At 72.2% G+C, this 56036-nt stretch carries 55 protein-coding genes (1 of these 55 only partly in view); 34 read left to right on the top strand and 21 right to left on the bottom strand.

Annotated elements, in window-relative coordinates; all coding sequences use genetic code 11:
• The first annotated feature begins 202 nt into the window (after nt 1-202).
• Nucleotides 203-1240 (top strand): DUF808 domain-containing protein, encoded by a 1038-nt coding sequence (locus DQE82_RS25720; protein WP_113974453.1) that lies wholly within the window; start codon nt 203-205, stop codon nt 1238-1240.
• 320 nt (nt 1241-1560) lie between these two features.
• On the opposite strand, the gene DQE82_RS25715 is transcribed toward DQE82_RS25720, so the two are convergent.
• Both DQE82_RS25715 and DQE82_RS25710 read right to left on the bottom strand, forming a co-directional pair.
• The gene (locus DQE82_RS25715; RefSeq protein WP_113974452.1) at nt 1561-2433 is read right to left on the bottom strand and encodes an SDR family NAD(P)-dependent oxidoreductase; all 873 of its coding nucleotides are present in this window, start codon (nt 2431-2433) and stop codon (nt 1561-1563) included.
• A gap of 360 nt (nt 2434-2793) precedes the next feature.
• The gene (locus DQE82_RS25710; protein ID WP_113974451.1) at nt 2794-3378 is read right to left on the bottom strand and encodes a TetR/AcrR family transcriptional regulator; all 585 of its coding nucleotides are present in this window, start codon (nt 3376-3378) and stop codon (nt 2794-2796) included.
• Nucleotides 3379-3470: 92 nt separating this feature from the next.
• On the opposite strand from DQE82_RS25710, the gene DQE82_RS25705 reads away from it, so the two are divergent.
• Entirely contained in the window at nt 3471-4400 is a 930-nt protein-coding gene (locus tag DQE82_RS25705) for an NmrA family NAD(P)-binding protein (protein WP_043324852.1), read from the top strand.
• Between the two features lie 148 nt (nt 4401-4548).
• Here the strand turns inward: DQE82_RS25705 and DQE82_RS25700 are convergent, their stop codons facing one another.
• Nucleotides 4549-5733 carry a Cmx/CmrA family chloramphenicol efflux MFS transporter gene (locus DQE82_RS25700; RefSeq protein WP_113974476.1) on the bottom strand — a complete coding sequence of 395 codons (1185 nt, stop codon included), beginning with the start codon at nt 5731-5733 and terminating at the stop codon, nt 4549-4551.
• A gap of 535 nt (nt 5734-6268) precedes the next feature.
• On the opposite strand from DQE82_RS25700, the gene DQE82_RS25695 reads away from it, so the two are divergent.
• From DQE82_RS25695 to DQE82_RS25685, 3 genes are all read left to right on the top strand, one after another.
• Nucleotides 6269-7132: a DUF1684 domain-containing protein gene (locus tag DQE82_RS25695; RefSeq protein WP_113974450.1), complete on the top strand. Its 864-nt coding sequence runs from the start codon at nt 6269-6271 to the stop codon at nt 7130-7132.
• Between the two features lie 34 nt (nt 7133-7166).
• Complete coding sequence (locus tag DQE82_RS25690; protein WP_113974449.1) at nt 7167-7700, top strand: flavin reductase family protein; 534 nt, start codon at nt 7167-7169, stop codon at nt 7698-7700.
• A 92-nt stretch (nt 7701-7792) separates the two neighbouring features.
• Nucleotides 7793-8707 (top strand): zinc-binding dehydrogenase, encoded by a 915-nt coding sequence (locus DQE82_RS25685; RefSeq protein ID WP_199496109.1) that lies wholly within the window; start codon nt 7793-7795, stop codon nt 8705-8707.
• Nucleotides 8708-8872: 165 nt separating this feature from the next.
• Here DQE82_RS25685 and DQE82_RS25680 read toward each other — a convergent pair whose 3' ends face one another.
• Nucleotides 8873-9496: an NADPH-dependent F420 reductase gene (locus tag DQE82_RS25680; protein WP_113974447.1), complete on the bottom strand. Its 624-nt coding sequence runs from the start codon at nt 9494-9496 to the stop codon at nt 8873-8875.
• Nucleotides 9497-9560: 64 nt separating this feature from the next.
• Here DQE82_RS25680 and DQE82_RS25675 point away from each other — a divergent pair, with 64 nt between their 5' ends.
• Complete coding sequence (locus DQE82_RS25675) at nt 9561-9929, top strand: helix-turn-helix domain-containing protein (RefSeq protein ID WP_104113336.1); 369 nt, start codon at nt 9561-9563, stop codon at nt 9927-9929.
• Nucleotides 9930-10110: 181 nt separating this feature from the next.
• Here DQE82_RS25675 and DQE82_RS25670 read toward each other — a convergent pair whose 3' ends face one another.
• The gene (locus DQE82_RS25670) at nt 10111-10713 is read right to left on the bottom strand and encodes a TetR/AcrR family transcriptional regulator (protein ID WP_113974446.1); all 603 of its coding nucleotides are present in this window, start codon (nt 10711-10713) and stop codon (nt 10111-10113) included.
• Between the two features lie 117 nt (nt 10714-10830).
• Between DQE82_RS25670 and DQE82_RS25665 the strand changes: the two genes are divergently transcribed.
• The 5 genes from DQE82_RS25665 (at nt 10831) to DQE82_RS25645 (ending at nt 14427) form a co-directional block, all read left to right on the top strand.
• A complete protein-coding gene (locus tag DQE82_RS25665) occupies nt 10831-11547 on the top strand; it encodes a DUF998 domain-containing protein (RefSeq protein WP_113974444.1) in 717 nt (238 codons plus the stop codon).
• 323 nt (nt 11548-11870) lie between these two features.
• Complete coding sequence (locus DQE82_RS25660) at nt 11871-12053, top strand: hypothetical protein (RefSeq protein ID WP_113974442.1); 183 nt, start codon at nt 11871-11873, stop codon at nt 12051-12053.
• 150 nt (nt 12054-12203) lie between these two features.
• The gene (locus DQE82_RS25655; RefSeq protein ID WP_113974440.1) at nt 12204-13127 is read left to right on the top strand and encodes an NAD(P)-dependent oxidoreductase; all 924 of its coding nucleotides are present in this window, start codon (nt 12204-12206) and stop codon (nt 13125-13127) included.
• The gene (locus DQE82_RS25650; RefSeq protein WP_158560012.1) at nt 13124-13600 is read left to right on the top strand and encodes a nuclear transport factor 2 family protein; all 477 of its coding nucleotides are present in this window, start codon (nt 13124-13126) and stop codon (nt 13598-13600) included. The genes DQE82_RS25655 and DQE82_RS25650 overlap by 4 nt, the downstream gene beginning before the upstream one ends.
• The gene (locus tag DQE82_RS25645) at nt 13597-14427 is read left to right on the top strand and encodes an SDR family NAD(P)-dependent oxidoreductase (protein WP_113974436.1); all 831 of its coding nucleotides are present in this window, start codon (nt 13597-13599) and stop codon (nt 14425-14427) included. Before DQE82_RS25650 ends, DQE82_RS25645 begins: the two co-directional genes overlap by 4 nt.
• Before the next feature lie 48 nt (nt 14428-14475).
• On the opposite strand, the gene DQE82_RS25640 is transcribed toward DQE82_RS25645, so the two are convergent.
• The 6 genes from DQE82_RS25640 to DQE82_RS25615 are packed head-to-tail and all read right to left on the bottom strand — an operon-like array spanning nt 14476 to nt 19458.
• On the bottom strand, nt 14476-15345 hold the full coding sequence (locus DQE82_RS25640; RefSeq protein WP_043324844.1) for a TIGR03619 family F420-dependent LLM class oxidoreductase: 870 nt from the start codon (nt 15343-15345) through the stop codon (nt 14476-14478).
• A gap of 4 nt (nt 15346-15349) precedes the next feature.
• Nucleotides 15350-15868 carry a nuclear transport factor 2 family protein gene (locus DQE82_RS25635; protein WP_113974434.1) on the bottom strand — a complete coding sequence of 173 codons (519 nt, stop codon included), beginning with the start codon at nt 15866-15868 and terminating at the stop codon, nt 15350-15352.
• Between the two features lie 50 nt (nt 15869-15918).
• On the bottom strand, nt 15919-16809 hold the full coding sequence (locus DQE82_RS25630) for a TIGR03619 family F420-dependent LLM class oxidoreductase (RefSeq protein WP_043324843.1): 891 nt from the start codon (nt 16807-16809) through the stop codon (nt 15919-15921).
• On the bottom strand, nt 16806-17942 hold the full coding sequence (locus DQE82_RS25625) for a TIGR03617 family F420-dependent LLM class oxidoreductase (RefSeq protein ID WP_199496108.1): 1137 nt from the start codon (nt 17940-17942) through the stop codon (nt 16806-16808). Before DQE82_RS25625 ends, DQE82_RS25630 begins: the two co-directional genes overlap by 4 nt.
• Complete coding sequence (locus tag DQE82_RS25620) at nt 17939-18814, bottom strand: SDR family NAD(P)-dependent oxidoreductase (protein ID WP_113974432.1); 876 nt, start codon at nt 18812-18814, stop codon at nt 17939-17941. Before DQE82_RS25620 ends, DQE82_RS25625 begins: the two co-directional genes overlap by 4 nt.
• On the bottom strand, nt 18811-19458 hold the full coding sequence (locus tag DQE82_RS25615) for a PaaI family thioesterase (protein ID WP_051611058.1): 648 nt from the start codon (nt 19456-19458) through the stop codon (nt 18811-18813). Before DQE82_RS25615 ends, DQE82_RS25620 begins: the two co-directional genes overlap by 4 nt.
• A 396-nt stretch (nt 19459-19854) precedes the next feature.
• Between DQE82_RS25615 and DQE82_RS25610 the strand changes: the two genes are divergently transcribed.
• The 16 genes from DQE82_RS25610 (at nt 19855) to DQE82_RS25535 (ending at nt 38682) form a co-directional block, all read left to right on the top strand.
• Nucleotides 19855-21426, top strand: coding sequence for an ABC transporter substrate-binding protein (locus tag DQE82_RS25610; RefSeq protein WP_113974430.1), 1572 nt, complete (start codon nt 19855-19857; stop codon nt 21424-21426).
• Between the two features lie 62 nt (nt 21427-21488).
• Nucleotides 21489-23123 (top strand): AMP-binding protein, encoded by a 1635-nt coding sequence (locus DQE82_RS25605; RefSeq protein WP_043324841.1) that lies wholly within the window; start codon nt 21489-21491, stop codon nt 23121-23123.
• Nucleotides 23120-24268, top strand: coding sequence for a CaiB/BaiF CoA-transferase family protein (locus DQE82_RS25600; RefSeq protein WP_051611054.1), 1149 nt, complete (start codon nt 23120-23122; stop codon nt 24266-24268). The genes DQE82_RS25605 and DQE82_RS25600 overlap by 4 nt, the downstream gene beginning before the upstream one ends.
• An 89-nt stretch (nt 24269-24357) precedes the next feature.
• Complete coding sequence (locus DQE82_RS25595; RefSeq protein ID WP_069090067.1) at nt 24358-26055, top strand: AMP-binding protein; 1698 nt, start codon at nt 24358-24360, stop codon at nt 26053-26055.
• 58 nt (nt 26056-26113) lie between these two features.
• Complete coding sequence (locus DQE82_RS25590) at nt 26114-27298, top strand: acyl-CoA dehydrogenase family protein (protein WP_113974428.1); 1185 nt, start codon at nt 26114-26116, stop codon at nt 27296-27298.
• Complete coding sequence (locus DQE82_RS25585; RefSeq protein ID WP_069090069.1) at nt 27295-28320, top strand: bifunctional MaoC family dehydratase N-terminal/OB-fold nucleic acid binding domain-containing protein; 1026 nt, start codon at nt 27295-27297, stop codon at nt 28318-28320. Before DQE82_RS25590 ends, DQE82_RS25585 begins: the two co-directional genes overlap by 4 nt.
• The gene (locus DQE82_RS25580; RefSeq protein ID WP_043324838.1) at nt 28320-29447 is read left to right on the top strand and encodes an acyl-CoA dehydrogenase family protein; all 1128 of its coding nucleotides are present in this window, start codon (nt 28320-28322) and stop codon (nt 29445-29447) included. The genes DQE82_RS25585 and DQE82_RS25580 overlap by 1 nt, the downstream gene beginning before the upstream one ends.
• Nucleotides 29444-29866: a MaoC/PaaZ C-terminal domain-containing protein gene (locus DQE82_RS25575; protein ID WP_223201125.1), complete on the top strand. Its 423-nt coding sequence runs from the start codon at nt 29444-29446 to the stop codon at nt 29864-29866. The genes DQE82_RS25580 and DQE82_RS25575 overlap by 4 nt, the downstream gene beginning before the upstream one ends.
• A 1-nt stretch (nt 29867) precedes the next feature.
• Nucleotides 29868-31049 (top strand): lipid-transfer protein, encoded by a 1182-nt coding sequence (locus DQE82_RS25570; protein WP_043324837.1) that lies wholly within the window; start codon nt 29868-29870, stop codon nt 31047-31049.
• Nucleotides 31050-31177: 128 nt separating this feature from the next.
• On the top strand, nt 31178-32755 hold the full coding sequence (locus DQE82_RS25565; protein WP_064446348.1) for an ABC transporter substrate-binding protein: 1578 nt from the start codon (nt 31178-31180) through the stop codon (nt 32753-32755).
• A gap of 138 nt (nt 32756-32893) precedes the next feature.
• Nucleotides 32894-33835 (top strand): ABC transporter permease, encoded by a 942-nt coding sequence (locus DQE82_RS25560; RefSeq protein ID WP_043324835.1) that lies wholly within the window; start codon nt 32894-32896, stop codon nt 33833-33835.
• Entirely contained in the window at nt 33832-34770 is a 939-nt protein-coding gene (locus tag DQE82_RS25555) for an ABC transporter permease (RefSeq protein WP_043324834.1), read from the top strand. The genes DQE82_RS25560 and DQE82_RS25555 overlap by 4 nt, the downstream gene beginning before the upstream one ends.
• Nucleotides 34771-34796: 26 nt before the next feature.
• The gene (locus tag DQE82_RS25550) at nt 34797-35855 is read left to right on the top strand and encodes an ABC transporter ATP-binding protein (RefSeq protein WP_064446347.1); all 1059 of its coding nucleotides are present in this window, start codon (nt 34797-34799) and stop codon (nt 35853-35855) included.
• Complete coding sequence (locus DQE82_RS25545; RefSeq protein WP_051611046.1) at nt 35855-36688, top strand: ABC transporter ATP-binding protein; 834 nt, start codon at nt 35855-35857, stop codon at nt 36686-36688. The genes DQE82_RS25550 and DQE82_RS25545 overlap by 1 nt, the downstream gene beginning before the upstream one ends.
• A gap of 3 nt (nt 36689-36691) precedes the next feature.
• A complete protein-coding gene (locus DQE82_RS25540; protein WP_113974426.1) occupies nt 36692-38161 on the top strand; it encodes an MmgE/PrpD family protein in 1470 nt (489 codons plus the stop codon).
• Nucleotides 38158-38682: a nitroreductase/quinone reductase family protein gene (locus DQE82_RS25535; protein WP_051611044.1), complete on the top strand. Its 525-nt coding sequence runs from the start codon at nt 38158-38160 to the stop codon at nt 38680-38682. The genes DQE82_RS25540 and DQE82_RS25535 overlap by 4 nt, the downstream gene beginning before the upstream one ends.
• Before the next feature lie 5 nt (nt 38683-38687).
• Here the strand turns inward: DQE82_RS25535 and DQE82_RS25530 are convergent, their stop codons facing one another.
• Entirely contained in the window at nt 38688-39641 is a 954-nt protein-coding gene (locus DQE82_RS25530; RefSeq protein WP_113974424.1) for a zinc-binding dehydrogenase, read from the bottom strand.
• 10 nt (nt 39642-39651) lie between these two features.
• Nucleotides 39652-40905 (bottom strand): MaoC family dehydratase N-terminal domain-containing protein, encoded by a 1254-nt coding sequence (locus DQE82_RS25525; RefSeq protein WP_084789445.1) that lies wholly within the window; start codon nt 40903-40905, stop codon nt 39652-39654.
• Nucleotides 40906-41116: 211 nt separating this feature from the next.
• Here DQE82_RS25525 and DQE82_RS25520 point away from each other — a divergent pair, with 211 nt between their 5' ends.
• Entirely contained in the window at nt 41117-41857 is a 741-nt protein-coding gene (locus tag DQE82_RS25520; protein WP_113974422.1) for a hypothetical protein, read from the top strand.
• Entirely contained in the window at nt 41854-42663 is an 810-nt protein-coding gene (locus tag DQE82_RS25515) for an SDR family oxidoreductase (RefSeq protein WP_113974420.1), read from the top strand. Before DQE82_RS25520 ends, DQE82_RS25515 begins: the two co-directional genes overlap by 4 nt.
• A 10-nt stretch (nt 42664-42673) precedes the next feature.
• On the opposite strand, the gene DQE82_RS25510 is transcribed toward DQE82_RS25515, so the two are convergent.
• The 4 genes from DQE82_RS25510 to DQE82_RS25495 are packed head-to-tail and all read right to left on the bottom strand — an operon-like array spanning nt 42674 to nt 46109.
• The gene (locus tag DQE82_RS25510; RefSeq protein ID WP_158560011.1) at nt 42674-43441 is read right to left on the bottom strand and encodes an SDR family oxidoreductase; all 768 of its coding nucleotides are present in this window, start codon (nt 43439-43441) and stop codon (nt 42674-42676) included.
• The gene (locus tag DQE82_RS25505; RefSeq protein ID WP_158560010.1) at nt 43434-44027 is read right to left on the bottom strand and encodes a nuclear transport factor 2 family protein; all 594 of its coding nucleotides are present in this window, start codon (nt 44025-44027) and stop codon (nt 43434-43436) included. The genes DQE82_RS25510 and DQE82_RS25505 overlap by 8 nt, the downstream gene beginning before the upstream one ends.
• Nucleotides 44020-44841, bottom strand: a complete 822-nt coding sequence (locus DQE82_RS25500) for an SDR family NAD(P)-dependent oxidoreductase (RefSeq protein ID WP_199496107.1) — start codon at nt 44839-44841, stop codon at nt 44020-44022. The genes DQE82_RS25505 and DQE82_RS25500 overlap by 8 nt, the downstream gene beginning before the upstream one ends.
• Before the next feature lie 35 nt (nt 44842-44876).
• The gene (locus DQE82_RS25495; protein WP_083297141.1) at nt 44877-46109 is read right to left on the bottom strand and encodes an MFS transporter; all 1233 of its coding nucleotides are present in this window, start codon (nt 46107-46109) and stop codon (nt 44877-44879) included.
• 121 nt (nt 46110-46230) lie between these two features.
• Here DQE82_RS25495 and DQE82_RS25490 point away from each other — a divergent pair, with 121 nt between their 5' ends.
• The 3 genes from DQE82_RS25490 to DQE82_RS25480 are packed head-to-tail and all read left to right on the top strand — an operon-like array spanning nt 46231 to nt 49361.
• Nucleotides 46231-47088 (top strand): SDR family oxidoreductase, encoded by an 858-nt coding sequence (locus tag DQE82_RS25490; protein ID WP_233514780.1) that lies wholly within the window; start codon nt 46231-46233, stop codon nt 47086-47088.
• A 1-nt stretch (nt 47089) separates the two neighbouring features.
• A complete protein-coding gene (locus tag DQE82_RS25485; protein ID WP_069090076.1) occupies nt 47090-48250 on the top strand; it encodes an acyl-CoA dehydrogenase family protein in 1161 nt (386 codons plus the stop codon).
• Nucleotides 48251-48260: 10 nt separating this feature from the next.
• Complete coding sequence (locus DQE82_RS25480; protein ID WP_113974410.1) at nt 48261-49361, top strand: acyl-CoA dehydrogenase family protein; 1101 nt, start codon at nt 48261-48263, stop codon at nt 49359-49361.
• Between the two features lie 85 nt (nt 49362-49446).
• Here the strand turns inward: DQE82_RS25480 and DQE82_RS25475 are convergent, their stop codons facing one another.
• Together DQE82_RS25475 and DQE82_RS25470 are read right to left on the bottom strand one after the other, a co-directional pair.
• The gene (locus tag DQE82_RS25475; protein ID WP_069090078.1) at nt 49447-50253 is read right to left on the bottom strand and encodes an SDR family oxidoreductase; all 807 of its coding nucleotides are present in this window, start codon (nt 50251-50253) and stop codon (nt 49447-49449) included.
• Nucleotides 50253-51404 (bottom strand): acetyl-CoA C-acetyltransferase, encoded by a 1152-nt coding sequence (locus DQE82_RS25470; RefSeq protein ID WP_064446337.1) that lies wholly within the window; start codon nt 51402-51404, stop codon nt 50253-50255. The genes DQE82_RS25475 and DQE82_RS25470 overlap by 1 nt, the downstream gene beginning before the upstream one ends.
• A gap of 139 nt (nt 51405-51543) precedes the next feature.
• Here DQE82_RS25470 and DQE82_RS25465 point away from each other — a divergent pair, with 139 nt between their 5' ends.
• Both DQE82_RS25465 and DQE82_RS25460 read left to right on the top strand, forming a co-directional pair.
• A complete protein-coding gene (locus tag DQE82_RS25465; protein WP_223201424.1) occupies nt 51544-53148 on the top strand; it encodes a FadD3 family acyl-CoA ligase in 1605 nt (534 codons plus the stop codon).
• A 131-nt stretch (nt 53149-53279) separates the two neighbouring features.
• Nucleotides 53280-54500: an acetyl-CoA C-acetyltransferase gene (locus DQE82_RS25460; protein WP_064446335.1), complete on the top strand. Its 1221-nt coding sequence runs from the start codon at nt 53280-53282 to the stop codon at nt 54498-54500.
• Between the two features lie 86 nt (nt 54501-54586).
• Here the strand turns inward: DQE82_RS25460 and DQE82_RS25455 are convergent, their stop codons facing one another.
• Both DQE82_RS25455 and DQE82_RS25450 read right to left on the bottom strand, forming a co-directional pair.
• Nucleotides 54587-55663 (bottom strand): phosphotransferase family protein, encoded by a 1077-nt coding sequence (locus DQE82_RS25455; protein ID WP_113974409.1) that lies wholly within the window; start codon nt 55661-55663, stop codon nt 54587-54589.
• A gap of 53 nt (nt 55664-55716) precedes the next feature.
• Nucleotides 55717-56036, bottom strand: the 3' portion of a protein-coding gene (locus DQE82_RS25450) for a TetR/AcrR family transcriptional regulator (RefSeq protein ID WP_113974406.1). The gene runs 268 nt beyond the window's last position; 320 of the gene's 588 nt are visible here — the last part of the coding sequence; the start codon falls outside the window, past its right edge — the gene reads right to left on this strand; the stop codon is at nt 55717-55719.

Genomic DNA, 56036 nt, shown 5'->3' with positions numbered 1-56036 from the left:
GGCGACCGCGGCGGACGGGCTCGGCCTGAGCTGGCGCCAGGTTGATGACCCGGGCGCGGTGGTGGCGGGTCGTCGGCTGAGCGCGATAGACGCTCACCTCGAGCTCTCGCCCGATATACGGCCGGGCGGTGGCTTGCCGCGCACAGGACCTGAGCGAGAATGGGCCAGTTCGAACTCTGCGCAACCCTGGAAGGACCCTCCCTTGGCCGGTGGACTCGTAGCCCTGCTGGATGACGTGGCGGTGCTGGCCCGAGCCGCTGCCGCGTCGATCGATGACATCGGGGCGGGCGCCGCGAAGGCCGGCGCCAAGGCTGCGGGCGTCGTCGTCGACGATGCTGCCGTCACGCCGCAGTACGTGCGGAGCCTGGCGGCCGAGCGCGAGTTGCCGATTATCAAGCGCATTGCCCTGGGGTCGCTGCGCAACAAGTTCTTCATCATCCTGCCGGCCATGCTGCTGCTCAGTCAGTTCGTGCCCTGGCTGCTCACTCCGATCCTCATGCTCGGCGGCGCCTACCTCTGTTACGAAGGCGCGGAGAAGGTGTGGGCCAAGATCGCCCATCACGATGCCCACGGCGCGGGCGAGGAAGAGGTGCAGGACGAGACGACACTGGTGTCCGGGGCGGTACGAACCGACCTGATCCTCTCGGCGGAGATCATGGTCATCAGCCTCAACGAGGTGATCAATGAGGCGTTCTGGTCCCGCCTGGCGATCCTGGCGGTCGTCGCCGTCGTCATAACCGTCATGGTGTACGGCGTGGTGGCCCTGATCGTAAAGATGGACGACGCCGGGCTGCGCCTGTCGCAACGTTCCGGCGCCGTCGCCACGTTCGGCCGCGGTCTGGTGAGGGCGATGCCGGTAGTCCTCACCGTGCTGACGGTGGTCGGCACCGCGGCGATGCTGTGGGTGGGCGGGCACATCCTGCTGCTAGGCACGAACGAGCTGAACCTGCACTTCCTGTACGAGGCCGTGCACCACGTGGAGGTCGCCGCCCACGACTCCACGGGTGCGCTCGGCGGGCTCGTCGGCTGGCTCGTCAACACGGTGGCCAGCGCGATCCTCGGGCTGATCGTCGGAGCGCTGGTCGTGCTGGTCATGACTCTCACGCTCCACCGCCGCAAATCCAAGCCTGCGGCTGCGACCGCGGCGGCCACGACTCGTACTGACGGCACCATCCCCGCCCAGCCGAGCCGTGCAGCTCAGCGTCGCGACGATCCTGCGGACCGAGCGCCGCGCGTTTGACCGCAAATCATCGCCACTCGACTGCGGGGTCAGGCGTTCTGGTGCTGAACCGCGCTTGGTACTCCAGCCGCACCTGGTGGGGTCGGAGTCTTCGCTGGTAGTGGGCCGTTTTGGCGCGGTATTGGTGTCGTCGTCGCCATCGTGAACTACCGACTCGGCATCCGGTTCGACCGGATGCTGGAAGCGGCCCAACGTCGGCGGAGCCGGGCGTTGAGAGCTGGGCGAATAGGTCGCGGGCACTCCCGCAGTCGGGATGTGCCGTTCCGGCGTCAGCGCTCGACGCCGAACTGAATGCCGCCTCGGCCATCAGCGTACGGCGATCAGAACGGGCGAACCGCGGGCGGCATACCTGGGAAGTCCGCCGACTCGCTCACCGACGCCCACTTCTCGACGTCGTCGAGCGCTGCACGGTAGGCGCGGGTGAGGTTGCGAACCGCCTCGGCGCCGAGCGGGAGCCGGAGCGGCGCGTCGGGTGTGTCGAGCATGTTCCGGATCACCCGGGCGGCTCGTGCCGGGTCGCCCTCCTGGATGCCGTCGGCTCCCTCCATGTTCGCGCGCACGGCACCGGTGACCCCCTCGTAGATCGAGCTCTGCCGTGCTGTGTTGAGCACGTCCGCGGAGTTGAACGCGGTGCGGAATCGACTGGGCTCGACGATGAGGACGCGGATGCCGAACGGTGCGACCTCGCCCGCCAGCGCCTCCGACCAGCCCTCGAGCGCGAACTTGCCGGCTGAGTAGCTGCCGACGGCGGGAAACGACATCCGCCCGCCCTGGCTGCTCATCTGCACGACCGCACCAGAGCGACGTTCCCTCATGTGGGGCAGTACGGCACGCACGTAGGCGGCCGGGCCGAACAGGTGCTGCTCGAGCATGGCCCGCAGAGCAGCGTCCGTGATCTCTTCGGCGGCGCCGACCTGTCCGGCGCCTGCATTGTTGACGAGCACGTCGACGCGCCCGAACACCTCCAGCGCCCGCTGCACGACCCCGGCCGCTCCGGCCGTGTCGCGCACATCGTGCGCGACGGCGAGGAGCCCATCCCCGTACCGCGCCTTGAGCCCGTCGAAGCGGTCGGCCCGTCGCGCGGTCCCGATCACATGCTCGCCAGCCTGGAGTGCCGCCTCGGCGAGCCCCAGACCGAGGCCGGAACTCGCGCCCGTGATGATCCATGTTCTCGTCTCGGCTGTCGTGGTCACGGCCCCGACACTAGAGCTTCGAGCGCGCTTGAAAGCAAGCCGCGCTCAGGCTCCGGAGGCGACGAGTGGTCCCGCCCGCTTGATCCTCTGCGCGACGATCTCGGTTTCGACGCTGTGCACGCCGGGGAGCGCACCGCGCACCGTTTGCGTCTCAGGCTGGAAACCGAGTTGTCGGTAGACCTCGGCCTTGTCGGCTGGGTCGGCACAGTGAGACTGAACTGGTTGCCGTAGAAGGCGCGGTGAGGTTCGCCGACCACAACGGCGCAGGGTAGGCCCGCGAGCCGTGGCTCGGACCCCAATCTGGTCCGGCGAAGCCGGCCCGAGCTACGGCTTGCGATCAGGCCGTGGCCCGGGGCGTGGTCAGGCACCTGAATTCGGAAGCGGGCTGTGCTGTGCGGGTTCCTGCGGTGTCACCGTGAACCCCGTCATGGCCAGCGAGAGCAGGCGGGTCGCTGTGGTACCGGGGTCGCGGTCGTTCTCGGTCGCCAGGGCGATCCCGGTGACCAGCGTCGACAGGTCGCCGAAGGTGACGTCGGGCGCCAGCACTCCGGCCTCGGCGGCCCGGCGTACCAGTGGCTCACCCGCCTCGGACAGTTGGTCGGACGCGCAGTAGACGCTTTCGACGCGGCCGCGGTTCAGCGCCTCGGCCAGGCCCCGGATCGTGGCGGCGGCCCGCGTCATCTCGATCAGGAATTCGACGAGCGCGGCCCTGGGGTCCGTTTTGCCCACTAGTTCGCCCGCGCGGGCGCAGAGGGCGTCGATGCGCTCCCGGAAGACGGCTTCGAGCAGGGCGTGGCGGGTCGGGAAGTGGCGGCGGACCGTGCCGGAGCCCACCCCGGCGGTCCGGGCGATCTGTTCCAGCGACGCGTCGGCCCCGTGCTCGGCAACCGCCTCCGCTGCCACCGCGAGCAGAAGTTCGTAGTTGCGGCGTGCGTCTGCTCGCATGTCTCACCTCGGCGTTGCTAAGCGGCGGGGCCCGCCGTATCTTAGCAAGCATAAACGGCGGGCCCCGCCGTTTCTTGGGTCGAGGAGTGTCCATGTCTGATCGAGCACCAGTACTGGTCACCGGCGCTACCGGCCAGCAGGGCGGGGCAACCGCCCGCGCCCTGCTCGCCGCCGGCGTCCCGGTGCGCGCCCTGGTCCGTAACCCTGCTGCCGCCAAGGCCGCCGCAGTCGCCGCCCTCGGCGCCGAGCTGGTCACCGGCGATCTCCGCGACCCCGCATCGCTGGTCCCGGCCGCCCGGGGCGCCCGCGCCGTCTTCTCCGTGCAGATGCCGGAGCTGCGCGGCGACACCTGGGACTTCGAGAGCGAACTCGCCCAGGGCGTCAACCTGATCGAGGCCGCGCTGGCCGCGGAGGTCCCGCAGTTCGTGCACACCTCGGTGTCCGGCGCCGGGCGGCACGAGGACGCCCCCGGCTGGACCGACGGACGCTGGGCCGCGATGGAGCGCGTCTTCCTGCCCAAGGCCGGCATGCAGGAACGCGTCCGGGCCGCCGGCTTCGACCGGTGGACGCTGATCAAGCCGGGCTTCTTCATGGAGAACTTCCTGCCCGACCTGGCCTACCTGCTGCCGCGGGGCATCGCGGGCGGGCTCGCGACGGTCCTCCGGCCGCAGACCCACCTGTCGCTGGTCGCCGTCGACGACATCGGTCGCGCGGCCGCAGCTGCCGTCGCCGACCCCGACCGCTTCCACCGCGTCGAACTCGAACTGGCCGGCGACCACCTGCCGATGACGGAAATCGCGAAGATCATCGGTGAGTCGCTCGGCATCGACGGCACCGCTCCCGACATGACCGAGGCGGAAGCGCTTGCCGCCGGCATGCCGCCGTGGGCCACCACCTCCCACGAGTTCTTGAACGTCGCCGGGCAGCCGGCCCGGCCGGAGTTCGCGCGCGCCCTCGGCATCCCCCTGACCTCGTTCGCTGAGTGGGCCGACCGCCACCTGCGCCCCCTCCGTCAGGGCTGACGCCAAGGCTTGGTCATTGTCACGCCCATGGACACGCCGTCCGGTCCAAGTCGGCGAGTTTGTCGGCCCCGACGTGAGCGATCGGTCGAGTTCGACATCGTCGACGAGCCGCCGACGATGTCGACATTGCGCGGAGCATTCGCGTGAGTCACCGGACGACCTCCCCACTCCGGTTCCGTGGCGCGATCAGCCCCACCGATGGAAGCAGCATGAGCAGGGCAAGCCCAGTCAGGAGAGAGGCCACCCACACGGGGCCGAGGTCACTGGAATCCGACAGCGTCAGGGCCGCAAGTGCCGGGCCCGCGGCGGCTCCTATGTTGAGCGCGGCGGTTGCGTAGGAACCTCCCATGGTGGGCGCTTCGGATGCTGCGTAGAGCACCCGCGCGATGAGCGTGCTACCCACCGCGAAAGCCAGGATGCCCTGGACGAAGACGAGGATCAGCAGCAGTACGGGGTGTGTGGCGACGAGTGCGAGTGCCAGCCACCCCAGGAACAGGAGGGGAGCGGCCACTCCGAGAATCGGACGAGGGCGCCGGTCGGAGAGCCGCCCGGTGGCAGTGACGCCGATGAACGATCCGATGCCGAACACGACCAGGGCCAGCGGTACCCACACCTCGTCCAGTCCTGCGGTCTCGGTGACGACGGGTGCAAGAAAGGTGAACGCCGCGAAGGTCCCGCCGTTGACAAACGCTCCTAGCAGCATTGCCACGAGCAGTCGGGGCTTTCGGAGTTGCGCGAGTTCGAAGGCCAGAGACGTGCCGGCGGCGGGCCCTTCCGCTGTCGGCTCCGAGCGGGGCCGGATCCCCGCGAGGATGCCGACAGCGGCGGGGACACACAGCAGCGCGACTGCCCAGAAGGTCGCTCGCCACCCCATCGCGGTGCCGAGCAGCGCGCCCGCCGGGACGCCTGCGACGACAGCGATCGTCGTACCGGAAAGGAGGGCCGCCAAGGCACGTCCCTTCTGGTTCGGGGCCACGAGACCGGTCGCGGTGGTGAGGGCGACGGCCAGGAAGCCGGCGTTGGCAACCGCAGCCAGGACACGGGTTGCGAACAGCACGGAGAAGGACGGGGTTGTCGCGGCGACGACGTGGCAGAGAGTGAAGATCACCACGAATCCAAGGAGCGTGGTCCGTGCCGGCCACCGACGTGCGAAGGCAGCCATGAGGGGTGAGCCGACGATCATCCCGACCGCGAAGGCGGAGGTGAGCAGCCCGGCGGACCCGACGGAGACATCGAGGCTCGTGGCGATGTCGGGCACAAGGCCCGCGAGCATGAATTCAGAGGTGCCCATGGCGAAGACGGCGAGGGCAAGCAGATGGAGAGCGAAAGGCATCGAGTTGCTCCGAGGCATGAAACGGACAGAAGGCGTCTCGTCACCACGGCCAACCCTGGGGTCGAACAACCGCCCGCACGCATGCGGTAGTGGGCGGGAGGCTGGAACCTCAGTGGTTCAGGGGCTGACGGCGTGGCCGAAAGCCCCCGAAGTGTCCGACTCGGGGCTCGACATGGACGCCACTTTACCGATGGCTGCCCGGCTCCCGCACATCCATTTTCGATGAGGCAGGCCGCGCGACAGCTGCCTGGTTCGCCCCATTCCGGTAGACGTTGCGATGGCCACGCGATGCTGAGTGGCTCCGGGGCTTGAAATCCTACTTGCTCAGTAGGAAAATTGATCCATGCTGCTTGTTCGGCTGTTCACCTCCCGCCGGGTCGTCGACCTGATGCGGGTCGCCGCGCAGCTCTGTCGCGTGGCGACCCTTCCGGCCTGAGCGGGCGCTCGCTGCCTCTCGGTCCTCGTCCCGCCGGCTCGCGTCCGGCACCTCCGCGCCCGTTTCCGAGCGGCCGCACGTCAACGAGAGGGATCCGTCATGAACAGTGAACCCGCACCGTCCGCACCCCCCGACGCCGCACGACCCACCCGCGCGTTCGCCGACGACTGGCAGGAGTGGCACCGCCGGCACGAGGAGGCGCGGGCGGACCGCCACGGCTTCCTCGCCGTGGCCGGACTGCACTGGCTCACCGCGGAGCCGCAGCGGTTCCCCGGTGTGCCCGGGGAGTGGCGCACCGGGACGGACGGGCCGGTGGTGACCCTCGCCGACGACGAGGAGATCGTCGTCGACGGCCGGCGCATCCGGAAGAGGCATCAGTTCGGGGTGATCGCCGAGCGCGCCGGGATCACCGTGGAGATCGACGGTGATGTCCTCGAGGTGGCCCGGCGGGGTGGGCGCGACATCCTCCGACCCCGACGCCCCGACCACCCGCTGCGGACGCGCTACCGGGGCACCGCCACCTTCCCGCCCGCCGAGCGGTGGGTGCTCCAGGGGCGGTTCGTGCCGTTCGAGCGTCCCCGGCCCACCACGGTCGGCGCTGCCGTGGAGGGGCTCCAGCACATCTACGACGCGCCCGGCCGGATCGAGTTCTGCGTCGACGGGCTGCCGCTGAGCCTGACCGCGTTCAACGGTGTGACGCCCGGCAGCCTGTCGGTGCTGTTCACCGACACCACCTCCGGCATCACCACCTATGGGGCCAACCGGTCGCTGGCCGTCGGCGCGCCGGACGAGCAGGGCCGGGTGACGCTGGACTTCAACCGGGCCGTCAACCTGCCGTGCGCGTACACCGACTTCGCGACGTGCCCGCTGCCACCGACGGAGAACCGGCTGCCGGTCGCCGTCGAGGCCGGGGAGAAGATTCCGTACGAGCGGCTGGCGGCCGACCCCGCCGCCCGTTCCTAGCGCTCCGCGCCCACACCACTCGGGAGGAACGCCCATGACCTCGTCCGCCGACGACCCGATGGACGCCGACGCCGACGCGCTACGCAGGTTGCTGCGCCACCAGGCCAGCACCGTCACTGTGGTCACCGCCCCCGGTGCGCCGCCGGTGGGCTTCACCGCGACATCGTTCACGTCGGTGTCGCTGACGCCGCCGATCGTCTCGTTCTGCCTGAACCTCGGCTCGTCCACGTGGCCGATGCTGGCGCAGGCCCGGCACGTGGCGGTGCACCTGCTCGCACACGGCCAGCACAAGTTGGCCCATACCTTCGCCACGAGCGGCGTCGACCGCTTCGCCGCTCCGACCCGCTGGCGGCCCGGGCCGAACGGACTGCCGATCCTCGACGGCGCCCTGGCCTGGCTGGCGTGCCGGGTCGTCGACCGGGTGGTCGTCGGCGATCACGCGGTCGTGCTGGCCGAGCCGGAGTTGCTCCGGCACGCCGATGTCGGCTCTCCGCTGCTCTACCACCGGGGTCGCTACGCCGGTCTCGCGGACGCTCCGGACGGCACGGCCCGTCGCGCCGCCGCCTGACCATCGGGCCGGCGTCTTGCGCCGGTCGTCGTCGACAGGGTCGCCACTGTGGGCCACCTGTCGGGAACCTGGCGAGGACCGAAGGAGGTCGTATGCGTGCGATCGTCGCCGCTCCGGGCACCGTCGACGGGTTCCGGGTGACCGATGTCCCCGAGCCCGAATGCGGGCCGGGGCAGGTGCTGGTCGAGGTGCGGCATGCCGCCGTCAACAACGGCGAGATCCGTCACCTCGACCTCTGGCCGGCCGGACAGGTGCTCGGGCACGACGCCGCCGGAGAGGTGCTGCGCGCCGCCGAAAGCGGCACCGGTCCCCGGGTGGGCGACCGGGTGCTCGCCTTCGGACCGGGCGCGTGGGCCCAACTCGCGGTGTTCGACCTGGACAGCGTCGCGGTGGTGCCCCCCGATGTCGACCTGTCCGAGGTTGCCGCGCTGCCGATGGTCGGCCTCACCGCGCTGCGGACGCTGCGTGAGTCCGGTCCGCTGCCCGGGCGTCGCGTACTGATCACCGGGGCGTCCGGGGGAGTGGGCCGAGTTGCCGTCCAGTTGGCTCGGCACGAGGGCGCGTACGTGATCGCCGCGGTCGGGTCGGCGTCCCGGGGCGACGGGCTGGCAGCGCTGGGGGCCGACGAGGTGGTGGTCGGCCTGAAGGCTGTCGGCGACCCGGTCGACGTGGTGCTGGACACCGTGGGAGGCGCCCAGCTGGTGGCCGCGTGGGGTCTGCTCGCGCCGGGCGGGGTGCTGCACAGCATCGGCTGGGCCTCCGGTGAACCGGCCGTCTTTCCGGTGAACTCGACCTTCGCCCCGGGCGCGTCCCGGACGCTGCGGTCCTTCGGCGACACCACCGCCCCGGCCGCCGATCTGGCGCTGCTGGTGGACCTCGTGGCTCAGGGGGCGCTGCGGGCGCCGATCGGCTGGCGCGGATCGTGGCGTCACCTCGGGGGCGCGATCGAGGCGCTGCGGGAACGACGGGTGCCGGGCAAGGTCCTGCTCGATCTGGACCGACTGTGACGGCGCAGCGGTGAGTGGCCGGCGGATCGGTCCCGGCCCGGAGCGGGTCTAGGTCGACCCGCCGGACACTTTCGGATCGGGCAAGTGGGAGATCGACGGGTGGGAGAGCAGACGGCGCTCCCGGCGGGGACCGTCCGCCTCCACGAGCGGCCTGTCGGACACATGTCAGCGGGGAACCGACGGAATCGCCGACTGCGGGTCGACCCCGGCGAACGCCAGCCCGATGACAAAGCCGGCGACCTCCTCCAACTGTCGTACCCGGTCGAGCGTTCCGAGGACCGCGGAAACTCCACCGACGTCTCGCACGAGCGACCCGACGACATCGAGTGCGCGCTCGTCGTCACCGCACATGGCGACCGTGACCGGTCCGGCATCGGGCGTCACCCACCGCTCGGCCGGGAAGAGATGGAAAGCCTTGACCACGTGCGCGCCGGGTGCGAGGGCGGCGATGTGGCCGGCGGCCGACCGGGCGGGTTCCGTCCGGAGGGTGCCGACACCGTGCTCGACGGCGTTCGTCGGGTCGATCAGGGCGAGGCCGGCCAGTGCGCCGGCGGGCCCGCCGGCCGCTGTCAGCATCTCGGTGACGCCGTCCCAGTGGACCGCGAGCAGAACCGCGTCGGTGCCGGCGGCGACCGTCGGCACGGGCCGCGCGGTGCCGCCGATCCGGTTCGCGATCGCTTCGGCGGCGGCCGTCGAGCGACCCCCGATGATGATGTCGTGTCCGGCCCGGGCCCAGCCGGTGGCCAGTGCCGTGGCGAGGTTGCCGGTGCCGAGGATTCCGATCCGCATACCGTCACGCTAGGCAGGCCGACGCGCACCGGATGGTGCATGTCGGGCGTGCCAGGATGGGCGCATGGGTGACGGCGACCTCTGCGAGGAACTCGTAGCCGACTGCCGGATGCGGATGGCGACGGACCTGTTCGCGCACACGTGGGATGCGGTCGTGCTGGCCGCGCTGGCCGAGGGCGCCCTCCGCCGCCGCTCACTGCGGGCACGAATCGGAGGAATCAGCGACAAGGCGCTCACCGAGGCCGTACACAGGCTGGTCGGCAACGGCCTGGTCGAGCGGCGGTTCTTCCCCCAGGCGCCGCCCCGGGTCGATTACGCGCTCACCGATCTCGGCCGCAGCTTCGCCGACGGCCCGATGCGGGCGCTGGGCGCCTGGGTCACCGAGCATGGCGACGAACTGTTCGAGGCGCAGGAGCGGCTCAGCGCGTCGTAGCACCGCGAACGGCCCGGGCCGTTCGCGTACCCCGCCTACTGAACCGTCCGGAGTCGTCGGGGTCGGCGATGACCTCAACCGGCGGTTCAATGCGCTCTTTGGTGACGTGGGCCAGGACTCAACGGGAAGCCCGTCACCGTGACGGGGCCGTGAGGTTTCCATACGCCCATTGGCGTGGACGCTACGTGCCTCGCGCCGGGTCGTGCTCACTCCAGCCCTGATCGAGGATCCGGAATCCCGCGTCGAGCATCGGATCGGTGTCACTCGTCACGAGTAGCTGGATCTGGAGGGCGAACCGGGCGTAGATCCGGATGTCGTCGCTCGGCTGGGACAGGCCGAGATCCTCGGTGATGGCTGCGACGAGTGCGTCCTCATGGCGGAGCCACATCCGGGAGGCGTACTCCTGGAGGGCCGGTGTGGCTTCCATCAGCGACATGACCCGGCGGCGGAGCGGCGCTTCCTCGCCGGACCACATGGCGACGAATTCGGAGCGGTAGTGGGCCTTCAGCGCTGCCGAGATCGAGAGGCCGGCCGGCCGCTCGCGCACGGCGGCGACGAGTCGCTCGCGTTGCGCGTCTTCCTCGTGGAAGAGGAGTGCCTCCTTCTGGGGGAAGTGGGCGAAGACAGTGGTGGGGGAGACGTCCGCCTGGTCGGCGATCTCCCGCACGCTCACCGCGTCGAAGCCGCGCTCGAGGAACAGCTCCTGCGCAGCTCGCAGGATCGAGGCCCTGGTCACGGCCTTCTTGCGCTCGCGCCGCCCAGTTCGATTCGGCTCCCTTGCCATGCCGTCATCGTACAACTCTGACCATGATGGTATTGACACCAAAACTGGTATCACTACACTTCCGTAGTGATACCAGGCTCCTCTGCCCCTGCCGACCTCGCCGAAGGGCTCCCGGCCATGACACAACTGGTGAAGGCAACGCCGAAGGCAACCGTCTCTGCGGCGTACCGGAGCGGCCAGCGCCAGCCCGCCGGGGCGGCGCTGGCCGCCGCAGCAGCGATCTTTCTGCTGCTCGAGTTCGTCGCCGCCGCGGCCTGGCGGAGCCCGCCCTACAGCTACACCTACCACTACATCAGCGACCTCGGAGTCCACGGCCCGTTGACCGCGTTCGGCCAGTACATTTATTCGCCCCTCTGGTGGGTCATGAACACCGGCTTCTTCCTCTTCGGAGTCCTGGTGTTCATCGGTGTCGCCCTGCTCGACGGCCTGCGAGGCTGGCGCCGGGGGGGCCTGCTCGGCATGGCCGCCCTGGTCGGTGCCGGCGGCGTCGTGCTGGCGCTCTTCCCCGGCGACGGCGAAGCCGACCGGCAGGGCACTGTCGACTTCCACGGTCTGGGCGCCATGGCCGCCATCGTCGGCGGCAACATTCTGATCATCGTGCTCGGGCGCATGTACCGAGACCTCCGCATCGGCAGGAAGCCCGGGAAGGCCATGGTCATGCTCGGCGCCTTCGGACTCGTCTCCACGGCGGCTTTCCTCGCCGTCGCCGGGTCAGGGACCAACGTCTTGGTCGGCCTCGTCGAGCGCTGCGCCGTCTACCCGATCCTCATCGGCCTCATCTCCGCAGGGGTGTCCATCTGTCGCCGCAGCTACCGGGACGCTGCCGCGCTCTAGTTCGCGGCCGAGAGGGAAGAGCACCTGCCGTGGTCGCCGACGACCACGGCAACGGGAGTGGACATCATGCACCTGCTGACGGTCTGGCATGCCTTCCGCCAGGCTCGGGCAGCCCGCCGGGCCATTGACTGGCTGCTCGACAGATGCCTGATCGATGACGCTGCCGCGAGCCGCTGTCGGACCGAGCACCCTGACCCGGACGTGCCGTGAGTCGAACAGGCCGAGGAGACGGGGGCAGCAGAGCAGGTTGATCGAGCCTATTCGACTTCTCGGAGCAGGGCGGTCCGCCCTGCAGAGACGCGAGCTCGCATGTCGGCGACCTCATGCGATGCCAGACCGTAGTCGGTGAAGTCTTCGTCGTCGAAGCGGTCGACGTGGCGAAGCATTGCGGCGAACACGCTCCGGTCGAATCCGTCGTCGGCGGCGTGCGCGAGGTCGCAGAGCTGGTCGAGGGTGTACCGGCCGCTGATGGCGGCATCGATGTCGAGGAAGTCGCGGGCGGCTGAGTCGCAGGTCGATGTCGGCGCGGCGACGCCTGGCGCGGTGAGCGCCTGCTCGTGCTAACCTACCAATCGCTTGGTTGGTTGATACGGAAGTCATGCCGGCTCCCAAACGCACGCCGGGGGAGCCGCCTCACTACGCAAGGAGACCTCGCGATGGAGGTACTCGTGGTCGGTGGAACCGGCATGATCGGGGTCCACACCGCCCTTCACCTGCGGGACCGGGGAGACAACGTCACCGTCGCCGCCCGAGGGACGGTCGACGCGGACTCACCCGTCGCCGGCCTGCCCGTCCTCCGCGGGGACTACGCCCGCCAGACCTTCACCCGCCAGGACCTGGCCCCCTTCGACGCGGTCGTCTTCGCGGCCGGGCAGGACGTACGCCACCTGCCCCGGGACGCGGACGAGGCCACGTTCTGGAAGGAGACCCAGAGCGCGGGCGTGCCGGCCTTCGCCGCCCTCGCCAAGAGTGCGGGCGTCTCCCGCTTCGTCCAGGTCGGCAGCTACTACCACCACCTGCGACCCGACCTGGCCGACTCCAGCGCCTACGTCGCCGCCCGCCGCGACGCCGACGAGGGTGCCCGGGCGCTGGCTGACGACTCCTTCACGGTCTGCACCCTCAACCCGCCCTCGATCATCGGTGCCATCCCCGGCGTCACGGCAAAGCGCTACCGCCGCATGGTGTCCTGGGCGGCCGGCAACGAGCCGCAGATCCCCGACCACGCGCCGGCCGGCGGCACGAACTACATGTCGGCCCGGTCCCTGGCCGAGGCGATCGGCGGCGCGCTCGACCGTGGCGCGGCGGGCGCGGCCTACCTCGTCGGTGACGCCAACCTGACGTTCACGCAGTTCTTCCAGCTGCTGGTCGACGCGGCCGGGGGCAACCGCACCATCGCCGAGCGCGACGAGCCGCACCCCTTCATGCCCGACTCGATGATCGTCCAGGGTCGCGGGAACGTCCTCGCCTACGAGCCGGATCCGGCCGAGACCGCGCTGCTCGGCTACACCCGCGGCGACTGCGAGCGCGCCGTCGCCGAGCTCGTCCAGGTCGTCCGCGCGGCGACCGCTCGCGCGGCGTGACCGGCCTCGGCGCGGCCGACCTCACCGCGCTGCGCGCGCTCTCCGAGACGTACGCCGCGGCCGCCGACGACCGCGACGCGGCAGCGATCGGCGCGCTGTTCGTCCCGGACGGCGTCCTGGTGGTTCCCGAGCCGCCGGCGCACCTCGGCCCGCACGTGCCCCACGTCGGCCGCGCCGCTGTCGTGGCCGCGTTAGGGGCGCTCGCCGGCACCCTGGCGACGACTCACGTCGTGGCCGGGGCGCGCTACCTGCCGACGCCGACCGGGGCCCGTGGCCGGGTCCGCGGCACGGCCCACCACCTGGTCCCCGGTCGCGACGGGCCCTCGGACGTGGTCTGGTTCCTGCACTACGACGACGAGTACGCGCGTACCGGCGAAGGATGGGCCTTCACCCGCCGCGCGGTGACCGTCAACTGGATCGAACGCCACCGCGTCTCCGTGACCCGGGCCGACGAGGAAGGAACCGGCAGATGAGCGCCACCCGCAGGCTCGAGGGCCGGATCGCTGTCGTCACCGGCGGCGCCCTCGGCATCGGCGGCGGCATCTCCCGCCGTCTCGCCGCCGCTGGCGCCCACGTCGTCCTCGTCGACATCGACGGGGAGGCCGCCACCGGCACCGCCGCCGACATCCGGAGTGCCGGCGGCGAGGTCGAGGTCGTCCTCGCCGACGTACGCACCGCCGACGGTGTCGCCGACGCGGTCGCCGCCGCGGCGGCCGTCGACTCGGGGCGGGTCGACGTGCTCGTCAACAACGTCGGCGACTTCCGCCCGGCCGCCAAGACCTTCCTGCACTCGACCCCGCAGCAGTGGCAGGCGCTCTACGAGATCAACCTGTGGCACGTGCTCGCGATGACGCATGCGCTGCTGCCCGGCATGGTCGATCGGGGCCGTGGCGCCATCGTCAACAACTCGACAGTCGAGGCCTTCCGGGGCATCCCGGCGTGCGCCCCGTACTCCGCCTACAACGCCGGGGTCAGCGCCTTCACCAGGAGCCTCGCCGTCGAGGTCGCCGGTCACGGGGTACGGGTCAACGCCATCGCGCCCGACCTCGCCGACACGCCCCAGACACCGGCCGCGGCGATGCTGCGCGGACGCGACCCGGAGCTGATCCGTACGTGGATCCCCGTCGGACGCTTCGGCGAGCCCGACGACTACGCCGCCGTGGTCGAGTTCCTCGCCAGCGACGACGCCCGCTTCGTCACCGGGCACACGATCCCCGTCGATGGAGGAACCCTGGCCGCATCGGGCTGGTACGCGCGTGCCGACCGCAAGGGCTGGTCGAACATGCCGAACGAGGCGTGACCGTGGACGCCGGGGCTCGTCGCCGGGTCCCGGCGTCCACGGCAGTGCTCAGTCGCGGCGGTCGAGACCGAAGAGCTCCGCTGCCGCGGCGAGCTGGTCGAGGTACTCGGCCAGGTCACGGTGCCGGACGACGAGGTTGACCACGGTGGCGCCCGCCTCGCCGATCCGGCCGACGAGGTCCAGCGCGGCCTCGGGGGCGCCGGTCGGGTCGAGGCGGGCCGGAGGCGTGATGACGACGTCGAACCCCTCCGGCAGGTCGTGCTCGGCGAGCATCCGCGGCAGCGTCTCCAGGTCCGGCCCGCGATACGTGACGGGGGCCGGCGCCCACCCGTCGCCCAGGGTGACCGCGCGCCGCAGGGCACGCCTGCTGTGGCCACCGACCCAGATCGGGACCTTCTGCTGAACCGCGTGCGGGCTGATCACCTGCTCGGTGAAGTGGTAGTACTCCCCGTGGTAGGTCGCGAGCCGTACCGACAGGGACGCCCGCAGCGCCCGCAGGGCGTCGTCGGCCCGTGGCCCACGGTCGGCGAACGGACGCCCGAGCAGCGCGAACTCCTCCTCCAGGTTGCCGACGCCGACGCCGAGGACGACCCGCCCGCCGCTGAGGTGGTCGAGCGTGCCGTACCGCTTGGCCAACTCCAGCGGATGGTGCAGCCCGAGCACGAGCACGTACGGCAGGAAGCGGATCCGCTCGGTGATCGCCGCGAGGTACGAGAACGTCGCGACCGGGTCGTAGAAGCGTTCACCCCGGGCCAGCCCCGGTGACACGCTGACGTGCTCCGGGCAGGTGAAGAACTCGTACCCGAGCCGGTCGGCGGTGGTGAAGACGGTGCGCAACTCGGCGACCCCGGCCTCGGCCTCCCACGGGGGCCGGGGCCCGGAGTCGGCCAGGACCGGGGAACTGAGGCCGATGCGCACGGCCTCAGGCCTCGGATTCGACGGCGCGGGCGAGGAGGTCGCGGCCCTCGTCGGTGCCGTCGAGCTGGCGGTTCCAGCGGTGGGTCACCTTCCAGCCCTCGTCGGTGCGGATGAACTCCCACCGGTTGGAGCCGGTACGCCAGATCCGGTAACCGTTCTGGTCGGGGGCGCTGAGCACGAGCTGCGAGTAGTTCGTCACGACGGCCCGGTCGCCGTCGACGACGATGTGCGGCAGCCCCATGAGGTGGGCGGCGCCGTTGTTGATCAGGGCCTGGTGCCGATCACCGTTGACCATGCCGCGCAGCGCGTCCCGGCCATTGAGCACGACCGGGAAGGTGTCGTACACGCCCTCCTCGGTCCACAACTGGGCGGTGATCTCGGCCGAGCCGCTGTCCACGGCGGGGCCGTAGCTGGCCACGATCCGCCAGAGGGCGAGCTGGTCCTCGGCTGCGGCGAGGCGCCGTTCGGCCTGTTCGAGGCGAGCCTCGAGCAGGGCGAGCCGGTCGGGCTGCGAGTCGCTCATGGTGGGTTCCTTTCGATCGGGTCTCGTCGGATGAACCGGTCGGCGGCCGGTCAGGCCGGGTTCGTCTCGAAGCGTTCCGGGGCGAGCTCGCGCAGCGCGGCCATCTGCTCGAGGTGGTGGGCGGCCGAGGTGGCCACGAGGCTCGCGTTGACAGCGGTCGCCCCGACGGTGTCGGCCGTGCGCAGGTGCGCGCGGGAGCCGTCCGGGTCGCCGAGCGGGTCCAGCGGCGGAATCTGCAGCACGAGGTCGAAGCCGTCCGGGCGTTCCACGGATTCCCAGATGCGGGTCAGCTCCCGCGGTCCGAGGCCGAACGGCGCCCACCCGGTGCCGTACGTCACGGCGCGGCGCAGCGAGCGGCGGGTGCGCCCGCCGATCCACATCGGCACCGTGGTGCGCGGCGCGTGCGGTTCGACGACGAAGTCGGTGAACGTGAACCGGGGCCCCTCGTGGTGCGGCACGGCCCTGCCCCACGCCGCGCGCAGGGCGGTGATCGCCTCGTCGGCGATCTCGCCGCGCCCGGCGAACTCGGCGCCGAGCAGGTCGAACTCCTCTTCGAGGCTGCCGACCCCGATCCCGAGGACGACGCGGCCGCCGCTGAGCAGGTCGAGGGTGCCGTAGGTCTTGGCGAGGGCGAGCGGATGGTGGTAGCCGATGACGACGACGTTCGTCGCGAGCCGGACGCGGCGCGTCGCCGAGGCGAGGAACGACAGCGTGGCCACGGGGTCGAAGTACGTCGCGCCCCGCTCGGCGGCGATCGGGGCGGGCACGGCGACGTGCTCGCTGCAGGTCAGGTGGTGGTAGCCCAGGTCGTCGGCGGCGCGGGCGACGGCCAGCAGCGCGCCGCCGACGTCGGGGCCGGACAGGACGTCCCGTTCCCAGGCGGCCGCGGTGCGCGGATGCTGGACGACGACCGGGGTGAGCAGCCCGATGCGTGCGGTCATGACAGGGTCTCCGATCCGGCGACGCCGCGCGTCGCGCTGGTGGGGCCGGCGTTCGCGGGCGGGATGGTGGCCGCGGCACTGGTCGGGATGAGCCGGAGGCGTTCGAGCAACGCGCCGAAGTCCTCGTCGTCGTCCGGGTCGAGCGGCAGCCCGAGCCCGAGCCCGTCGGCGATGCCGCCGTACGCCTGCCCGAGCACGTCCGGCAGCTCGGCGTAGGTGCCGTGCGGGATGAGAGCGGCCAGGGTCTCGTCGTCGAGGACGGTGGCGAGTCCGGTCCAGCGCCCGGAGGCGGCCATCGCGGCGAGCCGTTCGCCGACCCGGCCCAGGCCGAGCCGGTCCAGGGTGGTGCGGTAGGCGGGAGTGGAGAAGAGGAACGCCAGCTCCTGGCGGGCGGAGTCGCGGCTCGCGGCGAGCGCGGCCGGCGTCGGCCCGGTGATCGACTTGGACACCACGACGACCCGCGGGATCCCGGCGCGTCCGGCCCGCTCGGCCCCGGCGCGCAGCGCGGGGAGCACGACCGTGCGCAGGTGACTCGGGTGCGAGTTCGTCGCGTGGGTGACGAAGCCGTCGGCGAGCTCGCCGGCCACCTCGCAGACGCGCCGGTTGACCCCGCCGGTGTACAGCGCCGGGGCCGCGGTCGGCAGCGGGCCGGGATTGAAGTACGGCTGCAGCCGGGTGAAGCGGTAGTGGCTGCCCTCGTGCTCCAGGGGTTCGCCGGTGCTGAACGCGGCGAAGATCGCCCGGATCGAGGCGAGGTAGTCGCGCAGGTTCTCCACCGGCCGCTCCCACGGCACCGAGAACCGCCCGACGATGTTGCCGCGTACCTGGGTGGCCAGACCGAGCTGGAAGCGGCCCTCGGAGAACCGCGCGAGGTCCCACGCGGCGTACGCGGTCACCATCGGGCTGCGGGGGAAGGCCAGCGTCATGCTGGTGCGTACGGTGATCCGGCTGGTGTGCTCGGCCGCGAGCAGCGCGACCGCCAGGGAGTCGTGCGTCGTCTCGGGGATGTGCACGGTGTCGAAGCCGAGCCGTTCGATGCGCGCCACGACCGCGGGCACCTCGCGCAGCGCCGTCGTCGGCGGCAGCGTCGTGGTCAGCTCCATCCGGGTGGCGGGTGTCTGTGGCGCCGTCACGGGATGCGGCCCGCCAGGGTGGCGTCGACGACCTCGTCGCCGTTGACGATCCGGGCGAGCTTCTCCAGCCGTGGTGCGCGCCGCAGGTGTGCCCCGCCTTCGACGGGCAGGCACGCGCCGGTGATCCAGGAGGAGCCGGGACCGCACAGGAAGCGGACCGCGGCGGCGACGTCCTCGGCGCGCCCGATCCGCGACAGGGGCTTCTCGGCGACCGTCGCGGCGGCCAGTTCGGGGTCGGCCAGCAGCCGGCCCGGGTTCTCGCCGTCGGTGGCGACGATGCCGGGGCGTACCACGTTGACCCGTACCGCGAGGTGGCCGAGCTCGTCGGCGGCGACCCGGACGAGCGCTTCGAGCGCGGCCTTGCTCACCGAGTACGACGGCATGAACGGGAAGGAGTGCCCGCCCGCGCTCGACGAGGTGCACACGATCGCGCCCCCGCCGCGCGCGGCCAGGGCCTGCCCGCCGTGCCGGATGGCGTGCAGCGCCGTGGTGACGTTGCGCCGGAAGTCGTGTTCGAGGGTCTCGGCGTCGAGGGCGAGCAGGGGACGGAAGGTGCCGCCGCCGACTGTGGTGACGACCGCGGCCAGCGGGGTCTCGTCGGCGGCGCGTACCGCTGCTGCCACGTCCTTTTCGCGGGTGGAGTCGCCGGCGCTGATCCGTACCGGTGGTGCTCCGGGGGCGGCCGCGGCGATCGTCCCGGCCGCCGCCCGCAGCGTCGCCTCGGTCCGTCCCATGATCGTCACGGCGGCGCCGTCGGCGGCCAGCGCGGCGGCGATGGCGCGGCCGAAGCCGCCGCCCCCGCCGATGACGAGCGCGCCGCGGCCGGCGAGCGGGCCGGGTGCGGCGCTGCTCGGATGGGGATCGGTGCTCATGCCTGCTCCCTCGACGCTCGGCGGAACTTCTCCCGCGTGGACGGGTCGTCCATGAGGACGAAGGTGCCGGTGGCCGTGACGCACGTCAGGTCCCCGACGCGCAGTTCGCCGGAGCTGCGCACCTTGCGTCCGTCGCGCCCGTCGTGCCGGGCCAGGATCGTGATCGTCGAGCCGATCGGGATGGCCGCGCGGAACGAGATGTCGAGCCCGACGGTCACCGCGGCGTATCCGGCGCGGGCGTTGGCGATGCCGAGGGCGTGGTCCATCAGCATGGCCGAGGTGCCGCCGTGCACGTGCCCGGGTGGTCCTTGGAAGGCAAGCCTCAGGGTGACCTCCCCGCGTAAGGAACCGTCCGGCTCTACCCAGAGGGACACCGGCGGCGACAGCGGATTCTCGGTGCCGCCGGCGGGGTCGAAGCGGCCCGGGCCGGGCTGGCGCCACATCGTCGCGATCCGCTCGGCGAGGTCCGGGGCGTGGGCGTCGATCCGGGCGGTGAGCGCGTCGAGGTCGGCCACTATCGCGTCGGCGTCGGGGTCGACGGCGCCGCCCGCGCGCGTGATCGCGTCGATGAGCCGGCGGGTGGCCGAGGCGACCGCGTCGATGCCGGTGTCGCGGGGCTGTGCCGTGGCGAGGGGGGCTTCCACCGTGCGGACTCCTTTGGCCGGCCGGACATCAAGCAACCAAGCGCTTGCTTGATGCGCACCTTAGCGACCTGATCGCGTGCTGGCAACGGTTGCCCGCTACGCGCAGCCCCCTTGTCGATCATGCTGCCGATCGCCTATTGACGTGCCCGCACGCTGCCACCTACGGTTCCCAATCGAGCGCTTGTTTGGATCGCGAACGGCCGCAACACCGCCAGTCTCGGGCGCGGATGCCGATCAGCTCCGGACAGGCGCTCCACACCAGCGCCGCCATCCATCACCTCCATGACCATCGCGCCCGCACGGCCGCCGCCGAACGGCCCGGCCGCCCCCGGGAACCCGCCGGGTGACCCGCGGAGCCGCTCCCGCTCTCGGGCCGAAGGTCAGGAAAGGACCATTGTGTCTCGCCTCCCGCGCCGCCGACGCCTCGCCGTCGCCGCGAGCCTGCTCGCCGCCACCCTCGTCGTCGGAGCCTGCTCCGCCACCGGAACCGGCGACCCCGGTGCCACCACGGGTGAGATCGACCCCGACGCCGTCCTGCGGGTGAGCGCCTCGTCGCCGTTCCAGAACCTCGACCCGGCGCAGCCGGCCCCCGGCGGCTACCCCTACCTCACGCTGATCTACGACCGGCTCACCATGGTCGACTCCACCGACCAGGTCGTCCCCGGCCTGGCCAAGAAGTGGACCTACGCCCAGGACGGCTCCCACCTCGAACTCGCCCTGCGCGACGACGTCAAGTTCCACGACGGGACGCCCTTCGACGCCAACGCCGTCAAGGTCAACATCGAGCGCGGCCAGACGCTGCCCACGAGCACCATCAAGCAGGACCTCGCCAGCATCACCGGCGTCACAGTCGTCGACGCGCACACCGTGCGCCTCAACCTCAAGCCGGGCACCGGCGCCGTGCTCCCCTCGGCCCTGGCCACCGCCGCCGGGATGATGGTCTCGCCCAAGGCGATCGCCGACGGCGTCGACCTCAAGCGCGCCCCCGGCAAGGCCGGCTCGGGCCCGTACGTCGTCACCGAGTTCATCCCGAACGAGAAGTACGTCGTCAAGCGCGCCGAGGGCACCTACTGGGACCCCAACGCCGGGCGCCTCGCCGGCATGGAGATCACCCGGGTCCCCGAGGGCGCCACCCGGCTCAACGGCGTCATCAGCGGTCAGACCGACCTCAGCTTCGTCTCCTCGGCCAACGAGATCACCCAGGCCCGCCAGCTCGGCGAGGACGGCCAGCTCAAGGTGACCACCCGCCCGTTCCGCAACGTCCTCGGCATCCTGCTGCGCGCCAACATGGGCGACCTCAAGGACAAGCGGGTCCGTGAGGCAATCGCGCGCTCGGTCGACCCGGCCGCCATCCGCGCGCTCTTCGCCGACACCTGCACGCCCACCCGCAGCATCTACCCGAACAGCCCGTGGGAGGACCCGGCGGCGACCTACCCGTACGAGTTCGACCTGGCCAAGGCCAAGGCGCTGATCTCCGAGGTCGGCGGGGCGAAGGTGTCGATCAGCTTCTCCGCCGGCACCAACACCGAGCAGCCCGCCACCGCCATCCAGGCCGCCATGTCCCAGGCCGGCATCGACGCGAAGCTCAACCCGACGCCGAACTCCGAGACCGAGGCCCGCTTCATCGCCGGCGACTTCGAGCTCGAGGTGTCCAACACCTTCAACCCGCGTCTCGACCCGGCGGGAACTGTGGACAACTACCTGATCGGCAACTACAAGCTCGCCACCGACCCGGAGGTCATCGGCCCGATCGCGGCCAAGGCCGCCGACCCCCGCTCCAGCGTCGAGGAGCGCGCCAAGCAGTACCACCAGCTGTGGGAGCGGCTGTTCAGCGAGGCGTGGTTCATCCCGATCTGCAACCTCACCAGCGCCACCATCGCCTCCCCGAAGGTCGTCGGGGCCGAGCAGCTGCCGTGGACCAACCTCGGCCTGTTCGACCTGCGGACCGTCGCGATGACGAAGGGCTGAGCGTCAGGTCCCCGCCGTCCGCCACCGCGCGCGGCCGACCCGAAGAAAGGTAGCCAGAGCCAGTGAACCGTCCCACCGCAGCCACCCCGCTCCTGCCCGCCCTGTCCCGCCTGCTCGACGAGCAGCCGGACCTGACCCTCACCCTCGCCGGCGCCCCGTTCACAGTGGCCGAGCTCGACGCCGCGTCGCGTCGCCTCGCCGGGTTCCTCGCCGACCGCGTCGCGCCCGGCGACCGGGTCGTCGTCCTCGCCCGCAACGGCCGCCTGGCCCTGCTCTCCTGGTGGGCGACGACGCTCCGCGGCGGTTTCGTCGTCCCGCTCAACACGAGCAACCGCGGCGCCGTACTGGCCCACCAGGTGCTCGACGCCGACCCGGTCGCGATGATCGTCGAGGACGAGTTCGTGCCCGTCCTGGACGACGCCCTCATCGGCACGGAGCTACGGGTGCCGGTCCTCGTCGGCGCCCCCATCCGGCCCGCCTCGGGCCCGGCGCCCGCCTGGGCCACCGAGGTCGTGGACTTCGACGCCGCCGTCGCTGAGGGCTCGGCGGTGACGACCACCCCGGACCTCGACGCGTACGCCACCAGCCACCTCATCTACACGGCCGGCACGACCGGGCCGTCCAAGGCGTGCATGGTCAGCCACGGCTACGTGGCGAACATGGCCCGCCAGATGCACGAGAACCTCGAACGCCGCGCCGACGACGTCCTCTGGACGGCGATGCCGCTGTTCCACATGGCCGCCGTCGGGCACGTGATGGGTTCGCTCCAGCTCGGCTCGGCCATCGACCTCGCGTCGCGCTTCTCGGTCCGGGGCTTCTGGAACGAGATCCTGCGCAGCCGCGCGACGATGGCCGCGCTCATGGGCTCGATGCTGCCGATGATCGCCGGCGCCCCCGACTCCGAGGCCACCCGCGAGGCCTTCGGCCGGCTGCGCGTCGTGTCCGGCTCGCCGGTCACCGCCGAGCTCGCCGCTCGCTGGACGGAGCGCTTCGGCGTCGAACGGGTCGGCTCGGGCGCCTACGGCCTGACCGAGGCCTGCCTGATCACCCTCACCCCACCCGGGGGCTACCGGGCCGGGAGCGCCGGCAAGATCAACGACTCCTTCGAGGTACGCATCGTCGACGAGCACGACAACCCGCTGCCCGTCGGCGAGGTCGGCGAGATCGTCGCCCGTCCCAACCGTCCGGCGATCATGTTCAACGGCTACTGGCGTGAGCCGGAGAAGACGCTGGAGGTCTTCCGGGGACTGTGGTTCCACTGCGGTGACTACGGCCGCCTCGACGAGGACGGCTACCTCTACTTCGTCGACCGGGGCAAGGACTACCTGCGCCGCGGCGGCGAGAACATCTCCAGCTTCGAGATCGAGGGCGTCGTCGCGACCCACCCGGCCGTCGGCGAGGTCGCCGTCCACGCCGTCCCCTCCCCGCTGGCCGAGGACGACCTCAAGGTGACTGTCGTGCCCGCGCCCGGCGCCCAGATCGACCCCGCGGAGCTCTTCGAGTGGCTGCACCCGCGCATCCCGCGGTACGCCGTGCCCTCACACATCGAGGTCCGCACCGAACTGCCCAAGAACGCCGTCGGGCGGGTCCTCAAGCGCGTCCTGCGCGAGGAGGGCGTGACCGCGCGGACGTGGAGCACCGACCCCCGTGCCGTGACCGGCCTCCCGGTGCCGGCCGGCACCCGGGAACAGGCGTGAGCGGCGTCCCCGGCCAGCGGTTCGAAGGGCCGCTGGCCGGCCTGCGGCTCCTCGAACTCGGCGGGCAGGGGCCGGTGCCGTTCGCGACGATGATGCTCGCCGACATGGGTGCCCAGGTGGTCCGGGTGGACCCGCCCGGCGAGCCCGACCGGCGGGAGCGCGCGCAGGTCAACGCGATCGACAGGGGCCGTACGACAGTCACGCTCGACCTGAAGTCCGAGGCCGACCGGGCGCTCGTGCACCGGCTGCTCGCCGACGCGGACGTGCTGCTCGACCCGTTCCGGCCCGGGGTGCTCGAACGTCTCGGCCTGGCCCCGGCCGAACTCACCGAGCGGTACCCGCGCCTGGTCGTGGCGCGGATGACCGGCTGGGGCCAGGACGGCCCGCTCGCCGCGGCCGCCGGGCACGACCTCAACTACATCGCCGTCTCCGGGGTGCTCGACACGATCGGCCTGCCCGACACCGGCCCCGTCGTGCCGCCGATGTATCTGGCCGACTTCGCCGGCGGCGGCATGATGCTGGCCTTCGGCGTGCTGGCCGCACTGCAGGAGCGTGTCTCCTCCGGGCGTGGGCAGGTCGTGGACGCCTCGATGCTCGAGGGCAGCGCGCTGCTCACCGTCGTCATCCACTCGATGCTCGCGCGGGGCGCCTGGAACCTCACCCGTGGCACGAACTACCTCGACGGCGGGGCGCACTTCTACCGGGTGTACCGCACCGCCGACGACAGGTTCATGTCCGTGGCGGCCATCGAGGCGAAGTTCTACCGCACGTTCCTGCGTACCCTCGGCCTCGATCCGGAGGACGGGCCGGCGCAGTTCGACGAGTCGGGGTGGGCCGGCTGGGCCGAGCGGATCGCGTCGGTCTTCGCCGGCCGCACCCGGCGGGAGTGGACCGGCGTCTTCGAGGGCGTCGACGCGTGCGTGCATCCGGTGCTGGACATCGCCGAGTCGGCCGAGCACCCGCAGATGCGGGCCCGGGGCGCCGTCGTCGAGGTCGAGGGGGTCGCCCAGCCGGCCCCGACGCCCCGTTTCTCGCGTACACCCGCGGGGGTCCCACGGGCCCCGCGCCGGCGTGGTGAGGACACCGACCGGGTGCGCTCGGCGCTCGCCGCGAGCAGCCCATGGGAAGCGTTGTCAAGGCCTTGACCTGCGGCAAGCCTCACTCTACGCTTCGACCAAGCGCTTGCTTGTTTGGTGATTCGCATTTGACGACGGACGAGACGGAGCAAACGTCAATGACGACTCAGGCCCCGGTGGCCCGAAACTCGGGACCCGCCGTCTTCGCCGACATCGTGCGGGCACGCACGGGCGACGACCACCCCGGCCTGCTCTTCGAAGGCCGCACCATCACCTGGGGCCGGATCGTGCAGGAGGCCGCCGACCGGGCCGCGGCACTGGACGACGTGCCCCGGCCCGACGGCAGGCCACTGCACATCGGGCTGCTCCTGGAGAACACCCCCGACTACGTGTACTGGATCTGTGCCGCCGCGCTGGCCGGCGCCACAGTGGTCGGGATCAACCCGACCCGGCGTGGCGCCGAGCTGGCCCACGACGTGCGGCACACCGACACCGACCTGCTCCTCACCGAGGACCGCCTCGCCGGCCTCGTCGACGGGCTCGACCTGGGCATCCCCGCCGGGCAGGTGCGCAACATCGACTCCCCGGAGTACGCCGCCTGGCTGGCCCGGCACGCCGGCGCGCCGGTACCCACCGACGAGGTCGACCCGCGCGCCAACCTGCTGCTCATGTTCTCCTCCGGCTCGACCGGCGCCCCTAAGGCGGTCATCTGCTCCCACGGGCGCCTCGCCGCGGTCTCCGAGGCGCTGCTGGCCCGCACCGAGCTGACCCGCGACTCGGTCAGCTACCTGGCGATGCCGCTGTTCCACGGCAACGCCGTCATGCTCAACCTCGGCCCGGCCATGGTCTGCGGCGCGACGATCTGCATGGTCCGCAGGTTCTCCGCGTCCGGCTTCGTACGCGACGTGCACGAGCACGGCGTCACCTACTTCAACTACGTCGGCCGGGCACTGGCCTACATCCTGGCCCGGCCGGTCGACCCCCGCGACGCGACGAGCACGCTGCGGCGCGCCGTCGGAACCGAGGCCTCGGCCGCCGACATCGCCCGCTTCGCCGAGCGCTTCGGTGTCGTCATCTCCGAGGGCTACGGCTCCAGCGAGGGCGTCATGCGGATCAACCGCACCCCTGAGACGCCCGCCGAGGCGCTCGGTGTGGCCGTCGCCGGCGCCGAGATCAAGGTCATGAACGAGGAGACCGGGCTGGAGTGCCCGCCGGCCCGGCTCGACGGGACCGGGCGGCTGCTCAACGCCGACGAGGCCATCGGCCAGCTCGTCGGCGTCGGCATGGCGGCGAAGTTCGAGGGCTACTACAAGAACCCCGAGGCCGCCGCCGAGCGGGTCCGCGGCGAGGACTTCTGGTCCGGGGACCTGGCCTACCGCGACGCCGACGGCTACTTCTACTTCGCCGGCCGCTCCTCGGACTGGATCCGCGTCGACAGCGAGAACTTCGCGGCCGGCCCCGCCGAGCGGATCATCGAGCGCTGGGACCGGGTGGCGGTCGCCCCCGTCTTCGCCGTGCCCGACCCGCGTACCGGCGACCAGGTCATGTGCGTGATCCAGCTGCGCAGCGGCGCCACCTTCGACCCCGAGGCGTTCACCGCCTTCCTCGACGAGCAGGCCGACCTCGGCACCAAGTGGCGGCCCCGCTTCGTGCGGATCGTCGACCAGATCCCCAGCACCGGCAACGGCAAGGTCGCCAAGCAGATCCTGCGCCGTACCGCCTGGGTCACGACCGACCCGGTCTGGGTCCGCGACGGCGCGTCCACCGCGTACCGCCCGCTGACCGAGGCGGACGTCCGGGACCTCGAGAAGCAGTTCGCCGACAACGGACGTGCCGCGCTCCTGCCGGCCCCCTGACCTGCCGGCCCGCCCGGCACACCGACTGGCGCCCACGCCCCGAGAATGAGGAACATCCATGTACCTGGAGTACACGCCCGAGCAGCGAGAGCTGAGCAGGGAGCTGCGAGCCTACTTCGCGCGCCTGCTCACGCCCGAGGTCCGCGAGGCGCTCGGCGGCACCAACGAGGACCGCCCGGCCTACCGCGAGATCATCCGTCAGATCGGCAAGGACGGCCTGCTCGGACTCGGCTGGCCCACGGAGTACGGCGGCCAGGGCCGCCCGGCGATCGACCAGTACATCCTCTTCGACGAGATCAACCGCGCCCAGGCACCGTTCCCCTTCGTCACCATCAACAACATCGGCCCGATGCTGATGCGCTACGGCACCGAGGAGCAGAAGCGCACCTACCTGCCGGGCATGCTGACCGGCGACGTCATCTTCGCCATCGGCTACAGCGAGCCGGGCTCCGGCACCGACCTCGCCTCGCTGAGCGCCCGGGCCGAGGCGACGCCCGACGGTGGCTGGGTCATCAACGGCCAGAAGGTGTTCACCAGCGGTGTCAGCCAGGCCGACTTCGTCTGGATGGCCGTGCGCACCGACCCCGCCGCCCCGAAGCACAAGGGCATCACCATCCTCATCGTGCCGACGTCGGACCCGGGCTTCAGCTGCACGCCGATCGCCACCAGCGGCATCACCCACACCAACGCCTCCTACTACGAGGACGTACGCGTCGGCCCCGAAGCCCTCGTCGGCGAGGTCAACGGCGGCTGGCGCCTCATCACCGGCCAGCTCGGTCACGAGCGGGTGGGCCTGGCCGCGATGGGCGGGCGCACCGAGCAGCTGTGGACCGACGTCGCCGCGTGGGCCGCCGAGCCCGACGCCGACGGCAACCGCGTCCTGGACAAGCCGTGGGTGCGCACGGAACTGGCCCGCGACTACGCCGAGCTGACCGCGATGCGCCTGCTCAACTGGAAGATCGCCGTCGTGGGGGAGGGCCAGAACCCGGCGCCCGCCGCCGCGTCGGTCGCCAAGGTCTACGGCACGGAGACCCACGACCGGGTCTGCCGCAACCTCGTCTCCGTCGTCGGTCCCCGCGCGACCCGGCGCGCCGGCGCGCCGGACGCCGTCCTCGGCGGACAGCTGGAGGCGTACACCCGCGGCTCCTACATCAACACCTTCGGCGGCGGCACCAACGAGGTGCTGCGCGACATGATCGCGGTCGCCGGTCTCGGCATGCCGAGGAAGGGGCGTTCCGCATGAGCACCACGACGCAGGCCCCCGCCTCCGAAGCCACCGACCAGGACGCCTTCCTCGCCCGTCTGCGCGAGTTCGTCGGCCTCGAGGCCACGCCCACCCGCTACGCCCAGGACGCCGTCAACCAGGCGATGATCCGGCACTTCGTCGAGGCGATGGGCGACGAGAACCCCGTCTACGTCGACGACCGGGCCGCCCGGGACACCGGCCGCGAGGGCGTCGTCGCCCCGCCGCCGATGCTGTCCACCTGGCTCATGGTCGGCTACAAGGCCCACACGGCCGCCGCCGCGGGCGCCGCGCCGGACACCCCGATGGCCCGGCTGCTCGCGCTGCTCGCCGACGCCGGCTTCGTCGGGGTCGTCGCGACGAACGACGAGCACGAGTACGTGCGCGAGCTGCGCCTGGGCGACGAGATCAAGATGACCACTGTCATCGAGGACGTCTCCCCGCGCAAGACCACCGGCCTGGGCACCGGCCACTTCATCACGACGCTGCGCACCTACACCGACCAGAACGACGAGGTCGTGGCCCGCCAGCGCTTCCGCATCCTGCGCTTCGACCCGTCCGGCGCCAAGCCCGCGGCGCCGGCCGCCGCCGACCCGGCGCTGCGGCACAAGCCGTTCATCCTGCGCGACAACGCGTTCTGGTTCGCCGCCGCCGCGCAGCGTCGCCTCGTCATCCAGGCCTGCACCGACTGCGGCACGCTGCGCCACCCGCCCGGCCCGATCTGCCCGTCCTGCCACTCGTACGCGTGGCACGAGGTGGAGGCGAGCGGCCGGGGCACCGTGCACAGCTACGTCGTCAGCCACCACCCGAAGGCGCCCGGGTACGACTACCCGCTCACCGTCGTGCTCGTCGACCTCGAAGAGGGCACCCGTCTGGTCGCCGACTTCGTCGGGGACGCCGGCGAGGTCGAGATCGGCATGCCCGTGCAGGTCGACTGGCTCGACTACGACGAGAACCTCACGCTGCCGCGTTTCCGGGCCGCGACCTCCGCATCGGAGCCCACAGAAGAGGAAGGGAACTGATGGACTTCCAGCTCGCCGAGGAACAGGTCACGGTCAACGACCTGGCGCGCGACGTGTTCTCGCGCAACGGCGACCCGCAGCGGCTCTTCGACATCGAGGCCGGGCCGGACCGCTTCGACCGCGTCCTGTACCGCGACCTGGCCGAGTCCGGCATCCTCGGGCTGCCCGTGCCCGAGGAGCACGGCGGCGCCGGGCTGGGCCTGTGGGAGATCGCCGGGGTCTTCGTCGAACAGGGCCGCACGCTCGGCACCGTCCCGCTGTGGGAGACCCTCGTCGGCGGCGTCCTGCCGCTGCTGCGCTACGGCAACGCCAAGCAACAGGCCGAGTGGCTGCCCCGCGTGGCCGCCGGAGACGCGGTCCTCACCGTGGCCGTCGACGACCTGACCGACGCCCGGCCGTACGGCGCCCGCGTCCGCGCGCGGTCCGGCGCCGAGCCCGGCGGTGACGGGGTCACCCTGAGCGGCACCGCCGTCGGCGTCCGCTCGGCGCACCTCGCCGACGCGATCGTCGTCCCGGCCACCGACGAGGCGGGCGCGGTCGGGCTGTACCTCGTGCCGACCGCCGGACCCGGGGTACGCCGGGACACCTTCGAGCGCACCGACCGTGGACTCGCCTCCGACGTTCACTTCGAGGACGCCGCCGCGGCGCTGCTCGCCGAGGGTCCCGAGGAGGACCGGCTCGACTGGCTGCTGCGCCAGGTCTGGACCGCGGTGGCGGCTCTGCAGAGCGGCGTCAGCCAGGCCGCCGTACGCCAGGCCGCCGACTATACCTCGGGCCGTGAGCAGTTCGGTGTGCCGATCGCGACCTTCCAGGCCGTCGCCCACCAGCTCGCCGACTGCCACATCGACACCGAGGCGATGGAGGTCACCTACCTCAACGCGCTCTGGCGCGAGACGACCGGGCGGCCGTCCCGGGCGGCGGTGCACGTCGCGAAGTACTGGGCCGCCGAGGCGGGCGACCGCGTCGCGCGCACCGTGCAGCACGTGCACGGCGGCATGGGCGCCGACGTCACCTATCCGATCCACCGTTACATGCTCTGGACCACGCAGCTTGCCAACACCGCCGGCTCCGGAGCCTGGCACCTGCAGCAGCTCGCGGACCTCGTGGGCGAGGGGGAGCAGCTGTGAGCACGCAGATCACCATCGAGCAGGTGAGCCCCGGCGACACGCTGCCGGAGCTGGAGATCCCGCTGACCCGGACCGTCATCGTCGCCGGCGCGCTCGCGACCCGCGACTACGAGGACGTGCACCACGACCCGGCCCAGGCCCAGCGTCGCGGCACCCCCGACACGTACATGAGCATCAACCACACCAACGGGCTCGTCGGCCGCTACGTCACCGACTGGGCCGGCCCCGCCGCGCGCATGGTGCGCCTGAGCACCCGCCTCGGGGTGCCGAACTTCCCGGGTGACGTGATGCGGCTGACCGGTGAGGTCGTCGGCGTCGAGGAGGACACCGTGCGCGTCGCGGTGCGTGGCATGAACAGCAAGGGCGGGCACGTCGTCTCCGAGGTGACAGTGCGCCTGCCCCGCGGATCGGAGCAGTGACGTGACGTCCACCTTCCTGTCGGGTCGCACCGCTGTCGTCGGCATCGGCGCGACGGAGTTCTCGAAGAACTCCGGCCGCAGCGAGCTGCAGCTGGCCGTCGAGGCCGTCTCGGCCGCCCTGGCCGACGCGGGCCTCAGCCCAGCCGACGTCGACGGCATGACGACCTTCACCATGGAGACCAACCCGGAGAACATGGTCGCCCGCAGCCTGGGCATCCCCGAGCTGAAGTTCTTCTCCCGGATCCCCTACGGCGGCGGCGGCGCCTGCGCACCCGTCCAGCAGGCCGCCATGGCCGTCGCGAGCGGGATCGCCGACGTCGTCGTGGCGTACCGCGCCTTCAACGAGCGCTCCGGCGTCCGCTTCGGGCAGGGACCTCCGCCGGCGAAGACCCAGGCCACCTCGGACAACGAGTACCGCTCCTGGGTCAACCCGTACGGCCTGCTCACCCCGGCCCAGCACACCGCGATGTTCGCCCGCCGCTACATGCACACGTACGGCGCGACCAGCGAGGACTACGGCCGGGTGGCGGTGCTCGCCCGCAAGCACGCCGCGAACAACCCCAGGGCGTGGTTCTACGGCAAGCCGCTCACGCTCGAGGAGCACCAGGCCTCGCGCTGGATCGCCGAGCCGCTGCACCTGTTCGACTGCTGCCAGGAGACCGACGGCGGCCAGGCGATGGTCGTCGTCAGCGCCGAACGCGCCAAGGACCTGCCCGTCACCCCGGTCTACATCCGGGGCGCGGCCCAGGGCCTGGGACCGGACCAGTACCAGATGGTCAGCTACTACCGCGAGGACCTGACCCGGATCCCCGAGGTCGAGCTCTGCGCCCGGCAGTTGTGGGCCCAGTCGGGGCTCGGTCCCGCCGACATGGACGCGGCGATCCTCTACGACCACTTCACGCCGTACGTGCTCAACCAGCTCGAGGAGTACGGCTTCTGCGGTCGCGGTGAGGCCAAGGACTTCATCGCCGACGGCAACCTGGAGGTCACCGGCTCGCTGCCGACGAACACCCACGGCGGCCAGATCGGCGAGGCCTACCTGCACGGCACGAACGGTGTCGCGGAGGGCGTCCGCCTCGTCCGGGGCACCTCGACCAACCAGCCCGACGGCGTCCGCAACGTCCTGGTGACGGCGGGCGTCGGCGTTCCCACCAGTGCACTGATCCTCTCCGCGGAGGGCTGAGACGCCGGCCACCACCACAGCTCCGAAGGCCGTCAGCGACCCACGGATCCCACCCGGCAGCGGCCGGAAGGGACAACACCACCTCTGATCAGCCGGAACGACTCGGCTCGTGTTTAGGAAGGATGAGAATGGGCGTCACCATAACGGCCCGCAAACGTGTGGTCGCGTTGATCAGCATCGGGGCTCTCGCCCTGGCCGGCTGCAGCTCGCCGGACAACTCCGGCAGCGGCAGCAGCGCAGCGCAGGGCGAGATCGACACGTCGGCAGTGCTCAAGTTCGCGTCGGCGGGTCCGTTGCGCGACCTCGACCCGGCCCTGCAGACGAGCTACGGCGCGTGGGGCTACCTGTTCCTCGTCTGGGACCGGCTGACCATGCTGGACAAGGACGACAAGATCGTGCCGGGCCTGGCCAAGGAGTGGAACTTCGTCGAGGACGGCAGCGTCCTGGAACTCAAGCTCCGGGACGACGTGAAGTTCCACGACGGCACGCCGTTCGACGCCGAGGCCGTCAAGGTCAACATCGAGCGCGGCAAGACGCTCGAGGGCTCGACCCTCAAGAGCGACCTCGCCGACATCGAGTCGGTCGAGGTCGTCGACGCGACGACCGCGCGCCTCAAGCTGGTCAAGGGCAAGGGCGTCCAGCTGCCCGCGTCCTTCACCGGCACGGCCGGCATGATGGTCAGCCCGAAGGCGATCAAGGACGGCGCCGACATCAAGAACAATCCCGGCACCGCCGGGTCCGGCCCGTACATCGCCACCCAGCTCGTCCCCCAGGAGAAGCTCGTCCTCAAGCGGGCCGACAACTACTGGGACCCGAACGTCGGCCGTCTCGGCGGCATCGAGCTGCAGCGGGTGCCCGACGCCGCCGCCCGCCTCAACGGCCTGCAGAGCGGCCAGGTCGACCTGGCCCCGCTCAGCTCGGCCGGCGAGATCGCCACGGTGGAGAAGATCGTCACCCCGGGCAGCGGTCTCCAGCAGCACCAGGTGAAGTTCAAGAACGTCGTCGGCATCTACCTGCGCGCCAACAAGGGCGACCTCGTCAAGCCGGAGGTCCGCCAGGCGATCGCCCACGCGGTCGACCCGGAGGCGATCAGCGCGCTCTTCAGCGGCTACTGCACGCCGACCCGCCAGGTCGTGCCGGAGACGGACCCGAGCCGCATCCCGAGCTACACCTACCCGTACGAGTTCAGCGTGGACAAGGCCAAGGCCCTCGTGCAGCAGGCCGGCGGCGCCAAGGTGTCGGTCACCTTCGCCGCGGGCACGAACGCCGAGCAGCCGGCAAACGTCGTGCAGGCGTCCCTGCGGGCCGCCGGCGTCGACGCGACGCTCAACCCCGTGCCCAACACCGAGAACGAGCCGCGCTTCATCGCCGGCGACTTCGAGCTGATGGTCGGCACGTCGTGGAGCCCGAAGGCCGACCCGGCGGCGACGGTGAACACCTACATGCTGAACACGTACAAGCTCGCCGCGGACCCCTCGCTCATCGCGGGCAAGGCGGCCGAGGCCGCCAACCCCACGCTGCCGATGGACAAGCGGGCCCCGCTGTACCAGGACATCTGGAAGACGACGCTCGAGCAGGCCTGGTTCGTGCCGCTGTGCAACCAGACCAACGCGAACGTCTCGAAGGCGAACATCGTCGGCACCGACAACATCCCGATGTCGAACATCGGCATCTGGGACCTGCGCCACATCGCCGTCAAGAAGTAACCGGTCGCTCCTGACCACCGGTGGCGTCGCCGCCGGACCACCCGCTGCGGCGGGGGCCGGCGGCGACACCACCGGCCTTGCCGGCACCAGGCCGTGCGAGGCGCAGTCCCAGGCACACGCTCAGAGTCGAGGTAGGACATGATCCGCTACGCCAGCAGGCGCTTGCTCGCGGCAATACCCCTGCTGTTCGTCGTCCCGCTGCTCGTCTTCGCCCTGATCGAACTCGCTCCGGGCGACCCGGCCGTCGTCCTGGCCGGCGACGAGCCGACCCCGGAACGTGTCGAGGCGATCCGCGAGGAACTCAACCTCAACGCTCCGGTCCTGGTGCGCTACGCCATGTGGGTCGGCGACGTCCTGCGCGGCGACCTCGGCACGTCCTTCCTGTCCGATCAGACAGTCATCGAGCTGCTGACGCGGCGAATGGCCACGACGATGTCGCTGGTGCTCGTCGCGATGATCTTCGCCGTCGTGCTCGGGGCCACCCTCGCCCTCGTGGCCACGCTGCGCTCCGGTGGCATCGTCGACCGGTTCGTCAACGGGCTCGCCTCGATCGCGATCGCCATCCCGGGCTTCTGGTTCGGCCTCGTGCTCGCCTCGGTCTTCGCGGTGGGCCTGCAGATGTTTCCGGCGTTCGGCTACCAGCCGCTGGCCGACGGCTTCTGGCCGTGGCTGTCGCACCTCGTCCTGCCGGGCATCGCCCTCGGCCTGCTACCCGCGGCCGAGGTGACCCTGCAACTCCGCTCGGCGCTCGGGCAGGTCATGAAGTCCGACTACGTCCTCAACGCCGAGGCCAAGGGACTGTCGCGATCCAGCGTGGTGTTCAAGCACTCCCTGAAGAACGCATGCATCCCCGTCGTCACCGTCCTCGGCTTCCGCGTCGCGGAGGTCCTCGCCGGGTCGGTGACCATCGAGATGATCTACAACATGCCGGGCCTCGGTCGTACCGCGATCGAGGCGGTGCAGGGCCGTGACATCCCGGTGCTGCTCGGCTTCGTCCTGTTCAGCACGACTGTCGTCGTGCTCGTCAACCTCATCGTCGACATCTCCTACGGCTACTTCAACCCGAAGGTGCGGTCATGAGCGCCAACCAGACCCCCTCGGCTCCGGCGCCGGGGAACGACTCGGGCCTAGCCGAGGTGCCGGCGGCGGCCATCGGCACGGGCGAACCGGAGCCGGTCGCCGCCCCCGGCATCCTCAAGAGCATCGTGCGCCGCCCCGCGACGATCGCGGCCGGCGTCTTCCTGCTCGTGCTGACCTTCATCGCGATCTTCGCCCCGGCCCTGGCACCGTACGACCCCGACGTGCAGAACCTGTTGCTGCGGCTCCGGCCGCCGAACGCCGAGCACTGGCTGGGGACCGACGACTACGGCCGGGACGTGCTGAGCCGGCTCATCTTCGGCGCGCGGGTCTCGCTGTGGGCGGCGCTGCAGGCCGCGGCCGTCGCGCTCGTCCTCGGTCTGCCGCTCGGCATGATCGCGGGCTACCGCGGCGGCTGGGTCGACGCGATCCTGACCCGCATCATGGACGCGCTGATGAGCGCCCCGTCGCTCGTGCTGGCCATCACCATCGTCGCGGTCCTCGGCGCCGGCATCACCAACGCGATGCTCGCCATCGGCCTGGTCATGGCCCCGCGCTTCTTCCGGGTGGCCCGCGCCGGCACGATGGACGTGCGGCACGAGACCTACATCGAGGCCTCGATCGCCCTGGGCTGCAGCACCCTGCGGATCGCGGTGCGGCACGTGCTGCCCAACGTGCTGCCGCCGATCATCCTCGTCATCTCGGTGTCGCTTGGTACCGCCGTCGCGGCCGAGGCGAGCCTGAGCTTCCTCGGGCTGGGCGTCCAGGCCCCCGCGGCCAGCTGGGGCTCGATGCTCTCGACCGCCTCGTCGAACATGCGCCTCGCGCCGTACCTCGTGTGGCCGCCCGGCGTGATGATCTTCCTCGCCGTCCTCGCCTTCACCTACGTCGGTGACGGCGTCCGTCGCGCCCTCGTGCGCACCCGCTCGGGCAACTGACCGTCCGGCAACCACCAGGAGCTGACATGGCACGTGAAACGGCGCCCGCCGGCACCAGGACCGACGCCACCGGCGGAACGGCGGACCTGCTGCGCGTGGAGAACCTGAGCGTCGAGTTCCCCTCGCCCTCGGGCGGCTGGCAGACGACCGTCCAGGACGTCTCGTTCTCGCTCAAGCCGGGCGGTTCGATGGCCCTGGTCGGCGAGTCCGGGTCGGGCAAGACGGTGACCTCCATCGCGGTGATGGGCCTGACCGGGGCGACCGGAGGGCGGATCGCCTCGGGCCGGATCGTCTTCGACGGCGTGGATCTCACCGCGGGCACCCAGAAGCAGTGGCGGGACCTGCGCGGCCCGGGCATGGGCATGATCTTCCAGCAGCCGATCCGCAGCCTCAACCCGGCGTACACGGTCGGGGACCAGATCGCCGAGTCGGTGCGCAAGCACCTGGGCATGAACCGCAAGCAAGCCCGGGCCCGTGCCGTCGAGATGCTCGACATGGTGCAGATCCCGCGGGCGGCGCAGCGGATCGACGACTACCCGCACGCGTTCTCCGGCGGCATGTGCCAGCGCGTCATGATCGCGATGGTCATGGCGTGCAACCCGCGCCTGCTCATCGCCGACGAGCCGACGACGGCGCTCGACGTGACGGTGCAGGAACGGATCCTCGAACTGCTGCGCGACCTGCAGGAGCAGACCGGGGTGGCGCTGCTGTTCGTCAGCCACGACCTCGCGGTGGTGGCCGAGCTGTGCCGGGACGTCGTGGTCATGTACGCCGGCGAGGTGGCCGAGAACGCGCCCTCGGAGCAGTTGTTCTTCCACCCGCGGCACCCCTACACGTCCGGCCTGATCGGCTCGATCCCGAAGCCGGGCCTGAGCACCGACCGGCGGTTGCGCGCGATCCCCGGTGGCATCCCGGCGCCGGGCGCCTGGCCGCACGGGTGCCGGTTCAGCAGCCGGTGCGAGTTCGCCGTGCCGGGCCGGTGCGACGTGGCCCACCCCGGCCTGGTCCGTCTCGACGGCGCCGCCGAGCACCATGCGCGGTGCGTGCGGGCCGCGGAGCTCTCTCTGGATGGAGTGACGGTCTGATGAGCCTGCTCGAAGTCGAGAACCTCACGAAGTCGTTCAGCGCCGGCCGGGACTGGCTCGGCCGGCGTACGAAATGGTTGAACGCGGTCAAGGGGGTGAGCTTCACCCTGGAGCGCGGCGAGTGCCTCGCCGTCGTCGGCGAGTCCGGCGCGGGCAAGTCGACGGTCGGGCGCATGGTGCTGCGCCTCATCGAGCCGGACTCCGGCTCGGTGACCTTCGACGGGATCGACGTACTGGCCACGAAGCCGAAGCAACTGCGCGCGCTGCGCCAGCGGATGCAGATGATCTTCCAGGATCCGTACAGCTCGCTCGACCCGCGGATGACGATCAGGGACGCGGTCGCCGAACCTCTCCTCGTGCACACCGACAAGGACCGGGCCACGCGGGAGAAGGAGGCCGTCGAGCTGCTCGACAAGGTCGGCATCGGCTCGCGCTACCTGGAGCGGTACCCGGCCGAGCTGTCCGGCGGGCAGTTGCAGCGGGTCGCGATCGCCCGGGCGCTGACGATGAAGCCGAGCCTCATCGTGTGCGACGAGCCGGTCGCGGCGCTCGACGTGTCGGTCCGGGCGCAGGTGCTCAACCTGCTCCGGGACCTGCAGGAGGAGCTGGGTCTGGCGTACCTGTTCGTCTGTCACGACCTGGCCCTCGTCGAGGTCATCGCCGACCGGGTCATGGTGATGGCGGCAGGTGAGGTGGTGGAGACGGACACCACGGACCAGATCTTCGCCAACCCGCGGCAGGAGTACACGAAGAAGCTGCTCGCGGCGATCCCCGTGCCGCTGCCGCGCGACGCGCAGGGCAACCGGCTCGTCGCGCCGGGAAGGGTGGGCTGAACGGTGACCGGTACGACGGAACCGACCCGGACGCAGCTGCTGGCGCGGTTCGCGACGACGCGCGACGAGGAGATCCCCGAGTCGGTACGCGACTACGGCCGGCTCGTCCTGCTCGACTCGCTCGTCTGCGGGCTGGCGGCGGTGCGGTTGCGGCGCAGCCGCATGGTCCAGCGGGTCGCCGCCCGGTTCGGCGGCCCGGCCGAGGCGACGGTGTTCGGGCTGGAGCAGCGGGTCGCGGCGATCAACGCCGCGCACGCCAACGCGGACATGATGAACGCGCTGGACGCCGACGACACGTTCTTCAACTCGGCGCACTTCGCGGTGTTCGGCGTCGCGGCCGGTCTGGCGGAGGCCGAGCGGCTGCACGCCGACGGGGCGAGCCTGCTGCGCGCGAGCATCATCGCGTTCGAGATCAACGCGCGGCTGAACCTGTCGACCTCGCTCATGGCCTTCGAGGACGGCCAGTTCCGCTGGTCGCCGCTGTCGTCGCACGGGTACGCCTCGATGGGCGCGGCCGCGGCATGCGCTGTCGTGGGCGGCTGGGAGCCGGAGCGGCTGACCCACGCGCTCGGCCTGGTCGCCTGGCTGGCCCCGCCGGCGAAGAACTCCTACATGGCCGAGCGGCGCTCGTTCAACGCGTTCAAGTACGGCCCGTACGGCGCGATCGCGCACGCCGGGATGCTCGGCGCGGCGCTGGCCGAGGAGGGCTACACCGGCGACCTGGACGTGCTGGACCGCACCCCGGGCTTCATCGAGGCGATGGGCTTCCTCGGCGGCGAGCGGCACGAGATGGTCGCCGGCCTGGGGTCGAAGTGGTGGATCACCGAGACGTCGCTCAAGCCGTACCCGACGTGCCGTTTCACCCACGCGGCGCTCGACGCGATCCGCGCGTTCCCGGGCACCCACGGGGTGCCGGTGTCGCAGATCGAGTCCATGGAGATCCGGCTGAGCCCGGCGGCCTACCGGACGTTGCAGTTCCGGGAGCCGGCCCCGCAGATCCCGGACACCGCCGTCGCGCCGCTGGACGGCGCCTTCAACATGCCGTACGCCGCGGCGCTGGCGTTGCTCGGGCACGCACCGGGACCGCAGTGGTACGACCCCGAGCGGCTGGCCGACCCGGCGGTGTGGGACCTGGCGCGCCGGATCACGACGGCGCCCGACCCGGTGCTCGACGCGGAGTGGGAGGCCGACCTCAGGGAACACCCGGGCGGCCAGATCCGCCGGACGCGGGGCGCGCTGACGATCCGGGCCGGCGGCCGGGAGTACGTGGTCGAGTCGGACTTCGCCCAGGGCGACCCGTGGGACGACACGACGCGGGCGGACTGGGACTTCGTGACCGGCAAGCTGGCCTCGTTCTGCGACGGGATCCTCGACGCGGGCGCGCAGGAGCGGCTCGTCGAGGTGGTCCGGGGCATCGACGACGTCGCCGACGTCACCGAGACGCTGTCGCCGCTGCTGGCGCGTGCGCGGTGAGCCGACGGATCGGCGCGGAGACGAGGTCGTTCGCCTCGTACGGCCGGTCGTGGCTGATCGTCATCCGCGGGCCGCGCGGGATGGCGTTCGACCGGTTCCTCGTGCGACGGACCGGGTTCTCGCTCGTGTCGTTGCAGTACGCGCTGGCGGGCAGGTTCCCGTACCACCCGACGCTGCTGCTGACGACTGTGGGCCGTCGCTCCGGGGAACTGCGCGACGCGGCGCTGCCCTACGTGCCGTACGGGAAGGATCTGGTGGTCGTCGGCTCCAAGGGCGGCGGCCCCAAGGACCCCGCCTGGGTGGTCAACGCGCGTCACCACGAACTGTGCTGGATCGTCCTGCGGCGCAGGACGGTCCCGGTGCGGGCGCGGGTGACCGACGGCGAGCGCGACCCGGAGCTGTTCGCGCACGTCGTGGCGCGCAAGCCGAACGTGGGACGCTACGCCGAACGGGCTGCCGGCTTCGGGCGGCAGATCCCGCTCGTCGTCCTGACCGCCGTCTCGGGGGAGCCGCTCGCCTGAGCGGCTCAGCCGGTGGTGAGGACGATCCGCCCGACGAACTCGGACGCCTCCAGCCGGTCGTGTGCGACAGTGGCCTGCTCGAGCGGGTACGTCGCGGCGATCGCGGGGGCGGCGGTCACGGCCGAGAGGGTGAGCGCCTCGCGTAGCTGGCCGGCCACCGCCTCGGGCCCGGGCCGGCCGATGCCGCGCAGCGTCCAGCCCTTGACCATGAGGCGACCCAGGTGCAGGTGGGCGTGGCTGTCGGCGGTGACGCCGCAGGTGACCAGCCGGCCGCCGGGGGCGAGGACCTTGAGCACGTCGGACCAGAGGGTGCCGCCGACCGACTCGACGATGACGTCCACCTCGCCGCCGGGCAGCGCGGCGCGCAGGGACTCGACGACGTCGGGGCGGTAGTGGTCCACGACGTCGAGCGCGCCGAGGACGCGTACCGCGTCGGCCTTCGCCGGGGCGCTGGTGCCGAAGACGCGCGCGCCCAGGTGGTGGGCGTACTGGACGGCGAAGGTGCCGACCGCGCCCGCGGCGGCGACGACGAGGACCCGGTCGCCGGGGCGTACGCCGGCGAGGTTGACGACCGCGTCGTAGGCGGTGCGTCCGGCGGTGGGCACCGCCGCGGCGTGGACGGCGTCGAGCGCGGCCGGTCGCGGGAAGCAGTGCGTGGCCGGGACGACGGCGTACTCGGCGTGGGCGCCGGTGGTCAGCCCGACGACCGCGTCGCCGGGGGTGAAGCCGGTGACGCCCGGACCGGTCCGCACGACGGTGCCGGCGACGTCCCGGCCGAGGATCGTCGGGCCGGTGGCCGCCATCCCGTGGGTGCCGCGACGGATGTAGGTGTCGACCCGGTCCAGGCTTGCCGCCTGGACCCGCACGAGCACGTGACCGGGGCCGGGCGCCGGGGCGTCGAGTTGGCCGAGGCGCAGGCTGTCGGGGGAGCCGGAGTCGACGACGTAGCTGGCGAGCACGCGATTCCTCTCAGGGCAGGGCGATGGTGGCGGAGGCGATGACGTGGTCGCCGAGGCTGTTGGTGCCGCGGACGTCGACGGTGACGTGCGTTCCCCCGTCCGCCGGATTCAGGCCGGTGACGACGCCGTCGAGGGTGCAGGTGTCGCCGGGGTGGTTCTGCGCGGCGAGGCGGGTGCGGAAGTCGACGACGCGAGCCTCCGGTCCGGCCCAGTCGGTGAGGTAGCAGTTGACCAGCGCGCTGGAGCCGAGGATGTTCATGTAGACGTCGCGGGCGCCCCGTTCCAGGGCCGCGTCGCGGTCGAGGTGCACGTCGTTGAAGTCGAAGGTCGCGGTCGCCAGCGCCGCGATGGACAGCTGGGTGACGGGGATCGGCCAGGGCGCGAGGCGTTGCCCGATGCTCACCTCGGCCCCGGTACGGGTGCTCGTGCGGCGTTGCGGCCGGGGGGCGGTGAGCACCGGCAGGATCGCACCGTCGCGGGTGCGCCGGTGCGCCACGACGACCGGCATGCCGTCGTGCACGAGGTCGGGGCGCAGGTACGCGACATCCCCGGTGAAGCGGGTCCCGTCGGCGAGTTCGGCGCTGCCGACGAGGTAGGGGCGCTCGTCGAGCGGGGCGGCGGCGTAGCCGGGTTGCAGGTGCGCGGTCAGGGTGCCGGTGGTGCCGGCCGGCGGCAGGTCGACCGGGGCGGCGGCCGGGCGTACCGGGCGGGCGAGGCGGTCCCCTGATGTCGCCGGGCCCTCGGTCCGGGTCGCCGGGTTCCAGCGGAGCATCCGCAGGACGACGCGCCCGACCGGCTCGCCCTCGACGGTGCGGTAGTCGCTGACGAGGTCGACGAAGTGGCCCCGGCCGAGCCGGGTGGACTTCTCGGGGGAGACCGCGCCGATGGAGGGGAACTGCTCCAGGTGGTCGCCGGGGCGCAGCGGGCGTACGTAGGTGTGCTCCGTCTGCACCGCGGCCACCGAGGTGAACCCGCGCGTGGCGAGGACCTCGTTGACCCGGTCGAGGCTCTCGGCGTGGCGGTGAGCGCGCCTGTTGCCCGGCAGGGTCCACATGTTCAGCGAGGTCGCCGGGGCCACGATGCCGCCCCAGACGGAGCGGGCGGCCCACCGGGGGTCCTGGTACGCGGGGTTCTCGTCGCCGACGGCGTCGCACCAGACGCGGATGGCCGCTTCGGTGATCGCGTCCTTGGCCCGGCGGGGCGGGTCGGTGAGGCCGATCAGAGCGTCGAGTCGGGCGCGGAAATCCGCGTCACTGCCGGTCATGGGGCTCCTCTTGCGGACAACGGTGTCAACCAAGCGCTTGCTTGACCATATGACCGGCGCTGCCCTAGGGTCAAGGCTCGAAACACCGGCCGCGCCCCGGCGGCGACACCGGACCGATCGTGCGTCACCAGCGCCCCGACCCGCGAAGAGGGCCGAGATGCTCCCCAGCACCCCAGCGACAGCCACCCGAGCCTTCTTCTCGTTTCCGAAGGTGACCGACCCCGCCCGCCATCGCGACTACAACGCCTGGCATCAGCTCGACCACCGCCCCGAAAATCTCGCCCTGCCCGGGGTCGTGCACGGCGACCGCTGGGTGCGTACGCCCGCGTGCGAGCGGCTCGGCAGCTACCCCGATCCTGCCCTCGCCGGCAGCCAGTACATGGCGATGTACTGGTTCGCCGAGCCGGCCGCGGACGCGGTCGCCGAGTGGACGGACCTCGGCGACCGGGCGATCCACCAGGGCCGGCGTCCGGAGCTGGCCTGGACCGAACGGCCGATGACCCGGATGTTCCGGCCCGTCCAGGGCCACGTCGCCCCCCGGGCCCTGGTCACCCTCGCCGCGCTGCCGTTCCGGCCCCACCGCGGCGTGTACGTCGAGGTGAGCCGGGTCGAGACGTCCCAGCGCCCGGACGTGGCCGACCTGTCCCGGTTCGAGCACGAGACCCAGGTGCCCGACCTGCTCGCGCGCGACGGAGTCGCGGGCGTGTGGACCTTCCGCAGCACCCCGAGCCGCAGCCGCCCCGACGGACCCGTCGTGCGGATCCGGCTCACCTACCTCGAAGCCGACCCGGTCGAGTTCGCGCGGGCCCTGGCCGCGGACCCGCCGGCGGCCCCGCCCACGGCGCTCGCCGGCACGGCCACCCCGCTGTTCACCGGGCCCCTGGCCACCATCACACCCTGGCAGTGGGACTGGTTCGACGAGCCCGCCACGGCGACGGACCGCGTGGCATGAGCGAGGCCACCGCCGGACTGTTCGAGCGCTACGGCCCCTGGGCCCTGGTCGTCGGCGGTTCCGAGGGGGTCGGCGCCGCGTTCGCCGAGCAGCTGGCCCGGGCCGGCCTGGGCATCGTGCTCGTCGCCCGCAAGCCCGCGCCGCTCGGCGAGACCGCCGACCGGGTCCGGGCGCACGGGGTCCCGTGCCGCGTGCTCGCCCTGGACCTGCTCGACGCGGACGCGACCGCCCGGATCGTCGAGGCCGTCGCCGACCTCGACCTCGGCCTGCTCGTCCTCAACGCGGGCGCGAACACCTACCGCAGCCGCTTCGTCGAGGCGGACCTCGCCCGGGTCCGGGCCGTCATCGATCTCAACGTGACCCGCCCGCTCGAACTCTGCCGGGAGCTCGGCGCCCGGCTCGCCGCACGCGGCCGCGGCGGCATCCTCGTCGTCGGCTCCTCGGCCGGCTACCTCGGCCACGCCGACATCGGCGTCTACGCCGCCGCCAAGGCCTTCACCCGGATCTTCACCGAGGGCCTCTGGCTCGAGCTGCGGCAGGTCGGTGTCGACGCGCTGCACCTGGTGCTCGGGCTCACTGCCACCCCCGCCATGGAGCGCGCCGGCCTCGACCTGACCGGCGCGGCCGACCCGGCCGACGTCGCCGCCGAGGGGCTGGCGGCCCTGGGCGCCGGCCCGGTGCACGTGGTGCGCCAGCAGGCCGAGGTCGCCGCGCGGCGCTCCGGACCGGACCGGGCCGCCCTCGTCGCCGGCAACCACGGCGGGATGCGGGCGATGCTCGGCGGCCCGGGCACCGACCCGAGCTGACCGGCCGCGTTCACTGCGTGACGGTCCACCCGCCGTCGACGACGAGCACCGCCCCGTTGACGTACGAGGCCAGCGGCGAGAGCAGGAAGAGGATCGGCCAGGCGATCTCGTCCGGTGTGGCCATCCGGTGGCTCGGCACCCGGGCCAGCACGGACTGCCCTGTCGGGGACTCGGCGAAGCCCCGCAACCTCGGGGTGTCCACCATGCCGGGTGCGACCGCGTTGGCCCGTACGACGTCGGCCCGGCGCGCGGCCAGGTGCCGGGTGTAGCCGACGATCGCTGCCTTCGCCGCGCTGTACCAGTCGGAGGCGGTGCCCACGACGGTGCCGGCGACCGAGGCGGTGTTCACGAGGGTCGCCCCGGGCGGGGCCTGTTCGAGCCAGGCCCGGGCCACCGACCGTACGCTGCCGACACACAGCCGTACGGCGTGGTCGAAGTCGAGTTCGGTCGCCGAGGACGGGCCGGCGTTGTTGACGAGGTGGCGCACCGGCCCGTACGCCGAGCGGGTCCCGGACAGGGCCGCGCGCACGGCCGCCTCGTCGGCGACGTCGACCACGTGCGGGTCGACCACCCCGCCCGTCGCGCGGACGGCGGCGCTCACCGCCGCGAGTGCGGCGGCGTCGAGGTCCCAGGCGGACACCACGAGTCCCTGGGCGGCGGCTGCTGCCGCGGTCGCCGCGCCGATCCCGCTGCCGGCCCCGGTCACGACGACGACGTCGCCCGTACGGAAGCCGAGCCGCGGCGCGCCGGCGCCGACCCCCGGCCGCGGGTCACCCACAGGGGCGCCCGGGCTCGCCGGCCGGGTCCGGCCCGGCCTCCGCAGCCGGGCCGCCGGGCGGCCACGGGCTGCTGATCGGGTCGGAGGCGTCGCGGGCTCCCCGCAGTGCCGCTTCGGGGATCGGCCACTGGCCGGCGAGGTCGTCGACCCGCTGCCACTCCGAGACGGTGCGGCGTTCCTGCACGCGCCACTCGCCCGCGCGCCGGGTGACCAGGTCGACGTAGCGGAACCCGCTGATGATGTTGCCGCGTGGCGGTTCGGACGTGCTGCGCTGGAACGCGATGCCGTACGTCTCGGCCCGGGCGCGGTCCGGGTCGGCCGGGTCGAGTTCGACCAGGATGTTCGTCAGGTAGTGCATCGTCATGGTGCGCCGCGCCACGAGCGCGAAGACCGTGTCCAGCATCGTGTCCCGGTCGGCGGTGGTCCCGCCGAGGGTGATCCGGGCGTCCGGGTGGAAGGCGCTCGCGGCCAGGTCCCGGTCCATCCGGTCGATCCCGCGTGCATAGCGCAGCAGGGCCCGTTCGACGGCCCGCTCGGCGAGCAGCGCGTCCAGCTCGACCGGGAGGGACCGCGACGGCTCAGACACCGAAGCCTCCGTCGACGTCGAGCTTCTGCCCGGAGATGAAGCCGGCCCGGTCGCTGGCCAGGAAGCAGGCGGCCTCGGCGATGTCGAGGGCACTGCCGAACCGCCGCAGTGGAGTCGAGGACCGGGCGACGGCCAGGGCGCGCTCGTCGAGGTCCCCCGAGGAGATCAGCCGCTCGGCCATCCCGTCGGTGAGCATGCCCGGCCCGACGCAGTTGAACCGGATGCCGAAGCGGCCCTCCTCGTTGGCGAAGGCCCGTACGAGCGCCTCGACCGCCGCCTTCGGCGCGGCGGACAGGCCGTCCCGGGCGGGATAGCGCGTCGTCGCCGCGGTCGTGATCGCCACCACGTTGCCACGGCTCTGCCGCAGGGCCGGGAGACAGGCCGAGACCAGCGTGAAGAAGGCGGTCGTGTCGTTTGCGACCTGCGTGGCGAACTGCTCGGGACGCACTGTGGACAGGTGCCGCATGGGCACGTGCGGCCCGGCCGCGTGCACGACCGTGTGCAGCGGCCCGCGGCTTCCGGTGAGCTGCGCCACGAGCGCGGCGGTGGCCTCGGCGTCGGTGAGATCGAGGTGGTGCGCCGAGTGCATGCCGGACGCGACGGACGGCAGTTCGTCGAGCACCTGCCGGGCGGCGTCGGCGTCGCTGCGGTAGGTGATCGCCACCGCCGACCCTCGGCGCGCCAGCTCGCGGGCGATGACCCGGCCGAGGCCGCCGGTGCCGCCGGTGACGAGCGCGACGCCGGCGCGGTGGACGAAGTCGGCGGGCACGGGCAGTGCCGCCGTGGGCGCGGTCGGGGAGGACTGGTCGGTCACGACAACTCCTGAGGAGGTGGGAGGGCCGGGGGAGGTCAGGTCGCGGGGAGGGGGTCGGCGCGTCCGCGACGCAACCACAGGAGCACGGTGGCGGCCGTGGCCAGGCATGCGGCGGCGTACAGCAGGAACGCGGTCGTGGAGCCGAGCCACGTGCTCAGCCCGCCGAGCAGGAGGGCGCCGAACGGCATGCCACCCCAGCCGAGGAAGTAGAGGCTCATCACCCGGCCGCGCTGCGCGTCGTCGACGACCTTCTGGACCACCGTCTGCAGGGTCACCATGGCGCCGATGCTGAACGTGCCGCACAGCAGCGCGGCCGCCGCGAGCACGGGCACCGTCGTGGCGGCGCCGAGCAGGGCGTTGCTCAGGCCGAGCAGAACGAGGGTGACAGCGGCGTGCCACACGGTGGCGATGCGCTCGGACAGACGGGCCACGACGAGGATGCCGAGGAGCGAGCCCAGCCCGGTCAGCGCCACGAGCACGGGGAAGACCGGGTCCGGGTTGTCAGTGGTCGCGGCCGCCCGGACGGGGAGCTGGGTGGTGAAGGCGCACCCGAAGAACGCGTTCACCGCGACGATGACGAGGCAGAGCGCGGCCGGTGGACGCTCGCGGGCGTGCCGGATCCCCGCGCGTACCTGGGTGGCCAGGCTCTCCCGGGCCACCCGGACGGCCGGCGGGATGCGCCGGGTGCGGACCGCTACCGCGGCGGCGGCCGCGGCGAGAGTGAGCGTCGCGTACATCACGAACGTGCCCAGCGGTCCCCAGGCCACGAGGATCAGCCCGGCGACCGCGGGGCCGATCGAGCGGGCGAGGTTGAGCCCGGCCGCCTGGATCGGGACGGCATGGCCGAGCGCCTCGGCCGGGACGGTGTTTGCCACGAGGGCCTGGGTCACGGGGGACAGGAAGCTGATTCCGGTGCCGGCGAGGAAGGCGAGCCCGAGCATCACGGGCAGGGCGACGATACTGGCCGCGATCGTCGCCGCGCAGACCCCGGCCAGGACGGTGGTCGCCAGGAGCACGCCGATCTGCAGCCGCCGCCGGTCGACCGCGTCGGCCAGCACCCCGGCCGGGATGGAGAAGAGCGTGAACGGCACGAGCAGACAGAAGAAGAGCGCCCCCATCGTCGCCGGGGTGGCGTCGCTCTCGATCAGCACCGACTGAAAGGCGATGTTGCAGCCCCAGTAGCCGGCCTGGGACAACACCAGGGTCAGGAGTACGAAGCGGAAGTCTCGGAATTGCAGGGCCGAGAACATTTTCACGTCTTTCGCCATCCTTCTGTCGTTTCCGGGACCCTACCAAGCGCTTGCTTGCATAGCTAGTGCCGGGTGTGGTTTTCTTCCCGTACCTCGAGTGAAAGGGCGTGCCGTGAGCGGCTTCTGCGCAGGACGAACGGTGATCGTGACCGGTGCCGGACAGGGGCTGGGCCGGGTCCACGCCCTCGAATTCGCCCGGCACGGCGCGAACGTCGTCGTCAACGACATCGACAGCAGCCGGGAGGCGGCCCAGGCCGTCGTCGACGAGATCCGCGCCCTGGGCGGCCGCGCGGTCGTCAGCACCGGCGACGTCAGCGACTGGGCCTACGGTGAGCGCCTCGTGCGCGAGACGGTCGAGACCTTCGGCGGGCTGCACACCCTCGTCAACAACGCCGGCATCAACCGCGACCGGATGCTTGTCAACATGAGCGAGCAGGAGTGGGACCTGGTCCTGCGGGTCGACCTCAAGGGACACTTCGTCCCGATGCGCCACGCCGCCGCCTACTGGCGGGACGAGGCCAAGGCCGGCCGCCCGGTCGCCGCGCGCGTGGTCAACACGTCCTCCGGCGCGGGGCTCATGGGCAGCGTCGGACAGGGCAACTACGGCGCCGCCAAGGCCGGGATCGCCGCGCTGACCCAGATCGCGGCCGCCGAGTGGGCCCGGTACGGCATCGTCGTCAACGCCATCGCCCCCTCGGCCCGTACCCCGATGACCGAGGCCGTCTTCGCCGAGGCGATGGCCGCCCCCGCGACGGGCTTCGACGCGATGGACCCGGCAAACGTCTCCCCGCTCGTGGTCTGGCTCGGCTCCGACGCCGCGCGGGCCGTCACCGGCGCCGTCTTCGAGGTCGCCGGCGGCGAGGTCTCGCTCGCCGACGGCTGGCGCCACGGGCCGGCCGCCGACAAGGGCGGCCGGTGGGAGCCGGAGGAGCTCACCGACGTGGTCGCCGACCTCATCGTCCGCTCCGAGCCGCCGACCCCCGTCTACGGTGCCTGACATGGGTGCGCCGGTGAGCGACGAGCAGTTCCGGGCCGAGATCCGCGGCTGGCTCCAGGAGGCCCTGACCGGGCCGTTCGCCGAGGCCGTCGGCACCGGCGGCGAGGGACGCGAGCACGAGGCGCACGAGCTGCGCCGCGAGTGGGAGCGCCACCTGGGCCGGGCCGGCTGGATCGGCCTCTCCTGGCCCACCGAGTACGGCGGTCGCCCCGCGACCCTCGCCCAGCAGGTCATCTTCCACGAGGAGTACGCCCGCGCCGGCGCACCCGGCCGGCTCGGGCACATGTCCGAGCAACTGCTCGGCCCGACCCTGCTCGCGTTCGGCACGCCGGAGCAGAAGGCCCGCTTCCTGCCCCGCATCACCAGCGGCGAGGACATCTGGTGCCAGGGCTACTCCGAGCCCGGCGCGGGCTCGGACCTCGCCGGAGTGCGCACCCGCGCCGAACGCCGGGGCGACCACTACGTCATCACCGGGCAGAAGGTGTGGACCTCGCTGGCGCACCTGGCCGACTGGTGCTTCGTGCTGTGCCGCACCGATCCCGGCTCGACCCGCCACGCGGGCCTGTCGTACCTGCTGGTGCCGATGAATCAGCCCGGCGTGACGGTGCGCCCGATCACCCAGCTGACCGGCACGAGCGAGTTCAACGAGGTCTTCTTCGACGAGGCCGTCGCCGCCGTCGAGCACCGTGTCGGCGCCGAGGGCGAGGGCTGGAAGGTCGCCATGGGCACGCTGGGCTTCGAGCGGGGCGTGTCCACCCTCGGCCAGCAGATCGGCTTCCGCCGGCGCCTCGACGCCGTCATCGCCCGGGCCCGCTCCAACGGCGCCTGGCAGGAGCCGGCGCTGCGTGACCGCCTCGTGGACGCATACATCGGGCTCGAGGTGATGCGGCACTCGGCGGTGCGGCTGCTCGCGTCCGCCGGTGAGGGGCTGTCCGGTCTGGAGGCGTCGATCTCCAAGCTCCAGTGGGCCACGTGGAACCGCTCGCTGGGTGAGCTCGCGGTCGACGTCGAGGGGGCCGGGGCGCTGCTCACCGGGCCCGGGTACGAGCTGGACGACGCCCAGACCCACTTCCTCTTCAGCCGCGCCAACACGATCTACGGCGGCTCCAACGAGATCCAGCGCAACATCATCGCCGAGCGCCTGCTCGGCCTGCCCCGATGAGGTGAGGACGATGACCGGAACGCCCGAGGACCTCGCCGAGATCCGTGCCTCCGTGGCCGAGGTGCTCGACGGGCAGGCCGACCTGCGCCGAACCCACGAGGTCATGGTCGGGGAGCGGGGCTACGACCCGCTGCTGCACGAGTTGCTCACGGCCGAGCTGGGCCTGCTCGGCCTCGTCGTACCGGAGCACCTCGGCGGCCTCGGCCTGGACGTGCCCGCCGCGACCGCCGTCATCGAGGAGCTCGGGGCCCGGCTCGTGCCGGGCGCGCTCGCGACGAGCCTCACCGCGATCCTCGCCGCCCGCGCCCTCGGCCCGAGCGCCGAGCCCCTGCTGGCACGCGTCGTGGACGAGCAGCTGACCCTGGCCGTCGCGCTCGCCGAGGACGGCGCGGGCTGGGATCTCGGGCAGACCGCCACCCGGGCCACCGGCGCCGGGGACGAGTGGGCGCTGACCGGGACGAAGACCCTCGTCGCCGGGGCCGAAGCCGCCCGGGTCGTTCTCGTCACCGCCCGCAACGAGGGCGGTGAGCTCGGCGTCTACGCGGTGGACCGGGCCGCCGACGGGGTGGACGTGCGGATGCACATGACGCTCGACCAGACCCGTCGGCTGAGCACCGTGCGCCTGCGCGAGGCCGCCGCCACCCGGGTCGACGCCCCCGGCGGCGACGGTGCCCGGGTGCTGCTGGACCACGTACGCGCGATGCTCGCGCTGGAGTCGGCGGCCGCCGCCCGCGCCTGCCTCGACCTCACCGTCGACTACCTCAAGGTGCGGGAGCAGTTCGGCCGCCCGATCGGGTCGTTCCAGGCCCTCAAGCACCGCTGCGCCGACCTCGCCGTCGCGGTCGCCGGGGCGCGGGCCACCGCCGACCACCTCGTCACGACGTTGCGCACCGGGGCCGCCACCCGCTCGCACGACGCGGCGCTGGCCAAGCTCGTGTGCGCCGACACGCTGATGACCGTCGCGGCCGAGGCGATCCAGTTGCACGGCGGCATCGGGTTCACCTTCGAGCACCACGCACACCTGTTCTTCAAGCGCGGCAAGTCGGCCCAGCTGCTGGCCGGCTCTGCGGCGGCGGTCCGCGCCGAGGTGGCGGCGCTCGCCGGCCTCTGAGCGAGGCGCCGCACTCCACGGCAGGCAGGAGCGGAGGGGCCGCACCGAACCGGTGCGGCCCCTCCGCCGTACATGCCCCGCGCGCTCAGCCGAGCGGACCGGCGCCGGGCGGCTGGGCGGCCAGGTGCCGCGACGGGATCTCCCCACCACCGTCGACGACGATCTCCGTGCCGGTGACGTAGGCGGACAGCGGCGAGACGAGCAACAGGCAGGCCGCGGCGATGTCGGCCGGGGTGGCCATCCGCCGCATGGGGATGGTCCGCGCCACGCGGTCCTGCCCCGCCTCGTCGCCGTAGTAGAGATGCGACAGCTCGGTCTGCACGAGACCCACAGTCACCTGGTTGACCCGTACGGCGGGCGCGAAGTCGAGCCCGAGGCACCGGGTCAGCATCGTCAGGCCCGCCTTGGCCGCGGCGTACGCGGCGGTGTCCGGGGCCGGGTTGGCTCCGGCGACCGAGCCGATGTTGATGATCGTCCCGCTGCCCTGACGCTGCATGACCTCGTTGGCCTGCTGGGCGACGTAGAACGGGGCGAGCAGGTTGAGCGTGACGACCGCCGAGACGAAGCGGGGGGACACCGTCGCGGTGTCGGCGCTCGGTGCGCCACCGGCGTTGTTGACCAGGATGTCGAGCCGGCCGAACCGGTCCACCGCCGCGGCGACGAGGGCCTTGGCCTGCTCCGGGTCGCGTACGTCCGACTGGACGAAGACGGGCGTGCGTCCGTCGATCCCGGGCAGTTCCTCGGGCTCGCTGCGGCCGCACACGATCACCCGCGCCCCGGCCCGGAGGAAGGCGCGGGTGATCTCGGCGCCGATGCCACGGGTGCCTCCGGTGACGACGGCGACCTGGCCGGTCAGGTCGACGCCGCCGGGCGTCTCGGGGGAGTGGGTCATCAGAGCCTCTCGATGATCGTGACGTTGGCCTGGCCGCCGCCCTCGCACATCACCTGCAGGCCGTAGCGGCCGCCGGTGCGTTCGAGCTCGTGCAGGAGGGTGGTCATCAGCCGGGCGCCGGTGGCGCCGAGCGGGTGGCCCAGGGCGATCGCGCCGCCGTTGACGTTGACCCGCTCCGGGTCGGCCCCCGTCTCCTGGAGCCAGGCGAGCACGACCGAGGCGAACGCCTCGTTGATCTCGAACAGGTCGATGTCGTCGATCGACATTCCGGTGCGTTCGAGCGCGTGGGCGGTGGCGGGGATCGGGGCGGTGAGCATCAGCACCGGGTCGTCGGCGCGTACCGACAGGTGGTGGATCCGGGCGCGCGGGGTCACGCCGTGCTCGGCCACGGCCTGCTCGCTCATGACGAGCAGGGCGGCCGCGCCGTCGCAGATCTGGCTCGCCACGGCGGCGGTGACCCGGCCGCCGGGGGTCAGCGGGTCGAGGGCGGCCATCTTCTCCAGGCTCGTGTCGGCGCGCGGGCAGGTGTCGGTGTCGACGTCGCCGACGGCGCGGATCTCGCGGCCGAAGCGGCCCTCGGCGATGGCCCGCAGGGCCCGCTCGTGGCTTCGCAGGGCGAAGCGCTCCATGTCCTCCCGGCTGACGCCCCACTTCTCGGCGATCATCTCGGCCGAGCGGAACTGCGAGATCTGCTCGTCGCCGTAGCGCTCGCGCCAGCCGATCGACCCGGAGAAGGGGTCGTCGAAGCCGTACTGCTGACCGGTGAGCATCGCGGCCGAGATGGGGATGGCACTCATGTTCTGCACGCCCCCGGCGACGACGACGTCGTTGACTCCGGCCATGACGGCCTGGGCCGCGAAGTGCACCGCCTGCTGGCTCGAGCCGCACTGCCGGTCCACTGTGACGCCGGGTACGTGCTGCGGGAGGCCGGCGGCGAGCCAGGCGGTGCGGGCGATGTCACCGGCCTGTGGGCCGATGGTGTCGACGCAGCCGAACACGACGTCCTCGACGGCGCCGGGGTCGATCCCCGAGGAACTCATGAGGCTGGTGAGCGCGGCGGCTCCCAGATCGGCGGAGTGGATCTTGGCGAGCGCGCCACCGCGTCGCGTGACGGGGGTGCGGACGGCGTCCACGATGTATGCCTCTGCCACCGGGTTCCCTTCCTTCAGATGCCTCACCGGTCGGTGCCGCCGGCGTCGCTGCCGCTAGTCTAGCAAGCGCTTGGTTGGTAGTCTGTGCTTCGTTTCCGACAAGTGACCGGCTCCGCGTGAGGAGATGTGCGTGAGTGACGTGTTGACCACGATCCCCGCCCTGCTGCGGCAGGCCGCGCAGGACGCCGCCGAGCTGGAGGCCCTCGTCGACGGGGACGTGCGGATGACCTTCGCCGAGCTCGACGCGGCCGTCAACCGGTTCGCGCGGGCCGCTGTCGCGCACGGTCTCGAGCCGGGGGACCGCGTCGTCGTCTGGGCCCCGAACAGCGCCGACTGGGTCGTCAGCGCCCTCGGCGTGCTGGCCGCGGGCGGCGTGCTGTGCCCCGTCAACACCCGCTTCCGTGGTGCGGAGGCACGGTCCGTCATCGCCAAGGTCCGGGCCACGATGGTCGTCCTGGACGACGCCTTCCTGGACACCCACTACCTGGCCGCGCTGCGCGGCGACGGGCCGTCACCGGCGGTCGGCCGCCCCGTGCCACTGCTGCCCTCGGTGCGTACCGTCGTCGACCTGTCCGCCACCGGCCGCGAGCAGACCGATCACGGCGTGTGGTCCCTGGCGGGCTTCACCGCGCTGGCCGACCAGGTCGACCCCGGAGTCGTCGACGAACGGATCGCCGCCCTCGCCCCGGAGGACGTGTCCGACATCCTGTTCACCTCCGGCACCACCGGCTACCCCAAGGGCGCGATGGTCTCGCACGCCTCGAACCTTCGCGTCGACCGGGAGTGGGCCCGACTCGTCGGGCTGCGGCGAGGCGACCGCTATCTCATGGTCAACCCGTTCTTCCACAGCTTCGGCTGGCGGGCCGGCATCCTGGCCTGCCTCCTCACACGCGCCACGATCATCCCGGTCGCCGTGTTCGCCGTCGAGACCGTGCTGCGTCTCATCGAGCAGGAACGGGTCACGGTCTTCCCCGGCGCGCCCACCGTCTACACGTCCCTGCTCGAACACCCCGACCTCGGCAGGTACGACCTCAGCTCGGTACGCCTGGCCGTCACCGGCGCCACGATCGTGCCGGTGCCGCTGCTGCGCCGGATGCGCGAGGAACTCGGCTTCCGCGACGTCATCACCGCCTACGGCCTGACCGAGACGTGCGGCACCGCTACCGTGTGCCCGCCCGACGCCGGCCTCGAACGGATCTCGACCAGCTGCGGGCGGGCGATCCCGGGCACCGAGTTGCGGATCGCCGGTCTCGACGGACAGCCGCTGCCGGCCGGCGAGTCGGGCGAGATCCTCGTGCGCGGCTACAACGTGATGGCGGGCTACTTCGAGGACCCGGACGCCACGGCGCAGGCCATCGACGAGGACGGCTGGCTGCACACCGGTGACGTCGGCTGGGTCGACGAGGACGGCTACCTGCGCATCACCGACCGGATCAAGGACGTCTACATGGTCGGGGGCTTCAACGTCTACCCCGCCGAGGTCGAGCGGGTGCTGTCCGAACATCCCGCCGTCTTCGACGTCGCGGTCGTCGGGGTCCCCGACGCGCGGATGGGCGAGGTCGGCAGCGCCTTCGTGCAGACCGTTCCCGCCTGGACCGGTGACGAGTCGGCGCTCGCCGACGAGCTCGAGGCGTGGTGCCGGGAGCGGCTGGCCAACTTCAAGCGCCCGCGCAGCTTCACCGTCGTTGCGGCGCTGCCACGAACCGCGAGCGGAAAGATCCAGAAGTTCAAGCTCACCGGGTGAGCCCGGCGTTGCGCCTCGTGCGGGCGCACCGGCCCCGGTGCCCTGCTCGCCGGCAGGCCCGACGCCCCGACCAGACCTGACACCGACGGCACCGCCGTCACGGGCGCCAGCCCGAGAACCGGAGGACACCAATGCAGGACGCAGTCATCGTCGCCGCGGCGCGCTCGCCGATCGGCCGGGCCTTCAAGGGGTCGTTGGCCTCGATGCGGGCCGACGACCTGGCCACCCAGATGGTCCAGGCGGCCCTGGCCCAGGTGCCGGCGCTCGACCCGACCCAGATCGACGACCTCATGCTCGGCTGCGCGCAGCCGGCCGGCGAGCAGGGCTGGGGCCTCGCGCGCGTCGTCGCTGTCGAACTCGGGCTCGACCGGGTTCCCGGGACGACGGTGCAGCGGTACTGCGCGTCGAGCCTGCAGACGACCCGGATGGCGCTGCACGCCATCCGCTCCGGTGAGGCCGACGTGCTCGTCTCCGCCGGGGTCGAGGCCGTCTCGCGCTTCGCCGCCGGCAAGTCCGACGGCATGCCGGACACGAAGAACCCGATCTTCGCCGCGGCGGGGGAGCGCACCGCCACCCGCGGACGGGGTGGCGCCGGCCCGTGGACCGACCCACGCGACGCGAATGAACTGCCCGACGTCTACATCGCGATGGGCGAGACCGCGGAGAACGTCGCGAGCCACCGCGGTGTGAGCCGCGCCGAGCAGGACGAGTGGGCCGCCACGAGCCAGCAGCGGGCCCAGGCCGCGATCGAGTCGGGCTTCTTCGCCACCGACATCACGCCGGTGACCCTCGCCGACGGCACCGTCGTGGCCACCGACGACAGCCCTCGCGCCGGAGTGACGGCCGAGTCGCTGTCCGGCCTCAAACCGGCCTTCCGGCCCGACGGTACGGTGACCGCGGGCAACTGCTGCCCGCTCAACGACGGCGCGGCCGCCCTCATCATCATGTCCAGCCGCAAGGCCGCCGAACTCGGCGTCACGCCGCTGGCCCGGATCCTGTCCACCGGTGTCTCGGCGATCTCGCCGGAGATCATGGGTCTCGGCCCGGTCGAGGCGTCGAGGCGGGCCCTCGCCCTGGCCGGGCTCTCGATGGCCGACATCGATCTCGTCGAGCTCAACGAGGCGTTCGCCGCTCAGGTCGTCCCCTCCATCTCGGACCTCAAGGCCAACCCCGAGCAGGTCAACGTGCACGGCGGCGCGATCGCCCTGGGCCACCCGTTCGGTCAGACCGGAGCGCGGATGACGACGACGCTCATCAACGGGCTGCGGGCGCGGGACGGCCAGTTCGGCCTCGAGACCATGTGCACGGCCGGTGGCCAGGGCATGGCGATGGTCATCGAGCGGCTCTCCTAGGCGGGTGGGTCGACGTCCCCGGTCGAACCGGGGACGTCGACAGCCGGCTCACGCCACCACGCCGAGTGGGTACGGCCGGGCGCGGATCAGTGCCGGGGCAGCGCCGCCGCGAGGGCCGCCGCCCGGCCGGCGACGGCGGCCGCCTGCTCGGCGAACGAGGCCGCGGTGCGGTCGCGGCCGCTCATCGCGCCCTGCGTGACCCTGGTGTACACGCCCTCGAGGATGCACGCGGTCTTCCACCAGTTGTAGGCGACGAAGTAGTCGATCCGCCCCGGGTCGGTGCCGGTGGCGAGGCAGTACCGGGAGAGCAGTTCGTCCCGGGTCGAGAAGCCGGGCCGGACCGTGGCCGGGTCGTGCAGCGCGCGGGCCGTGTCGCCGGCCTGCGCCCAGTAGACGAGCAGTTGGCCGACGTCGGCCAACGGGTCGCCGACGGTGGTGAGCTCCCAGTCGAGTACGCCCTGGACCCGCCATCGCGAGTCGAGCATGCAGTTGTCCAGGCGGAAGTCGCCGTGCACGATCCCCGAGCGGGACTGCCCGGGCGCCGCGGCCACCAGGTGCTCGTGCGCGGTCTGCAGGTCGGGCAGGTCGCGGATCCTGCTCCGCTGCCAGTTCTCGTGCCAGCGTCCGAGTTGCCGGGTGAGGTAGTCACGGCGGCGGGCCAGGCCGCCCAGTCCGATGACCTCCGGGGCGAGTCGGTGCAGGGCCACGAGAGCATCGACGAGCGTGGGGCCGATGAGCGCGCGGTCGGCCTCGGTGGTGAGCCGCTCGACGTCGGCGGGGCTGCGCAGGATCACGCCGTCGAGGTGCTCGAGTACGACGAGGGGCGCGCCGGCCACCTCGCCCGTCTCCTCGACGGCGAGCACCCGCGGCACCGGGAGGTGGCCGTGCAGCCCGCGCAGGATTCGCGCCTCGCGCAGGACGTCGTGCGCGGTGGCCGGGTGGTTTCCAAGTGGTGGACGGCGCAGCACGACGACGTGGCCGGCCGCGTCGGTGGTCCGGTAGGTCAGGTTGGAGCGCCCGCCGGCGATGACCTTGTGCCGGAGGTTTCCCTGCAGCTCGGGCACCGCGCGGCTGAGCCAGGCGTCGACGCCCGCGGGCAGCCCGGCGTGCCGGGTGGGCTCGATCGGGGCCGGACCTGTCCGGGCGTGACCTGCTGCCGTCATGGGGGCGCCTCCTCATCCGGCACCACCCTAGCAAGCGCTTGGTTGCCTGATGCTCAGTCCTGGGCGAGAATGCCGTCGAGGAACACCGAGACGAAGTCGTCGGCGAAGTTCGCCATGGAGTACGACGGGGTCGGCTTGAACCAGCGGACCGAGAGCCACAGCGCGTCGCGCAGCATGCCGTGCAGCACCCGTACCGGGATGTCGTTGCGGAAGTCGCCCGTGGCGATACCGGCCTCGAGCACCTGGATCCAGGCCCGCTGGATCGTGGCGGCCGCCTCGCGGATGTGCTCGTAGCCCTCGATCTTGGGCAGGTAGCCGCTCGAGTTCTGGTAGATCTCGGTCGCGTGCGGGTGGGCCTCGATGTTGGCCAGCG

The sequence above is a fragment of the Micromonospora sp. LHW51205 genome, from assembly GCF_003315815.1.
Classification (GTDB): Bacteria; Actinomycetota; Actinomycetes; order Mycobacteriales; family Micromonosporaceae; genus Micromonospora; species Micromonospora chalcea.
The sequence above is the reverse complement of the archived record's forward strand: the minus strand, read 5'-3'. Positions and strand labels throughout refer to the sequence as shown.

What these genes read in the sequence shown, in the direction of transcription:
- DQE82_RS25710 (WP_113974451.1), bottom strand. Translation starts at nt 3,378, where the DNA reads ATGCGAGCAGACGCACGCCGCAACTACGAACTTCTGCTCGCGGTGGCA.
- DQE82_RS25705 (WP_043324852.1), top strand. Translation starts at nt 3,471, where the DNA reads ATGTCTGATCGAGCACCAGTACTGGTCACCGGCGCTACCGGCCAGCAG.
- DQE82_RS25700 (WP_113974476.1), bottom strand. Translation starts at nt 5,733, where the DNA reads ATGCCTTTCGCTCTCCATCTGCTTGCCCTCGCCGTCTTCGCCATGGGC.
- DQE82_RS25695 (WP_113974450.1), top strand. Translation starts at nt 6,269, where the DNA reads ATGAACAGTGAACCCGCACCGTCCGCACCCCCCGACGCCGCACGACCC.
- DQE82_RS25690 (WP_113974449.1), top strand. Translation starts at nt 7,167, where the DNA reads ATGACCTCGTCCGCCGACGACCCGATGGACGCCGACGCCGACGCGCTA.
- DQE82_RS25685 (WP_199496109.1), top strand. Translation starts at nt 7,793, where the DNA reads ATGCGTGCGATCGTCGCCGCTCCGGGCACCGTCGACGGGTTCCGGGTG.
- DQE82_RS25680 (WP_113974447.1), bottom strand. Translation starts at nt 9,496, where the DNA reads ATGCGGATCGGAATCCTCGGCACCGGCAACCTCGCCACGGCACTGGCC.
- DQE82_RS25675 (WP_104113336.1), top strand. Translation starts at nt 9,561, where the DNA reads ATGGGTGACGGCGACCTCTGCGAGGAACTCGTAGCCGACTGCCGGATG.
- DQE82_RS25670 (WP_113974446.1), bottom strand. Translation starts at nt 10,713, where the DNA reads ATGGCAAGGGAGCCGAATCGAACTGGGCGGCGCGAGCGCAAGAAGGCC.
- DQE82_RS25665 (WP_113974444.1), top strand. Translation starts at nt 10,831, where the DNA reads ATGACACAACTGGTGAAGGCAACGCCGAAGGCAACCGTCTCTGCGGCG.
- DQE82_RS25660 (WP_113974442.1), top strand. Translation starts at nt 11,871, where the DNA reads ATGCGATGCCAGACCGTAGTCGGTGAAGTCTTCGTCGTCGAAGCGGTC.
- DQE82_RS25655 (WP_113974440.1), top strand. Translation starts at nt 12,204, where the DNA reads ATGGAGGTACTCGTGGTCGGTGGAACCGGCATGATCGGGGTCCACACC.
- DQE82_RS25645 (WP_113974436.1), top strand. Translation starts at nt 13,597, where the DNA reads ATGAGCGCCACCCGCAGGCTCGAGGGCCGGATCGCTGTCGTCACCGGC.
- DQE82_RS25635 (WP_113974434.1), bottom strand. Translation starts at nt 15,868, where the DNA reads ATGAGCGACTCGCAGCCCGACCGGCTCGCCCTGCTCGAGGCTCGCCTC.
- DQE82_RS25630 (WP_043324843.1), bottom strand. Translation starts at nt 16,809, where the DNA reads ATGACCGCACGCATCGGGCTGCTCACCCCGGTCGTCGTCCAGCATCCG.
- DQE82_RS25620 (WP_113974432.1), bottom strand. Translation starts at nt 18,814, where the DNA reads ATGAGCACCGATCCCCATCCGAGCAGCGCCGCACCCGGCCCGCTCGCC.
- DQE82_RS25595 (WP_069090067.1), top strand. Translation starts at nt 24,358, where the DNA reads ATGACGACTCAGGCCCCGGTGGCCCGAAACTCGGGACCCGCCGTCTTC.
- DQE82_RS25590 (WP_113974428.1), top strand. Translation starts at nt 26,114, where the DNA reads ATGTACCTGGAGTACACGCCCGAGCAGCGAGAGCTGAGCAGGGAGCTG.
- DQE82_RS25585 (WP_069090069.1), top strand. Translation starts at nt 27,295, where the DNA reads ATGAGCACCACGACGCAGGCCCCCGCCTCCGAAGCCACCGACCAGGAC.
- DQE82_RS25580 (WP_043324838.1), top strand. Translation starts at nt 28,320, where the DNA reads ATGGACTTCCAGCTCGCCGAGGAACAGGTCACGGTCAACGACCTGGCG.
- DQE82_RS25565 (WP_064446348.1), top strand. Translation starts at nt 31,178, where the DNA reads ATGGGCGTCACCATAACGGCCCGCAAACGTGTGGTCGCGTTGATCAGC.
- DQE82_RS25560 (WP_043324835.1), top strand. Translation starts at nt 32,894, where the DNA reads ATGATCCGCTACGCCAGCAGGCGCTTGCTCGCGGCAATACCCCTGCTG.
- DQE82_RS25555 (WP_043324834.1), top strand. Translation starts at nt 33,832, where the DNA reads ATGAGCGCCAACCAGACCCCCTCGGCTCCGGCGCCGGGGAACGACTCG.
- DQE82_RS25550 (WP_064446347.1), top strand. Translation starts at nt 34,797, where the DNA reads ATGGCACGTGAAACGGCGCCCGCCGGCACCAGGACCGACGCCACCGGC.
- DQE82_RS25545 (WP_051611046.1), top strand. Translation starts at nt 35,855, where the DNA reads ATGAGCCTGCTCGAAGTCGAGAACCTCACGAAGTCGTTCAGCGCCGGC.
- DQE82_RS25525 (WP_084789445.1), bottom strand. Translation starts at nt 40,905, where the DNA reads ATGACCGGCAGTGACGCGGATTTCCGCGCCCGACTCGACGCTCTGATC.
- DQE82_RS25515 (WP_113974420.1), top strand. Translation starts at nt 41,854, where the DNA reads ATGAGCGAGGCCACCGCCGGACTGTTCGAGCGCTACGGCCCCTGGGCC.
- DQE82_RS25495 (WP_083297141.1), bottom strand. Translation starts at nt 46,109, where the DNA reads ATGGCGAAAGACGTGAAAATGTTCTCGGCCCTGCAATTCCGAGACTTC.
- DQE82_RS25485 (WP_069090076.1), top strand. Translation starts at nt 47,090, where the DNA reads ATGGGTGCGCCGGTGAGCGACGAGCAGTTCCGGGCCGAGATCCGCGGC.
- DQE82_RS25480 (WP_113974410.1), top strand. Translation starts at nt 48,261, where the DNA reads ATGACCGGAACGCCCGAGGACCTCGCCGAGATCCGTGCCTCCGTGGCC.
- DQE82_RS25475 (WP_069090078.1), bottom strand. Translation starts at nt 50,253, where the DNA reads ATGACCCACTCCCCCGAGACGCCCGGCGGCGTCGACCTGACCGGCCAG.
- DQE82_RS25460 (WP_064446335.1), top strand. Translation starts at nt 53,280, where the DNA reads ATGCAGGACGCAGTCATCGTCGCCGCGGCGCGCTCGCCGATCGGCCGG.
- DQE82_RS25455 (WP_113974409.1), bottom strand. Translation starts at nt 55,663, where the DNA reads ATGACGGCAGCAGGTCACGCCCGGACAGGTCCGGCCCCGATCGAGCCC.